Origin of the sequence: Rhodopseudomonas sp., from assembly GCF_036404135.1 — a bacterium.
In the GTDB taxonomy this organism is placed as follows: domain Bacteria; phylum Pseudomonadota; class Alphaproteobacteria; order Rhizobiales; family Xanthobacteraceae; genus Rhodopseudomonas_A.
Map to the genome: position 1 here is coordinate 1 of NZ_DASWPE010000098.1, position 57223 is coordinate 57223.

Consider the following 57223-nt stretch of genomic DNA (forward strand, 5'->3'; position numbering starts at 1 on the left):
CCGCAAGCAACAACTCGGCATCGCGTTCGAAACAGGCCGCCGGCTCGGCCAAGAATTGGCATTCACCCACGGCATCGATCTCGGCAGAGGCCGGGGCATCGGAATTTGACCCATCCTATTTTCCGCCGACTCTTCGCCACACTACTACGACCTCTAAATATCTATTGCACAACAACAAATCATCGCTCTGTCTGGTCTCTGCAATCGTCAGAAATACCCGGCAGGAGGCAGCGCAGCCATGCTCGCACCAGACCGTATCGTCCGCATGAAAACCGTTCTCGCCCGCACCGGCCTGTCCCGGTCCACCATCTACCGCAAGATCGCCGAGGGCACGTTCCCGCCTCGGATCAAGATCAGCATCAACGGCGCAGGATGGAAGGAGTCCGACATCGACCGCTGGATCGCCGATCCCGCCGGCTGGCGGCCACCAATGACGACGACCGTCAGAATGGACGCGAGCCGCACGTAGTTCACAGATCGTCGTCCAGTTCGTCGTCGTGGACCTCGGCGGCGCGCTGTTTCGCGTCGGCGATCAACTCCTTCGCGGATTCGCCCTTCACTCAAGCGTCGAGCATATCAGCCCAGCACTGAAGCATGATCTTCCGCTCGGCGAGGTAGCGGTTCACGTTGTAGACGGCCGCGATCCGGTTCCGAGGCGCGTGGGCCAAGCTCATCTCGATCCAACGATCATCGAACTTGGCGCGGTTCAGGCCGGTCGAAAATGTGCGGCGCAGGTCGTGAACACCGAAGCTCTGAAAATCCGGGTCATCCTCGCGGATACGCTCTACCACCGTGTCGATCACGCGGTTGAGCGTGGCGTTGCTGATGGGCGTGTCGCCGTCGTATCGGCCAGGGTGCAGGTATCGGCTGGCGCCGAACATGGTGCGGAACGCCGTCAGAATGTCGAGAGCCTGATCGCTCAGCGGGACGACATGCGCCTTGCCAGCCTTCATGCGCTCGGCCGGGATCGTCCAACGCGCGGCGGCGAAGTCGATTTCCTTCCATGTGGCGTCGATGAACTCCGACTTGCGGACGCCGGTCAGCAGGACAAACTTCACCGCCAAGCGCAACGTGGGCGCCGCCGTCACATGATCCAAAGCCGTCAGGACCGCGCGGACCTCAGACGGCGACAGGGCGCGCTCGCGCGGCTCGAAGGTAGCGATGGCGCTGGTGCGGATCGACTCGGCCGGGTTGCTCACATCCAGCCCACATCCTTGGGCGTGGCGGAACACCAGCAACACGACCTCGCGGACATGCACCGCGACGGCCGGCCCGCGCTTCTCCTTAACCTCGTCGCACAGACGTTTGAGACGCTGCGGCGTCACCTCCCCCAGCTTGAGCTTCGACAACTCTCCTGCGATGGCGCGATCATAGACCGATCGGCGCATCGCCAAGGTGCTGTCGGCCAGTTTCTCGGCTCCCGACTTGGGATCGGCTTTGTGCTTGAAGTAAGCTTCCGCCCATCCGCCGAACGTGAACGCCTCGGCTGACGCGGTGCGCTTTTCCACCTTGGCTTTCGACGGCGACTCACCGCGCTCGACCTGACGCCGGGCGCGCGCCAGCAGTGTCCTCGCCTCCGCAAGCGACACCTCCATTCCGTATTCCAGCGCGTCGGGCGCCCGTGTCAGCTTGCGCGACGCCTCGGCGCTATATCGGCCGATAGTCAACACCTCTTGCCGCCCGTTCACCCGGTACTGATACCGGAATGATATGACCCCGGTCGGCGTGACGGCCGCGTGCATCCCGTCGCGGTCCGTCACCTTGTAGAGCTTGGCCCTCGGCTTCAGGTTTTTAAGTTCTTTATCAGTGAGATCGCCCATAAATCCGCATCCGGTCGGGGGGCGAACGGATACCAACAAAGGGGGTGTTGGTAGCGAAAGCCCGTTTCTCGACCATCCTGCGCCATACCAACATCGCTACCAACAAAGTGGCCGGGCTGGGGTGACATGCAGCGATACGGGGTAGGAAGAAAAATCCTTGTCAGTCAGAGAGATCGTGCGATTTCTGGCACGGAGCGGGATGGTCTGAAACCACCCTAATTCACTCCCACTCGATTGTCCCCGGCGGTTTGCTCGTGATGTCGTACACCACCCGGTTGACGCCCTTGACCTCGTTGATGATCCGCGTCGCGGTGGCGCCGAGGAAACTCATCTCGAACGGGTAGAAGTCCGCGGTCATGCCGTCGGTGGAAGTCACCGCGCGCAGCCCCACGACGTATTCATAGGTGCGGCCGTCGCCCATCACGCCCACGGTCTTGACCGGGAGCAGCACGGCAAACGCCTGCCAGATCTTGTCGTAGAGCCCGGCCTTGCGGATCTGGTCGATATACACCGCATCGGCGTTGCGCAGAATGTCCAGCTTCTCTTCCGTGATCTCGCCGGGGCAGCGGATCGCCAACCCCGGTCCGGGGAACGGGTGGCGGCCGACGAACACTTCGGGAAGACCGAGTTCGCGGCCGAGCACGCGCACCTCGTCCTTGAACAATTCGCGCAACGGCTCGACCAGCTTCATGTTCATGCGTTCGGGCAGGCCGCCGACATTGTGGTGCGACTTGATCGTCACCGACGGGCCGCCGGTGAACGACACGCTTTCGATCACGTCGGGATAGAGCGTCCCCTGCGCCAGGAAATCGGCGCCGCCGATCATCTTGGCCTCGCCTTCGAACACGTTGATGAACAGCCGCCCGATGGTCTTGCGCTTCAATTCCGGATCGCTGACGCCGTCGAGTTCGCCGAGAAACAGTTTGGCGGCGTCGACATGTACCAGCGGGATGTTGTAGTGGTGCCTGAACAGGTCGACGACGGTCTTGCCCTCGTCCTTACGCAACAGGCCGTGATCGACGAACACGCAAGTCAGCTGATTGCCGATCGCTTCATGGATCAGCACCGCGGCGACCGCGCTATCGACGCCGCCGGATAGACCGCAGATCACCTTGCCGGAGCCGACCTGGGCGCGGATCTTGTCGATCGCCTCCTCGCGGAACGCGCGCATGGTCCAGTCGCCCTTCAGCCCCGCGACCTTGCGGACGAAGTTGCGGATCAGCTTGGCGCCGTCCGGGGTATGCACCACCTCGGGGTGGAACTGCATGGCGTAGAATTTGCGCGCGTCGTCGGCGATCACCGAGATCGGCGAGCCGGCAGCCTTGGCGACGCCGCGGAATCCTTCCGGCAATTGGGTGACGCGATCGCCATGGCTCATCCAGACGTCGTAGCGACCACCCTTCTCCCACACACCTTCGAACAGCGCGCAGTCGTCGGTGATCTCGATCTGGGCACGGCCGAATTCGCGGTGGTGACCGCCTTCGACGGTGCCGCCGAGTTGCTTGGTCAGCGTCTGTTCGCCGTAGCAGATGCCGAGGATCGGCACGCCGGCTTCGAGGATCGACAGCGGCGCTTCCGGCGCGCCGTCGTCCAGCACCGAGGCCGGGCCGCCGGACAGGATCACCGCCTTCGGCTGCATCGCGGCGAAGGCTGTTTCGGCCTTGTTGAACGGCACGATCTCGGAATAGACGCCCTCTTCGCGCACCCGGCGCGCGATCAATTGTGTCACCTGGGAGCCGAAATCGACGATCAGGATCTTGTCATGCGCCGCGGCGACATGCGGCGACGGATCGACGGGCGGAGCGGAGGTTGTGCTGGGTGCTGTCATGGCAGGGAATTACGCGATGGGGCGCGCCGTCGCAACCGGGAAAAGGCCTCGCAGGGCACGAAAAGCTGTCGTCCTGAGGTGCGCGCCGGCTTCGGCGCGCCTCGAAGGATGGCGGCGCGGCTATCCCGTGCGAGTGACGCCGTCGCCCTTCGAGGCTCGCGCACCAACCGCGCCATCGCGCGGCCGGCGGCTCGCACCTCAGGGTGACGGCTCTACAGCCCGCCCGCCTCAACCCTCACCCCGCCTTCTTCATCACGCTGACGAAGAACCCGTCGGTGCCGGTGCGCCGCGGCGTCATCAACAGCCCCTGCTCCGACACCAAGGCGGCGGCCAAAAAGTCCTCGGCCTTGTCCCACAGCACCGCAGCGGTCTGCTCCGCAGGCTGCACCGCGAACTCGGGATGCCGCGCCAGAAAGGCCGCGATCTGCCCGGTGTTTTCCTGGCCCAGCACCGAGCAGGTGACATAGGCGATCCGCCCGCCCGACTTGACCAGCGGCACGGCGCGGTCGAGCACCATGGCCTGGTCATTCAGCCGTACTTCGAGGGCGCCCGGCCGCATCCGCCATTTGGCGTCGGGGTTGCGTCGCCAGGTGCCGGTTCCGGTGCACGGCGCGTCGATCAGCACCAGATCGGCGGAACCGCTGATGTCGGTCAAAGTGTCGTTCGGCCCCTTCGGAGTGCGGATGTCGCAATTGTGCACGCCCGCCCGCGACAGTCGCTCGTAGATCGGCGCCAGCTGCCGCTTGTCATGATCCGTCGCGATCAGCCGGCCCTTGCCCTGCATCATCGCCGCCAGCGCCAAGGTCTTGCCGCCGGCGCCGGCGCACAGATCGATCACCTGCTCGCCGGGCTTGGCGCCGGACAGTAGTGCGGCGAGTTGCGAGCCCTCGTCCTGCACCTCGACGGCGCCCTTGATGAAATCCTCCTCGGCGTGAATGCCGGGGTTGCGGGCGTCGGCGCCGAGCTCGATGCGCAGGCCGAGCGGCGACCACGGCGTCGCGGTGGCGCCGAGATGCGCCAATGAGCCCAGCAGCTTGTCGCGCTTGGCCTTCAGCGTGTTGACGCGAAGATCGAGCGGCGCGCGGCTGGCCATCGCGGCAGCCTCGGCGACGCGGTCGTCGCCGAACACCGCGGCCAGTTCGGCGTCGAGCCATTCCGGATAATCGCCGGCGATGTGCGGCGGGGCGTCGTCGAGGTTGCGCGAACTCAGCGCCGCATGCTCCGCCGCGCTGAGCAGTTCCGGGGCAAAACGGCCGCCGTCGCACAGAGCGGCGATCGCCTCGGCGCCGAGCCCACGCTCGAGCTTCAGCATGCCCAGCACCCGCGCCCGCGGCGTGTCGGCGTCCATGATCCAGGCGCTGGAGGCGCGGCGGCGCAGCACGTCCCAGGTCAGGCCTGCGATCGCGGCGCGGTCGCCGGAGCCGGCATAGCGGTGCGCGGTGCCCCATTCCTTCAACGCCTTCGCCGCGGGAACGCGCTGGCTGTCGATCGCGTCGATCATTTCGATGGCTGCGGACAGCCGGGCGGCAGGAGTCATTGCATTCTTTCAAATTCCAGGAAGGCGCGAGCGTTATCAGATCAGCAGCAGGATTCGCAGTGCGAAATAGACCCACATCGCCAACAGCACCAGCGCGCCGGCGATCCACGCGCTGGAGCGCTGGCCGAGGTCGTTGGAGCTGACGAAAATCCCGGCATGGGCAAAACGCGTCACCACGAACACCCAGGACAGCAGCACCAGCACCAGATCGATCCGCCGCAGCGGCAGCCCGATCGCGATCAGCGCGTAGAACAACAGCGGCAGTTCGAACTGGTTGGCGTAGCAATTGCCGAGCTTGGTGGCACGCTCCGGCCAGTTCGGCTGACCGAGCGCGATATCGCGGATCTTGGTTTCGCGCGACACCAGCGCGCGGCGCCGCTCCCAGACCATTCCCAACAGCAACGCGAAGCTCAAGCCGACCAGCACGAACACCGGCAAAAGCACCATCTGAACCGTCATGCAACCTCCCGTCGCGGTTGTGTCGTAACGGGCTCCGCTATAGCGAGGGCGTCCGCGGATGACAATCATCCGCGGCGCACCTTGCGAAAAGGCGGGTGCAACGCGCGCGCGGCGCGGCTTAGCTGTTGTCCGGCCCGACCCGCACCAGTTGCTTGCCGAAATTGGCGCCCTTCAACAGCCCGATGAAGGCTTGCGGCGCGCTCGCCAGCCCGTCGGTGACGAATTCGCGGTGCTTGATCTTGCCCTCGCGCAGCCAGTGCGACATGTCGCGCAGGAAGTCGCCATGCAATGCTGCGAAATCCGTCACGATGAAGCCGCGGAAATTCAGCCGCTTCACCAGGATCGCGCGCATCATCGCATTGGCCCATTTCGGCGTCGGCGTCTGCGCGTCGTAGATGGTGTTGTAGTCGGCGATCAGGCCGCACACCGGGATCCGCGCGAATGGATTGAGCCGCGGAAACACCGCCTCGAACACCGCGCCGCCGACATTTTCGAAATACACGTCGATGCCTTTCGGACACGCCTCTTTCAGCCTGGCGGCAAGATCCGGCTCGCGGTGATCGAGACAGGCGTCGAAGCCAAGTTCGTTGACGACGTAGTCGCACTTCTCCTTGCCGCCGGCGATGCCGATCGCATGCGCGCCCTTGATCCTGGCGATCTGGCCGACCGCGGAGCCCACCGCCCCCGACGCCGCGGCGACCACCACGGTTTCGCCGGGCTTCGGCTTGCCGATTTCCAGGAGCCCGGTGTAAGCGGTCATGCCGGGCATGCCGAGCACGCCCACCGCGGTCGAGATCGGCGCCAGCCTGGGATCGACCTTGCGCAGCCCCTTCCCGTCCAACACCGCGTGGCTCTGCCAGCCGGAATGCGCCAGCACGAAATCACCCTTGGCAAAACCCGGATGGTGCGAGGCGATCACCTCGGCCACGGTGGCGCCTTCCATCACGCCGTCGACCGGCACCGGCGCCGCATAGGACGGCCCGTCGCTCATCCGGCCGCGCATATAGGGATCGAGCGACAGATAGATGGTGCGCAGCAAAACCTGACCATCGCCCGGGGCGGGCACCGGAAATTCCTCGAAACGGAAATTTTCCGGCGTCGGCTCGCCGACCGGGCGGGAGGCCAGCACGATGCGGGAGGCGGAGTGTGTCATGACGGTTTCCTCGGTTTTTGTTTTGGCGAGCACTGTCTAACCGAGGATCGCGGCGAATAGCTATTCGGCCGCGCCGGGCCGGCCGGGCGTGCGGTCTGCGCCCCAGACCGCAGCCGCGCCTCACCCCGACACCGACGAAATCCGTTATAGCCAGAAGAATATATCGTTGACGGCCACCGCAAGCCGGCACACACTTCATGGTAGCATTGCGACCGGCCCACAAGAGCCGGCGCAGCGCCTTCGGCGCCGCCCGCGCGGCCGCGCTGAGGATCACGCCGTCGTGCGGTGGGCCGACGCGCATTCAACGCTGCCTTTCGACAATCAACCAGCCAGCAATCAAACCAACGCGCCGAACGGCGCACAACAGGGACGAACGCCATGTATCAGCAAGCCTTGGACAAGGTTTCCGCGCAGCTCCTGATCCGCGACCGCTACGACAATTTCATCGGCGGGCAATGGGTCGCGCCGGTCGAAGGCCGTTACTTCGACAATCCGAGCCCGATCACCGGCAAGAAACTCTGCGAAGTGCCGCGCTCCTCCGCGGCCGACATCGAACTGGCACTCGACGCCGCGCACAAGGCCCGCGAGGCCTGGGGCAAGACCCCGGTGCAGGACCGCTCGCGGCTCCTCAACAAGATCGCCGACCGGCTGGAATCCAATCTCGACCTGCTGGCGCTGGTGGAGACGCTCGACAACGGCAAGCCGATCCGCGAAACCACCCATGCCGACATGCCGCTGGTGATCGATCACTGGCGCTACTTCGCCAGCGTGTTGCGGGCGCAGGAAGGCGCGATCTCGGAGATCGACGCCGACACCGTGGCTTATCACTTCCAGGAGCCGCTCGGCGTGGTCGGCCAGATCATTCCGTGGAATTTCCCGATCCTGATGGCGACCTGGAAGCTGGCGCCGGCGCTGGCCGCCGGCAATTGCGTGGTGCTGAAGCCCGCCGAGCAGACCCCGCTCGGCATTCTGGTGGTGATGGAATTGATCGCCGACCTGCTGCCGCCCGGCGTCGTCAACGTCGTCAACGGCTTCGGCATCGAAACCGGCAAGCCCCTGGCGCAGAGCAAGCGGATCGCCAAGATCGCCTTCACCGGCGAAACCTCGACCGGGCGGCTGATCATGCAATATGCCTCCGAGAATATCATCCCGGTAACGCTGGAGCTCGGCGGCAAATCACCCAACATCTTCTTCGCCGACGTGCTCGATCACGACGACGACTTCCTCGACAAGGCGCTGGAAGGCTTCACCATGTTCGCGCTGAACCAGGGCGAGGTCTGCACCTGCCCGAGCCGCGCCTTGGTGCAGGAATCGATCTATGAGCGCTTCATCGAGCGCGCGGTGGAGCGCACCAAAAAGATCAAGCAGGGCCACCCGCTCGACCCATCGACCATGATCGGCGCCCAGGCTTCCACGGAACAGCTCGACAAGATCTTGTCCTATTTCGAGATCGGGCGGCAGGAAGGCGCCACCGTGCTAACCGGCGGCAAGCGCGCGCAGCTCGAGGGCGAGATCGCCGAGGGCTATTACATCGAGCCGACGATCTTCGCCGGCAACAACAAGATGCGGGTGTTCCAGGAAGAAATCTTCGGCCCGGTGGTGTCGGTGACCACCTTCAAGAACGAAGAGGACGCGCTCGCCATCGCCAACGACACGTTGTACGGGCTGGGCGCCGGGCTGTGGACCCGCAACGGCAACCGCGCTTACCGGATGGGTCGCGCCATCCATGCGGGGCGGGTCTGGACCAATTGCTACCACGCCTATCCGGCGCACGCCGCGTTCGGTGGTTACAAGCAATCCGGCATCGGCCGCGAAAACCACAAGATGATGCTGGATCACTACCAGAGCACGAAGAACATTTTGGTCAGCTACTCGGCCAAGGCGCTAGGGTTCTTCTAGGGCCTTTGCTCGAACCTGTCCGCTCGTTTGATGGGCTGCGAAGGCTTGATAAAGCGGCGGTCATTCCGGGGCGTGAGAGCGCAAGCTCGAGCGAACCCGGAATCTCGCTACAAGCCGGACGCTGCACCAGCCGAAAGACTCCGCGTGCGCTCGCAAGGGCTCGCGCCTTGGAATGACGGCCTGCTGATTGTGATGCCTATCGGCTCGACCGACAGGTCGCGAGTTCGCATTGTCACCCAAGACGACACAGGCGCGGGTTACCCCGCGCCTGCTGTCTCAAAGTGCTTTCGAAGCCGCGTTTTCGTCGCACGGCGAACTCAAATGCACGAAAACCTCACACCCCGCCCGGATAGTTCGGGCTTTCGCGGGTGATGGTGACGTCGTGGACATGGCTCTCGCGCAGGCCCGCGCCGGTGATGCGGACGAACTGCGCCTTGTTGTGAAACTCGGTAATGTCTTTCGCACCGACATAGCCCATCGCGGCGCGCAGGCCACCGGCGAGTTGATGCACTACATTGCCGACCGGGCCCTTGTACGGCACCTGGCCCTCGATGCCTTCCGGCACCAGCTTCAAGGTATCCTTGATGTCCTGCTGGAAGTAGCGGTCGGCGGAGCCGCGCGCCATCGCGCCGACCGAGCCCATGCCGCGATAGGCTTTGTAGGACCGGCCCTGCCACAAGAACACTTCACCCGGCGTCTCGTCGGTGCCGGCGAGCAGCGAGCCGACCATCGCGATGTCGGCGCCGGCGGCCAGCGCCTTGGCGAGGTCGCCGGAATATTTGATGCCGCCGTCGGCGATCACCGGCACGTTGGCCTTCTTCGCCGCTTCGACCGCGTCCATGATCGCGGTGAGCTGCGGCACGCCGACGCCGGCGACGATCCGCGTGGTGCAGATCGAGCCCGGGCCGATGCCGACCTTGATGGCGTCGGCGCCGGCGTCGATCAACGCCTGGGCGCCTTCCTGGGTGGCGATGTTGCCGGCGATCACCTGCACCGCGTTGGACAGCCGCTTGATACGGTTGACCGCGTCGAGCACCCGCGAGGAATGGCCGTGCGCGGTGTCGACCACGATGACGTCGACGCCGGCGTCGATCAGCGCCGCGGTGCGCTCGAAGCCGCCCTCGCCGACCGTGGTGGCGGCGGCGACGCGCAAGCGGCCCTGCGCGTCCTTGCTGGCCAAGGGATGCGCGACCGCCTTTTCCATGTCCTTGACGGTGATCAGGCCGACGCAGCGATACTGATCGTCGACCACCAGCAGCTTCTCGATGCGATGCTGATGCAGCATCTTCTTGGCTTCGGCCTGACTGACGCCCTCGCGCACCGTGACCAGATTCTCGTGGGTCATCAGTTCGGAGATCTTTTGGTTCGGATCGGTAGCGAAGCGCACGTCACGGTTGGTGAGAATGCCGACCAGCTTGCCGGGCACCCCCTTCGAGGCGCCGGTGACCACCGGAATGCCGGAGAAGCCGTGTGCGGTCATCTCTGCCAGCGCTTCGCCGAGCAGCGCATCCGGGCCGATGGTCAACGGGTTCACCACCATGCCGGACTCGAACTTCTTGACCTGGCGGACCTGGGCGGCCTGGCCGTCGACGTCGAAATTGCGGTGGATCACGCCGATGCCGCCGGCCTGCGCCATCGCGATCGCCATCCGCGCCTCGGTCACGGTGTCCATCGCCGAGGCGATGATCGGGATGTTGAGCGGAATGGCGCGGGTGACGAACGAACGGATGTCAGCCTCGGACGGCAGAATGTCGGACAATCCTGGCTTCAGCAGCACGTCATCGAACGTGTACGCTTCGCGAAAACCAGATCCTTGCACAAACGCCATTGCCAACTCCGTTCAGCGGCCGATTTGCCGCGCTGGAACCTTGAGGATGAAAAGCCCAAACGGCGACGCCATCGGCATCGCCGTCGAATCGAGCCCATCGGTGGGGTTGGCGGTGGTCGTTAGCATGATGCCGCCGGGATTCAAAGGATTTGTGCCGATTATCCCGGCTTCGTGAGCGATTTCGGGATTCCGCAGATCGGCGAGACATCCAAGGCCAATGCAGGGCCGCAGGTTCGGTGCAGAACCGCGGCCATCATTCAGCTTAAAAATTGTCAGGCGAGCGAGCCCATGGCGATCGCCACGTCAGGGATTTCCGTGACCCGGTCCCGCGCGGTGCGCAGCAAGTCGCGATCAGCCTTCGGCAGCGACGGCACATCGCCGTCTTCGAAAAAGCCCAGCGCTCTCAAGGGAAGACCGGCATCCCTGCAATAAATCTTGGCGAAGCCCCCAAGCCCCCTTTGCAGCGAGACGCCGGCGGAAAGCATTGCCGAGATGTCGCGATAGTCCTTGGCCTCAGCGCGGTCCAAAATCGCCTTCAGCTTGGTCGCCAGCAGGTCTTCGAGTGAAGCCACCAGCATCGTGGCGTCGCGGGTCTGCAGCGGCGGATTGATTCGGCCAATTGCGAGACCGCCAAAGAACGACAGCTTCACCGGACCCGACGGCATCGCAACGGTCACGACCAACGTGTTGATCGCCTCCTGAACGACGATTGCATCGTCCATGAACGCAAACGCGGCTTCGACTTCGTCCTTGCCGAGCGGCTTGGACCTGAAGAAGTCGAAATCGATCGACTGACGATGCCCGAGATGTAAAGCGATCGCCGTTCCACCATAAAGCACGAACGCCAGCCGCGACGCCGGCTCCAGCAGCGGCCATATCTCTTGCTGAGCCGGGGGCAGGATCTTGGTCCTGGGCTCAAAAAGCTCCGGCATTGAAGCTTCGCTGCGGCGGCTCGTCGGGAATGGCGCGGCCGGTCGCAAGCGACAGACGTCCCCGCCAAAATTCCCAGGACCGCCGGTCGAACCAGCCCGGCTCAGCCTGCAGCATCGCGTCGCGCAAATGCTCCGGCCCAAGCGTCGTTTCCAACCGCCGCACCTCGTCGAACGAGGCCAGGCACATCGCCTGCGCCAGGATTCTCGCATCGGAGCGGGGTTCGGACGTCACAGGCTCCCACCAGAAAAACTTGCTCTGCAGTTCGGCAGCAAGCTCAGGCGGAAGGCGGACGACGGTCGCGGTTGTCATCGCTGCAGACTAGCACAACAGTCGCTCAGCGCGAATAGCCGGGCGGCGGGCCGTGCTGGCGGATCGCCTCGACCACTTCGCGATGCATGCGCTTTTCGCGCTCCATCCGCACCGCGATCAAGGCATGCGCCGAGGGCACCAACAGCAGCGGGTGGAACACCAGCCCGAGCACCAGGCAGACCACCAGCAGCAACAGGTTGAACACCGCCGAGATCGGCTGGCCGTTGAGCAGCAGGCCGAGCGGCGGCAACACAGCGGCGAGAAGATAGATCATCGGCGGAACCTCCCAGTGGTCACGCAGGATTTAGGTGCTGCCCGGCTTTGCGCAAGTGTGACGGAATGCTACAGCGCAGATCCTGCCGCTCAAGTCCAGCCAAAGACCGGATGACCAAGGAACGCCTGATCCCGCTCATCGTGGCCGCCGCCCTGTTCATGGAAAACATGGACGCCACGGTGATCGCGACCTCGCTGCCGGCGATCGCCGCCGACATCGGCACGTCGCCGCTGACGCTGAAGCTGGCGATCACCTCCTATCTGTTGTCGCTGGCGGTGTTCATCCCCGCCTCCGGCTGGACCGCCGACCGCTTCGGCGCCCGCGCGGTGTTCTCGGTCGCGATCGGCGTGTTCATGGTCGGCTCGATCGGCTGCGCGCTGTCGAGCTCATTGACCGATTTCGTGATCGCGCGGATCTTGCAGGGCATCGGCGGCGCGATGATGACCCCGGTCGGGCGATTGGTGCTGCTGCGCTCGATCGACAAGAGCGCGCTGGTCGGCGCGATGGCGTGGATGACGATTCCGGCGCTGGTCGGGCCGGTGATCGGCCCGCCGCTCGGCGGCTTCATCACCACCTATTTCTCCTGGCACTGGATCTTCCTGATCAACATTCCGATTGGCCTCGTCGGCATCTTCATGGCGCAGCGCTACATCGACCCGATCCGCAGCGACCACCCGGAGCGCTTCGATCTGATCGGGCTGGTGCTGGCCGGCGTCGGGCTCGCCGGCATCGCCTTCGGGCTGTCGGTGGCCGGGCTCAATCTGTTGCCCTGGCCAGTCGTCCTGGGGTTGATCGGGATCGGCTGCATCTCGATGACGCTGTATGTGATCCACGCCCGCCGCACCGCCTCCCCGGTGCTGGATTTCACGCTGCTGCGGCTGGCCACGCTGCGCGCCAGCCTGATCGGCGGGTTTCTGTTCCGGCTCGGCATCGGCGCGCTGCCGTTCCTGCTGCCCTTATTGATGCAGATCGGCTTCGGCCTCAGCCCGTTCCAGTCCGGCCTGGTGACCTTCGCCTCCTCGGCTGGCGCGATGGGCATGAAGGCGCTGGCGGCGCGGATCATCAAGACCTTCGGCTTCCGCAACATCACGACGGTCAACGCCGTAGTCAGTTCGGTGTTTCTCGCCGCCTGCGCGCTGTTCACGCAAGCGACGCCGCTGCTCTTGATCATGATCATCCTGTTGGTCGGCGGCTTCTTCCGCTCGCTGCAATTCACCGCGATCAACACCGTGGCCTATGCCGAGGTCGAGACCGCGCAGATGAGCCGCGCCACCACGCTGGCCAGCGTCAACCAGCAACTGGCGATTTCGGCGGGCGTCGCGGTCGGCGCGTTGTGCGTGGAATCCACCATGGCGTGGCGCCACATGAGCGTGCTCACCGCCGACGACTTCGCCCCGGCCTTCATCGTGGTGTCGATGCTGTCAGCGCTGTCGGCGTATTTCTTCTGGCAGATGCCGGACGACGCCGGTCACGAAATTTCAGGCCGCAAGGCGATCGAGATGTCGAGCCGCAAGGGCGCGGAAAAGGCCGCCGCCAAGACCGCGGTCAAGACCGGCAGCGAAGCCACCGAGGACGCCCGCGATCAACGGCTCGGCTAACTAATATCTAGGAATTGGAGCGGCGGCCCGCTCCGTCACGGCGCAGGTTTTCGCAGCGGACCACCATCTGCACGGTGCTGCCGCACCCTGCACAGACATATTCCCGCAGCTCATAGCCCTTGATCAGGTGACGGCCGCGAAACAATTCGCGCGGGACGTCACACAGCGAGCAGGTCGAAATGGGGGGCATTCGCGCCACCGAATCAATGAACGATACCGGACATTAGCCGCCGGCCGGATTTTTCCGACGTAGGTAAATACCGTGATGAAAATGAAGGCAGTCGCCGCGCCGCTCCCCCGCCGCCAGTTCGCTGCGGTCAGGATGCCGCGGCCGGCTCGTTGTCGCCCTGCATCGTCGGCACGCCGCGGAACCCGATCGCCAGCACATAGCGCTCCGAGGAATCCTTGCGGCTCGACGCCGGCTTGACGTGCTTGACGGTGGCGAAGTCGCGCTTCAGCTGCGTCACCAGCGTGGCGTCGGCACCGCTCTGGAACACCTTGGCGACGAAGGTGCCGCCGGGCTTCAGCACGTCGCAGGCAAAAGCCGCGGCGTCCTCGACCAGGCCAACGATGCGCAACTGATCGGTCTTGCGGTGGCCGGTGGTGTTGGCCGCCATGTCGGACAGCACCACGTCGACCTTGCCGCCGATCATCGACAGCAGCTTGGCCGGCGCCTCGGCGTGCAGGAAATCCAGCTGGGCGAACTCCACCCCGACGATTTCCGGCATCTCCAGCAGGTCGATCGCCACCACCTTGCCGCGGCCGTCGGCGGCGCCGACCCGCTTGGCGGCGATCTGGCTCCAACCGCCGGGGGCGGCGCCGAGATCGACCACCGCGCTGCCCGGCTTGAGGAAATGATATTTGTCGTCGATCTCGATCAGTTTGTAGGCGGCGCGCGAGCGCAGCCCGTCGCGCTTGGCCTGCGCCACGTAAGGATCGTTGAGCTGGCGCTCGAGCCAGAGCTTCGACGACAGTTTCAGCCTGCCGGCGCTCTTGACGGTGACGCGCAGGCGCCCGGTGGTGTCTTTGGCCATTTGTCTGTCTCGAAGGTTGCGGCTGCAGCTGCGAGATGCAGCATAATCTGTTCCGAACACCGTCAATCCAGCTTTCGGGATCATGCTCTTAGCATGCGGCGGCGCCGAACGGGGCCTCAAGCCGGCCGCAGCGCGCCGTCCTGCCGCATCATTTCCACCAGCATGCCCTCGCGCAGACCGCGATCCGCCACCCGCAGCCGCGGCAAGGGAAACGCGGCGCGAATCGCGTCGAGGATGGCGCAGCCGGCCAGCACCAGGTCGGCGCGTTCCACCCCGATGCAGCTATTGCTGGCGCGGTCGTGATAGCTCATGCCGTGCAGCTTGGCGATGGTCTCGGTCAGTTCGGCGTCGCTGAGCCAGACCCCATCGACCCGCCGGCGGTCGTAACGCGCCAGATCGAGGTGGATGCCGGCCAGCGTCGTCACCGTACCCGAGGTGCCGAGCAGGTGCATCCCGGACAGGTCGCCGCCCAGCCTGGCCGCGAACGGCCCGACATGGACCGCCACCGCCTGCACCATCGCCGCGTAACTGTCCTCGCTGACCACCTTGCCGCCGAACCGCTCGGCCAGCGTCACCACGCCGAGCGGGATCGACATCCAGGCCTTCATCCGCGGCGCCAGCTCCGGCCGCGCCGGATCGCGCTCGATCCACACCAGTTCTGAGGAGCCGCCGCCGATATCGAACAGGATCGCGCCGCGGCCGTGCGGATCGAGCAGCGGCGAACAGCCGAGCACCGCAAGCCGCGCCTCGGTCTCGCGGTCGATCACCTCGAGCCGGATGCCGGTGCCATGCGCCACCCGGTCCAGAAACTCGTCGGCATTGGCGGCGGCGCGGCAGGCTTCTGTAGCGATCAGCCGCCGCCGATTGGCCCTGCGGGCGTGGATCTTGTCGCTGCACACCGAAAGCGCCGAGATCGCCCGGCCGATCGCCGCCTCGCCGATCCGGCCACTCGCCGCCATGCCCTCGCCGAGCCGGATGATCCGCGAGAACGAATCGATCACGCGAAAGCCGTCGCCGGTCGGCCGCGCGATCAACAGCCGGCAATTGTTGGTGCCGAGGTCGATCGCGGCATACACCCCGTCATGGCCGTGCGCCGCCTCGGCGAGGCGCGCGGCATCGGCCGGTTCGACCGCCGGGCCGCCTGCCACCACGCTCACAGCTTGCGGGTCCTCGCGCGGCTCCAGGCCGTCGCGAAGCCGCGTGTCGTCCGTCATATAATTCGTCTTTCCGCGACCCTGGGGGGCCAGCGAGGAAACCATTCACGGAAAGTTTAGCAGCGCATCGGCGCGGCGCAAGGCATCGCGCAGGCCGCATGCCCAATCATGCGTTGTCGCAACCCGGCCGCGGCCTTATCTCGATAACGCGCTTTTCCCGACATTGCGACCCCGGTCGCCGGCTGATGGATCCGCCATGCAAGATCAGGTGTCCCCGCGCGACAACGCCGTCGCGGTGCAACGATTTGGCGTCGGCCAGCCGGTGCGTCGAAAGGAAGACGACACCCTGCTCCGCGGCAACGGCCGCTACACCGACGACCTGCAGGCGCCCGGCCAGGCCTATGCCTGGATGCTGCGCAGCAACCACGCCCATGGCGTAATCCGCGGCATCGACGCCAGCGCGGCCCGGGCGATGCCCGGCGTGCTCGGAATCTGGACCGGGGCCGACCTCGCGGCGGCCGACTATGCTCCGTTCAGCTGCGCCTTGCCGTTGCAGAACCGCGATGGCTCGCCGTTGCGACAGACCCCACGCACCGCGCTGATGACCGACAAGGTGCGCTATGTCGGCGATCCGGTGGCGATCGTGGTCGCCGAGACGCTGCTGCAGGCGCGCGACGCCGCCGAGGCGATCGAGCTCGACATCGAACCTTTGCCGGCGGTAACCAGCGCCGAGGACGCCGCCAAACCCGGCGCGCCGCAGCTCTACGATCACATCCCCGACAATGTGGCGCTGGACTATCACTATGGCGACACTGACGCGGTGGATGCTGCCTTTGCCGCCGCGGCGCATGTCACCAAGCTCGACATCGAAAACACCCGCGTCGCGGTGGTGGCGATGGAGCCGCGCAGCGCGCTCGCCTGCTACGATGCGGCCAGCGAACGCTACACCATCCAGCTGCCGACCCAGGGCGTGGCCGGCAACCGCGCCGCGCTGGCGAAATTGCTGAAGGTGCCGCACGACAAGGTGCATCTAATAACCGGCCAGGTCGGCGGTTCGTTCGGCATGAAGAACGTCAATTATCCGGAATATATCTGCATCCTGCACGCCGCCAAGGCGCTGGGCCGGCCGGTGAAATGGACCGACGAGCGCTCCGGCAGTTTCCTGTCCGACAGCCACGGTCGCGCCCAGCAGATCCACGCCGAACTGGCGCTCGATGCCGACGGCAATTTCCTCGCGGTGCGGATTTCCGGCCACGGCAATCTCGGCGCCTATATCACCGGGGTGTCGCCCTCTCCGTTGTCGCTCAACACCGGCAAGAATCTCTCCAGCGTGTATCGCACGCCGCTGCACAGCGTCGACATCAAATGCGTCTTGACCAACACCACGCTGATGGGCGCCTATCGCGGCGCCGGCCGGCCCGAGGCCAACTACTTCATGGAGCGGCTAATCGACCGCGCCGCCGAGGAAATGCGGATCGACCGCCTCGCCTTGCGCAGGCGCAACTTCATCAAGCCGTCGCAGCTGCCGTTCAAGGCCTCCTCCGGCATGACCTATGACAGCGGCGATTTTCTCGGCGTGTTCAACAAGGCGCTGCAATTGTCCGACTTTGCCGGCTTCGCCAAGCGCAAGCGCGACAGCAAGAAGCGCGGCAAGCTGCGCGGCATCGCCATCGGCTCCTATCTCGAAGTCACCGCCCCGCCAAGCCCCGAACTCGGCAAGATCGTGTTCGAGCCGGACGGCGGCGTCAGGCTGATCACCGGCACGCTGGATTACGGCCAGGGCCACGCCACGCCGTTCGCGCAGGTGCTGGCCTCGCAGCTCGGCGTGCCGTTCGAGCGGGTGACGCTGCAGCAGAACGACAGCGACGTGGTGCATTCCGGCAGCGGCACCGGCGGCTCGCGCTCGATCACCGCCACCGGCATGGCGATCGTGGAATCCGCGAAGCTGGTGATCGCCAAGGGCAAGATCGCAGCGGCGCATCTGCTGGAAACCTCGGACGCCGACATCGAATTCGACGCCGGCCGCTTCACCGTGGTCGGCACCGACCGCGGTATCGACATCCTCGAACTGGCGCAACGGCTGCGCGGTGCCGAATTGCCCGACGGCGTGCCGTCCTCGCTCGACGTCGACCACACGGTGAAGGAGATCCCCTCGACCTTTCCCAATGGCTGTCACGTCGCCGAGGTGGAGATCGATCCCGACACCGGCGTGACCTGCGTGGTCGGCTATACCGGGGTCAATGATTTTGGCACCGTCGTCAATCCGATGATCGTCGCCGGACAATTGCACGGCGGCGTCGCCCAAGGCATCGGCCAGGCGCTGATGGAGAAGGTCAGCTACGACGATAGCGGCCAGCCGATCACCGGCTCGCTGATGGACTACGCGATGCCGCGCGCCGAGGATATTCCGCTGATGACGATCGGCGATCATCCGACCTTTGCCAAGTCCAATCCGCTCGGCACCAAGGGCTGCGGCGAAGCCGGTTGCGCCGGCAGCCTCGCAACGCTGGTCAACGCGGTGCTCGACGCGTTGTCCGCTTACGGCATCGCGCATCTCGACATGCCGCTGACCTCGGAGCGGGTGTGGCGCGCGATCCAGGACGCGAAGACAAAAGCCGCCTGAGAAGCCATCCGCGTCGCAACGCAACCAACCTGACAGGACCAGTGCAACTTCTCCACGCGTCGTCCCTGCGCAGGGACCCATCACCCCTGGCGTTGCGATGAATCGATCATGCGCCCTACAAACCAGCCACTCCGCGCCGTATGGGTCCCTGCGCAGGGACGACGCGTTGGGGCGCACAAACGAATGCGGCGCTGGGTTACGCCGCGGCCTTGGCGCGCGGCTGATAGATCGCCACGTGATGGCAATGCGCGACGGCGGTGTCGCCGCCCGCCACGATCAACGCGTCGAGTTCGACGAGGCGATGGCCCTTCTTCTCGTAATTGCCGGTGATCTTGGCCCGCGCGGTGAGCTGATCGGCCGGGCGCGCCGGATGCAGCAATTGCATCTCGCTGCCGACATGCATCCAGGCGCCGAGCAGCGCATTCTCGATCAGCACCCGGTTCATGATCCGCTGCAGCACGCCGGGATGCAGCAGGCCCGCGGCCTGGTAGATCGGATCGGTTTCGCGCACCTCGGCGAGGTAACCGATCGCCGCATCGCCGGCCCAGCATTGCGGCGCGGTGCCGAGCCATTTGCCGAGCTCGTAGGAACTGGAATCCACCGGGCGGCGGATCGTCACCGGCGGCACCGCGCGGAAATGGCCGAGCCGCGCCGGCGGCGCGGAGTCCGGCAGCGACGCGGCGCCGGTGGCGCAGAGTTCGCCGCGGCTTTCCACCCGGATCGCGATGCCCTCGCCGTCCGGTTCGGCGGTGAGATCGACATTTTCGCCGTCATAGACCGGCTTGTGGAACCGGGCCTCGATCAGCCCGCGTTCCAGAAACGCCCGGCCCCATCGCGCTACCGGCAGATGCGTCATATAGGCCAGCACGTCGACCCCGGGCACCAGTCCGCCGCTGAACCCGAAGCGCCGCGCCACGCTGTCGTCATGCAGCTTGTTGTCCGACTGCTTGGCGCTGGTGTGGGCGATCACGCGATAGGGTTCGGGCAAAACGGTCATCATTCCCCGCAAAGCTGCAAAAGTTGTTGATTGGCACCTAAGATGGTACGCCTCGGCGCAGCCGCGGCAAAGCCGCGGGTGAGCACCCCAGCCCCGCGACTACAGAAGGCCCCGCTTGAGCCAGACCCGCATCTATGTCGACGCCGACGCCTGCCCGGTAAAGGACGAAATCTACAAGGTCGCCGCGCGCCATGGCCTGCCGGTCAGCGTGGTCGCAGGGAACCTGATCCGCGTGCCGCAAGACCCCTCGATCGAGCGGATCGCCGCCGGGCCGGGGATGGACGCCGCCGACGACTGGATTGCGCAACGCGCCGGCCCGGGCGATATTGTCGTGACGTCGGACGTGCCGTTGGCCAGCCGCTGCGTCAAGCGCGGCGCCGAAGTACTGGCGCCGAATGGCAAGCCGTTCAGCGAGGCCTCGATCGGCATGACGCTGGCGGTACGCAATCTGATGACCGATCTGCGCTCGGCGGGCGAAGTCACCGGCGGGCCGCGCGGCTTCAGCCCGCGTGACCGCTCCGCCTTCCTGTCCGCGCTGGATACCGCGATCCGCCGCATCCAACGCCGCAACTAATCCGCGTAACATTCTGTTTGAATTGAGAGACCATGGCGCCTCCGCTGATCCAATTGAAAGATATCGCGCTCACCTTTGGCGGCACCCCGCTGCTCAGCGGGGTGGAACTGGCGGTGTCCGCCGGAGAGCGGGTCTGCCTGATCGGGCGCAACGGCTCCGGCAAATCGACGCTTTTGAAGATCGTCGCCGGGCTGGTGCAGCCGGATCGCGGTAGCCGCTTCGTGCAGCCCGGCGCCACCATCCGCTATCTGCCGCAGGAGCCGGACTTTTCCGGCTTCAGCACGACGCTGGCCTATGTCGAGGCCGGGCTGCATGGCGGCGACCACCACTATCAGGCCGCCTATCTGTTGGAGCAGCTCGGGCTGCATGGCGACGAAGACCCCAGCAAACTGTCCGGCGGCGAGGCCCGCCGCACCGCGCTGGCGCGGATGCTGGCGCCAGATCCCGACATCCTGCTGCTCGACGAGCCGACCAACCATCTCGACCTCACCACCATCGAATGGCTGGAAGCCGACCTCGCCGCCCGGCGTTGCGCGCTGGTGATCATCAGCCATGACCGCCGCTTCCTGACCAACCTGTCGCGCTCGACCGCCTGGCTCGACCGCGGCCAGATCCGCCAGATCGACCGCGGCTTCGCCGATTTCGAGCAATGGCGCGACGACGTCCTGGCCGAAGAGGAGCGCGACCAGCACAAGCTCGACCGCAAGATCGTCGCCGAGGAGCATTGGCTGCGCTACGGCGTCTCCGGCCGCAGGAAGCGCAACGTCAAGCGGCTCGGCAATCTGTTCGAGCTGCGCCAGCAGCGCCGCGACTATCGCGGCGCCGCGGGCTCCGCCAACCTCAATGCCGCGGAAGCCGAGAAGTCCGGCAAGCTGATCATCGAGGCCAAGGGCATCGGCCGGGTCTATGACGGCCGCACGATCATCGACGACTTCTCGATCCGGGTGCAGCGCGGCGACCGCATCGGCATCGTCGGCCCCAACGGCGCCGGCAAGACCACGCTGATCAACATGCTGACCGGCGCGGCGCCACCGGATTCCGGCACGATCCGGTTCGGCGTCAATATCGAGATGGCGACGCTGGACCAGGGCCGCGAAAGCCTCGATCCGAAATCGACGCTGGCCGAAGCCCTGACCGGCGGCCGCGGCGACAGCGTGATGGTCAACGGCAAGCCGAAGCACGTGGTCAGCTACATGAAGGACTTCCTGTTCGCGCAGGAGCAGATGCGCACGCCGCTGGAAGTTCTCTCCGGCGGCGAACGCGGCCGGGTGATGCTGGCGCGGTCGCTGGCCAAGCCGTCCAATCTTCTGGTGCTCGACGAGCCGACCAACGACCTCGATCTGGAAACCCTCGACGTGCTGGAGGAAATGCTCGGCGACTATGAGGGCACCGTGATCCTGGTCAGCCATGACCGCGATTTCCTCGATCGCGTGGTGACCTCGGTAATTGCGCCGGAAGGCGCCGGCCGCTGGATCGAATATGCCGGCGGCTATTCCGACATGCTGAAGCAGCGCGGCGCCGATCTGACCCGCGCCGCGGTCAAGGCGGTGGAGACCGCCAAGGCCGACAACGCCAAGGACGCCGCCGCGCGGGGCGACCAGCCTGCGGCAAATGCGGCGAAGCGCAAGCTCAATTTCAAGGAAAAGCACGCGCTCGACACGCTGCCGAAGACCATCGCCAAATTGCAGGCCGAGATCGCCAAGCAGCACCGCTTTCTCGACGATCCCAATCTGTATGCCAAGGACCGCAAGAAATTCGACACCGCCTCCGCGGCGCTGTCCGCCGCGCAGAAAGAGCTGCAGATCGCCGAGGATCAGTGGCTGGAACTGGAGCTGTTGCGCGAGGAAATCGAAAGCGCGTGAGCGCCTCGCTTTGCGGCCGTCAAAGACGTTCGCTTTGAATTGCGGCGTTTCAAGATTGCCAGCCCGTCATTCCGGGGCGCGAGCGGCGCAAGCTCGCAAGCCCGGAATGACGACGGCAACAGTCGGATACGGACTCTCTCGATAACGCGCTCAGCCGGCGTTCTTCAGCCGCTCCAGCGCCTCGAGGATCTTGGCCTTGCGCGCCAGCGCCGCCTCGCGCTTTTCTTTCTCTTCCTCGACGATCTCTTCCGGCGCGTTGGCGACGAATTTCTCGTTGGAGAGCTTGGCGTCGACCCGCTTGATGTCGGCCTCGGCCTTGGCCAGCTCCTTGTCGAGCCGGGCCTGCTCAGCAGCAAGGTCGATCACGCCCTTCAGCGGCAACGCCGCGATCTCGCCGCGCACCAGAAGCTGCACCGCGCCCTGCGGAGCAGCATCGGCGAACGAAATCTCGCCGAGCCGCGCCATCCGCTTCACCACGTCGCTCCAACGCTGCGCGCGGTCTTTCGTCTCGGGGGAGGCGCCGGCCAGCACCAGCGGCGTCAGCGTCGCCGGCGTGAGGTTCATTTCGGCGCGCACCGAGCGGATCGCGGTGACGAGGTCGACCACCCAGCCGATTTCGGCTTCGGCCTTAGGATCGCTGAAATCGGCCACCTGCGGCGCCGGCAGGATCACCGGCGGCACCATCGGATCGGTCAAGGCCGGGGCGTCGAACACCTCGACCGCAGTCTCGGCCTTGCGCGACCACGGCGTCAGCGCCAGCAGCGTGTCGCGCTTCGCCGTCACCGCCCATAGTTCTTCGGTGATGAACGGCATGAACGGATGCAGCAGTTTCAGGATCTCGTCGCGCGCCCACGCCACCATGGCGCGGGTCTCGGCTTTCGCCGCACTCTCCTCGCCGAGCAGCACCGGCTTGGCGAGTTCGAGATACCAGTCGCAATACACGTTCCAGACGAAGCGATAGGCGGCGCCCGCGGCGTCGTTGAAGCGGTAGGCCTCGATCGCCTCGGTGACTTCACGGACTGCGCGCACGGTCTCGTGGGCGATCCAGCGGTTCAGCGTTCCTTTCGCCGCGGTTGGATCGAAATCCTTGGGCAGTGCGCAGCCGTTCATCTCGGCGAAGCGGCTGGCGTTCCACAGCTTGGTCGCGAAATTGCGGTAGCCTTCGACCCGGCTCGAGGCGAGCTTGATGTCGCGGCCTTGCGCCGCCATCGCGGCCAGCGTGAAACGCAACGCGTCGGCGCCGTAGTCGTCGATCAGGTGCAACGGATCGATCACGTTGCCCTTCGACTTCGACATCTTGGCGCCCTTCTCATCGCGGACGAGGGCGTGGATGTAGACGGTCGGGAACGGCACCACCTGCTCGGTCGCGGCCAGCGGCCGCTCCTTGCGCATGAAGTGCATCCCCAGCATCATCATCCGGGCGACCCAGAAGAAGATGATGTCGAAGCCGGTGACCAGCACGTTGGTCGGGTAGTAGCGCTTGACGTCGGTGTCGGAATCCGGCCAGCCGAGCGTGGAGAACGGCCACAGCGCCGAGGAGAACCAGGTGTCGAGCACGTCCTCGTCGCGGGTGATGAAGCCCTCGCGCTTGGCGGGGTCTTCCGCCATGTCGTGCGCCTGTTCCGGGGTGATGACTTCCTGCTCGACGTAGTAGCCGAGCGCGTTGCCGACCGCCTCGTCCTCGGTTTCGGCGACGAACACCTTGCCGTCCGGGCCGTACCAAGCCGGGATCTGGTGGCCCCACCACAATTGCCGCGAGATGCACCAGGGCTGGATGTTCTCCATCCATTCGAAATAGGTCTTCTCCCAGTTCTTCGGCACGAAGGCGGTGGCGCCCGAGCGCACCGCGGCGATCGCCGGCTGCGCCAGCGTCTTGGCGTCGACGTACCACTGGTCGGTCAGATACGGCTCGATCACCACGCCGGAACGGTCGCCATGCGGCACCATGTGCACGTTAGGCTCGATCTTCTCCAGGAAGCCGAAATCCTCCAACCGCGCCACGATGCTCTTGCGCGCGGCGAAACGCTCGAGGCCATGCAGTTCCTCGGCAAGCTGGGCAGCGCCTTCCGGCAGCCCGTGCAGATAGGCCTCGTTGTCCACGAGATCGATGCGGCCCTCAATGTCGAGCACGTTGATCTGCGGCAGGTTGTGCCGACGGCCGACCTCGAAGTCGTTGAAGTCGTGCGCCGGCGTGATCTTCACCGCGCCGGAGCCCTTTTCCGGGTCGGAATAATCGTCGGCGACGATCGGAATCTTGCGCCCGACCAGCGGCAGGATGACGTTGCGGCCGACCACATGCGAGTAGCGCACGTCGTCCGGATTGACCGCCACCGCACTGTCGCCGAGCATGGTCTCCGGCCGCGTGGTGGCGACGACGATGAAGGTCTCCGGATCGTCGGGGTTGAACACCGCGCCTTCCAACGGATAGCGCAGGTGCCACAGATGGCCCTTGACCTCGACCTGCTGCACTTCGAGGTCGGAGATCGCGGTGAGCAGCTTGGGGTCCCAATTGACCAGCCGCTTGTCCTTGTAGATCAGGCCTTCGCGGTGCAGTTCGACGAACACCTTGGCGACCGCGCGCGACAGCCCCTCGTCCATGGTGAAGCGCTCGCGCGACCAGTCGCAGGAGGCGCCGAGCCGCTTCAACTGGTTGACGATCACGCCGCCGCTTTCGGCCTTCCACTGCCAGACCCGCTCGAGAAACTTGTCGCGGCCCATCTCGCGGCGGCTCGGCTCCTGGCGCTCCATCAGCTGCCGTTCAACCACCATCTGGGTGGCGATGCCGGCGTGGTCAGTGCCGGGCTGCCACAGCACGTCGCGTCCGCGCATCCGCTCGAACCGGCACAGCACGTCCTGCAACGTATTGTTGAGCGCGTGGCCCATATGCAGCGAGCCGGTGACGTTGGGTGGCGGGATCACGATCGAGAACGGGGTGGCGTCGCGGCGCTCCGGGCGGCCGGCCTTGAAGGCGCCTTCGGCTTCCCAGGCTTGCGCGATACGGCCTTCGATGTCAGCGGGCTGATAGGTCTTTTCGATCATGGCGGGGTCGATTCTGAGATCTCGCCGGCAACTGCAATTGCGCCGGTCGCGCGCGCTAGAAAGCCGCCGGCGCCGCGCAAGTCAACACGCGCGGCGGATTCAATCGGGATTTAGCCGGCAAATGCCGCGGCGCTGCGGAATGGCTGCAATGCCGGCGGAGCGTGCGGCCCAGGCCCGGCGGCGGGTCAGCGGCCGCGCGACACCCGCTCGATTTCCGCCTTGACGATCCGCTCCACCAATTGCGGCAGGTTGTCATCGAGCCAGGATTTCAGCATCGGCCGCAGCATCTCCTTGACGAGATCCTCCAGCGTGCGGGCGTTGTTGCTGAGCACGGTATTGGCCAGGGAGTTGAACGCCGATTCCACCGCCGACACCGTCGAGCGCGACAAAATCTCGGGCGGTTGCGGCTGCTGCGGCTGGTACGGCGGTGGCGCCGGGCGCTCCATCACCGGCGCCGGTGCCGGCATGGTCCAGGCCGGCGTCTGCGCCCGCTCGGCGCGGATCGCCTCGGCGAATTCCAGGTCGGCGTCGCTCTCCACGGTCTGGAAGGCCGGCGGCGCGGGATCCGGCAGCGCCATGTCGTCGGTCAGTTCGAACACGTCCTCTTCGGGGTCGGGCTCCGGCACCGCGGCCTGTCGCACCTCGGCCGGGGTGGTCGAGGCGTCGAGCCCGGCCAATAGCGCGTCGATGTCGTCCTGATTGTTGGATTCGGCTGCGGCGGCCGGCGCCGCGGGCTTGGCCGGGGCCGGGGCCGGTTGCGGCGCCGGCTTGACCGCGGGCGGCGCGGCCGGAATCGTCGCGGCGGGCGTGCTGTTCATTGCCGGCGGCTTGGCCGCCGGAGCCGCGGGCTTCGCAGGTTCCACTTTCGGTGCGGCGGCGGCCGGCGCCGGCGCGGCCGCCGCAGGCTTGGCCTCGTCGTCGGCGATGATGCGCCGGATCGACGCCAGAATCTCCTCCATCGAGGGCTCTTGGACCTTTGCAGGTTGCGTCATCCCCAACTCCACATCATCAACGCGCTCACACCCGTCTTACACCAAAGCGGCGCAAGAATTGCTGGTTCCGGAAACCGCGGGCCGGTTTTCGGCACGCAAGCGTGACTTGTCCCCAGTTCAAGCGTTGCAGATTTTCCGACCCTGCCCCGGATCGCCAGCGCGTTGATCAGCACTCGTCGAATGCCAAGCAACGGCGCACGAATCGACCTGCCCGCTCCGGAAAAGGTATGGCACGGCAATAATCGATTGCAAGCAAAGGCGGGCCGTTCAAGCCGCGCCAAGTGCAATCAAGCGACGATTAGCGACCGTCGGGGGTGCGAACGCCGAACCAGCTGTCGCGGACCTGCTGGTAGTGCACGCTGGGGTCATACACCGTGGTGTTGAGCTTCAAGACCTGCGGCGACAGCCGGCCGACCGCGTTGAGCACCGCGTAGGATGCCACCACGCGATCGTGCTGCGCGGTGACCAGCGCGACCCGGGCGTTGACCAGCGCCTGCTGCGCGTTCAACACGTCGAGCGTGGTGCGCTGGCCGGCCCTGGCTTCCTCGCGGACGCCGTTCAGCGCGATTTCCGAGGCCGAGACCTGGGCCTGCGCCGAGGACACCTGGGCGCGGCCGGCCAAGAGCTGGCCCCAGGCTTGCACCACACTGGCGCGGGTCTGGTCGCGCACCTGCTCGAGATTGAGCCGCTGCTGCGCCAGGGTTTCCTTGGACTGCCGGATCAGCGCGTATTCGCCGCCACCTTGGTAGATCGGCACCGACAATTGCGCGACCGCCGAAGCGACGAACTGACGCGGCGTGGTAATCGACTGCTCATAGCCCTGCTGCGCGCTGCCCTGCAGCGTCAGCGTCGGAAACAGCGCGCCCTCGTTGATCTTGACGTTGAGGAAGCTGACGTCGATGCCGAACATCGAGGCGGTGACGTTGGGGTTTTCGGTCAGCCCGAGCTCGACCGCGGTCGGCAACGTCGCCGGCAGATAACGATCGACCGGCGAGCCCGGCGCCAGCGCTTCGGGTTCGCTGCCGATGATGCGGCGGAAATTCGAGCGCGTGGTGGTGAGGTTGGATTCCGCGGTGAGCTGCTGGGTGCGGCCGGCGGCGAGCTGCGCCTCGGACTGCGCCACGTCGGTGCGGGTCACTTCGCCGACATTGAAGCGGTCGCGGGTCTGCTTGAGCGTCTGCTCGAGCACCCGGACGTTGCTGCGCTGAACCTCCAAGGTGGCGGCGTCGCGCAGATAATCCATATAGATGGTCGCCGCCGACAACAACACGCTCTGTTCCAGCACGCGCAAGCCTTCGCGCGCCGACGACACCTGGCCCTCGGCGGCGCGGGTGCGGTTGGCGGTCTGATTGCCGTTGAACAACGTCTGCGAGGCGGTGACACCGATCGCGCGCGGCGCCTGATCGCCGTGGATGCGGCCGGTCAACCCGCCGGTGGTGCCGACCACGTCGGAATATTGATAGCCGCCGCTGGCGGTGACGGAGACGCGCGGGCGATAGCCGGACAACGCCTGCGGCACGTTCTCGTCGGTGGAGCGCACCGAGGCGCGCTGCGCATTGAGCTGCGGATTGCTTTGATAGGCGCGAACCAGCGCCGCTTCGATCGTGTCGGCGAGAACCGGCGTGGCTCCGAGGTGAGCCAGAATCAGTCCGGCGATCGCGGTGCCGGCAGCATGTCGTCGAAACCCACCCATCCGTGGCAATCCATTCCAACCAACAGCGTCATCCACGCAACTCCGCGTCGATCCGCTCTGTTATTACAGTCGAAGTCCCGCCGCAACATAAGGCACCGCGTCGCCCGACGGAACCCCCACGCCCGGCTCCCGGTCGAAACTCTCGATCTGGGGCATCCAAGACACACTTCTGATTTTGAACGACAATTACGGAGCAAATGGCTAGAAAACGAAGCCCTTCGGGCGCTCCAGGCCGGGCAGCACCGGCGCCGAGGTGTCGAACAACGGCCGGCTGCCAAAGTCATCGTCGGACCGCGTCACGATCTCGGCGTGCGACGGGCGGCCGAGCGCGAACACCCCGACCAGCCGGCCGGCTTCGCGCAGCTGCTGGTACAATTGCAGCGGCACGACTTCGGTGGCGCCATTGAGGATGATGGCATCATAGGGCGCGGTGGCGGGAAACCCCTCGCCCGACGCGGCCTGATGCACCCGCACATTGGTAACGCCGAGCCGGCCGAGGATCTGGCTGGCTTCGGCGGCGATGTTGGCTTCGCTCTCGGTGGCGACCACATGGTCCACCAGCCGCGCAGCCAGGGCCGCGAGGTAGCCGGTGGCGCAACCGACCACCAGCACGCGGTCGGTCGGCTGCAGATTGGCCGACTGCAACAGCCGCGCGGTCACTGCGGGCTTGAGCAAATAGCGTTTGACCGGCCCGGACTCGCTGACGTCGAGGTCGAGGTCGAGGTAGGCCAGCCTGCTCTGGCTCTCCGGCACGAACGCCTCGCGCGGCACCGCGCGCATCGCGTCGATAATGTTCCAGTCGGTGACGCTGCTCGGCCGGATCTGACCATCCACCATAAACCGTCGGGCGGTCGAGAAATCGGGCATTGGGAATCCTTGCATCGAAACGGTCGCGGAACGCCCGCCATGTTTGATGCAAGCCTTGTCAAAACGCAACAGCGGGTCGACCCGAGGTCGCCCGGCCAACGGTCAGTAGCAGGGCTTAAATCGCATGCCGCCGACGACGCGCGATCAGCATTCCAAAGTCACCGCAAGGCGGCCGATCAATGACGCCACTTCGTCGAGTCGCTCGGAATCGTGGCGCTGCACCGCGGCGTCGAGCCGCCGCAGGCACTCATCGCACCGCGGCGTCGAGCCGCCGCAGGCACTCATCGTCGCTGATCGTAACGCCAGCGGCATCGGTGAGCAGCTCGGCTGGCCGCGGCACCGAATCAGAGCCAGGGCGGCGGCGCATCGAATCAGGCTGCAGATCGGACATCAGGCGTCTCCGGCGATGGTGGATCGCGCCGTCAACGGCAGCATCGCCGACAAGTTCCTGGAAAATGCCGCCCTTCGACGCTACAATCCCGCCCGGCGTCGCAATTTCCCGCTTTGCAAGCCGCAGAGGCCTTGCTATAGGCTGCCGCACGCGAGCTTCGCTTCGCTCTGTTCCCTGGTAGCTCAGTGGTAGAGCAACCGGCTGTTAACCGGTTGGTCGCTGGTTCGAATCCGGCCCGGGGAGCCAACATTCTCAATCAGTAAGCCGTCAACCACATGGCTCTGAACGCGTCCACGGCGCTGGCCGGCAAATCTGTTGCGTTCGCATCACGTCACGATGCGCGATCGGGGACTGAAGGATGACCGAGCGACTGGAGACCCTGAAACGGGCACGTCAGCGGATGATCGAGGATCGCGACACCTTCGCCAAGATTCTCGCAGCCCCGTTCGATCGCAGCACCGCCGAACGCTCGCGCAACAAATTCGTCGAGACCCAGGTTCTGATCGACGCGATCGACCGCGCGATCGCCGGCGAATTGGCCTCCGGCGACGGCCAAGGCTGACGCGGATTCCGCTGCCCGCCCTGAACGACCTCACATCGGTTTGAACCGCACTGCACCACGCTGCGGAACGCCCTGCCCTACGAATGGTTGGTGAAGATCAATCACGCAGGAGGATTTCATGACTCGTTTACCGATTCTTGCCGCCGCCGCCGTGCTGACCACGGCCCTGGCCACCCCGGTGATGGCGCAGTCGTTCGATCCGGGCTGGAACGGCCCCGATCGCAGCGTCAGCCGGGATTATCGCCATCAGCGCGTCTATCGTCAGGACCGCAATTATGACGCCAACGCGTTCTGGCCGGCCGATATGGCCGCCGGCGTGGTCGGCGGCGCAATCGGCACCGCCGGCGCCATCGCCACCGCGCCGTTCGGCGGCCCGGATTCGTTCGCCTATGACGATTCCTATGCCAAGCGGAACGGCTTTGTCTGCCAGCCGGGAACCTGGTTCCGCGGCGAGGACGGCCGCAAGCATCCCTGCCAGTAACTTCTCTTCGTCAGTTGCAAGTTGGCAATGCCGCCCCCGCCGGGGCGGCATTTTTCTTGGCCGCCGATGGTGAAGCGGATGTGAGCGGGCCGCGACGGATGATCGGCGAATTTCCGGCGATCGATAAAATTTGAGCGACCCGCGAAACCGCCGAACAAAGCGTTTCTGAGACATTCCCCGGTAATCGGGGAGTGTGTGATGAACGAATACGAGTACAACCGGATGCTGGATGATATCGCCTGGGCGCTGGACGACAGCGCGCAGGACAACGTCCAGAGTGCGACCGTGCTGCGCTTGCCGCTGCGCGCCGCCAATGACAACGACATCGAATGGCCGCTGCTGCCGTTCCCGGAAGGCTGGACCGCCTGCTGCTAGGACTGCGGTCGACGATTGCTCGGCTCGACCGCGCGGCGGTCGCGCCAGGCGTCGCTTGATTCGCGGCCGTCATTTCACTACTCGTGCGACGCAGGCTTGGCCCCGGCCATCGGCACCGGCTGAGGCCCGCTGCAACGTCGAGAGCTGAAATGGCTGAAAACGGCGCGGAGACCTTGCGGACGTTTCAGCCGCTGGACGGCCTGCGCGGCGCGGCTGCGCTCGCCGTCGCGACGCTGCACGGCAGCCAGATGTTCGGCCAAGGCGTGTATTTCCGGCACGGCTATCTCGCGGTCGATCTGTTTTTTGTACTCAGCGGCGTGGTGATCGGCCATGCCTATGGCGGCAGGCTGAAAGCCGGCATGAGCGTCGGCGAATTTGCCCGGATCCGGCTGTATCCGTTATACGTCCTCGGCCTCAGCGTGATGGGCGTCTGGGCTGCCTACGCCATCTCCAACGCCATTCCCTTCACCATGTTTAGGCGGGCGAACTGGGCGTGGACCGACCTGCTCTCGACGGCGCTGTGGTCGGCGGCGTTTCTGCCCAGCTTCTCAGGCGACTGGCACGCCCGCATTGCCTATCCGCTCAACCCGGTGTCATGGTCTCTGTTCTTCGAACTCTTGATCAACCTGCTGTATGCGGGGTTTCGCAGATACATCACCCGGATCGTGCTGGTGATTGTCATCGCGCTCTCAGCCGGCTGGCTGATCCATGTCGGGCTCACATACAACAGCCTCGATCGCGGATTTGAGCTTGATCATTGGGACGGCGCGATTCCGCGGACCTGCTTTTCGTTTTCGGTCGGATTGTTGATCTACGACCTCGTCGTCGCCGGCGCGCCACGGGTCGCGGTGCCGCCGGCGCTGCTGATCGCGGTGACGGTGGCGATATTGTATGTCAATCCGCTGTCCGGGGTTTTCGACCTGGTCTGCGTGATGCTGATTTTTCCTGCGCTGGTCTATTGCGGCACAAGGCATCTGCGCCCCGGGGCGAGTGCCAGCCTTTACGGCTTCTGCGGGCGGATCTCCTACGCGGTGTACACGCTGCATTTTCCGCTGGTGGTGATCATCATGATCAATTTTGGCGGAGTTCGAACGCTGCCGGTAGGCGTCGCGCTGGGGCTTGGGATCGCCGGCCTGGTGCTGCTGTGCTGGATCGTGGATAGGCTCTACGATACGCCGCTGCGCTCGCTGCTGCGCCGCCTCAGCGATCGCCCGGCGCGTGCGGCGCTGGCCGCCGCGGAGTGCGCCCCCAAGCAAACAGCGTGAGGCCGGGCGTCGGCGGATTTCAGGGACGGCAATCGGAAAATGGAGGCCACGTCGGGACTCGAACCCGAGTAAACGGTTTTGCAGACCGGCGCGTAACCACTCCGCCACGTGGCCCCATAACCATTCCTCTAGGCAAATCCGAGACTTAGGTCAAGTAGTGGTCGCTCCTATTTCGTAAGCAATTTGGCACTGTGCCATCTGTTCTTGTTCCGGTCCTGTTCACCACCAGTTCTTGTTCTGGCCATGTTCACCAGCGGTACAGGTTCTGTCCGGATCAAGCGGTGAGCCGACGCCGGTCGAGCTTTTCGACAAACTCGTCTTGGTCGCTCACATCATGATGGACGTATCGTTGCGTGGTCGAGAGGTTGGCGTGACCGAGGAACTTGGCCAGCCTGAGCACGTCCATTTTGTCCCGCGAGAGGCGCGTCGCTGTGGTGTGCCGGAAGGTGTAGGGAACCACCGCTCCCCTGCCCTTGTCTGGCAAGCCAGCAGCCTTGCGAGCCTTCACCCAGAACTGGTGCCACATCCGATCGGTCATTCCCTTGGTGCCGAGGATGGCCCAAGGCTTTTCCCAGCCGGCTTCCTTGAGCGTCTTCAGGATCACGATCACGTCGCTGGACATTCTGACCGAGCGAGGCTCGTCGGTCTTATTATACCAGAACGACAAGGTCTTGCTCTCGAAGTCGACGTGGTGCCATTCGAGGTGCTTGCACTCCGAGAAGCCCCGGCTTGCCGTGTCGATGAGGAACATGGCGAAGGGTCGCCACCGCTCAGGCAGATTGTTGAGCATCACGTTCTCCTGCTCGACCGTCAGGACGAAGGTGCGCTTGGCCTTGGTGTCCCGCTTCACCTTGAACCTGGGGACGAACGGGATGAAGCCCCGGTCTTCTGCCCGCTTCAACATCTTGGACAGGGCGTTCAGCTTGTTGGCGATGGTGTTGATCGAGTTCCCCTTGACCCGCAGCTCTCGCTCAATCTCCTCGATCTTGAACTTGTCGATGGAGCGGATGCTGAAGCTCTTGCCGAGGATCAGGGTTAGCTCGTTCACTCGCCCTAAGACCGAGGGATCACGGCTTTCGCCTTCAGGCCAACACTCGCGGTATAGGAGTGGAAATAGATAGCCCACGCTCATCTTGGGATTGTGCGAGAGCATCTTGTCTTCCCAGTCCTTCGCCTTCTTAGCCGTGTTGAACATCACACGGCGACGCTGACCCTTATCGTCCACACCATCAGCAATGTAGCTAGTCGTCTGGCCGTTCACTCGTTTTCGTACCAATCGAACCTCCTTCGTTGGGCACAAAGTAATCAAGGGCTGAGCCGATCAAGGTCAGCACCCCGATGGTTGCAACGGTGAGGATGAGTAGTGTCATGCCATCACCTGCTGCAATTCCTTGTAGAACTGCTTACCTGCTGGTGTGAGGGTCAGTTCTCTGAAGCGTCGGTCATAATCATTCTCGACGCGCTCGATGAACTTCATTCCGGCCTCCCGGTCATAGCGCCGATCAGTCCAATAGGAGACGTTGCGAGAGACGGCGGCGTTGCTCACCTTCAACTCCATCTCAACGTCCTTTTGTGTGCATTTGCCGCGTGATGCGATGAAGAGGAATGTCTTAATTGTTAGCAGGGATACTTCGCCACTAACTCGCTCAGAGATGAACTCAATGGCCCGGGTAAACTGCTGTATCTGCATGAGACGAACCTCTTGCGCCGTGCGAGACGCTTCAACTTGGTGGACATTATCTCGTCTTTCGTAACGATAATGGTTTCGTATCAGCTTCGCATGCGTAACGTCAACGCTGGAGGAGGTTTCTCAGTGTGTCTATTATACCTCCTTCCGTGAACACAACGGGAACATCAACAGAGAAGTTCCGCCTCAGGAACCCTTGCGCACCCGGTCAGCATCCTCTGAGCAGAGGGTGAACCGGTAGCTCTCGACGACACGACGGGTAGCATCGTTGTAGCGAAACAGCTCAAGGACCAGCCCACCGTCTGCGGTATCGCGGACAGAGAGGTTGTCAGCGGTCAGCAGATGCGTCGAGGTCTCCTTGCCTCGAAACGTCACGCGCTCGACCACGCTGTCGGGATTGTTGCTCACCACGTCAGTCTCCATTCAGCCAGTATAGGAAGAAGCACTGAGCCGGCGATGGTCAGGATCACTGTCAGCTTTGCATCGATTGTCATGGCTCAATGCCTCCCCTTCAACAGAGCATGGATCATGCGAGCTTCTTTGGTGCTGATCTTGCGGCCAGCACGGTTCGACGCTTCGATTGCTTGGTTCACAGCAACCGGGTTGTAACGCTGCCAGTCCTGTTCGGTCATAGGCTTGCAGTTAGCCGGGCGGTGTCGCTTGTCATACAGTCCCATGTCAGTTCGCTCCTGCGTTGATTGCTTCCAGCTCGCGGGATCGCATGCGCGGCGGATTGCTGGTGTTGAAGACTTGGTTAGTGCTCGACACAGGATCAGTGATGCAAACCGTGCCATCAAATCGCACCATGATGTTCTCATCATGCAAGTCGAGGTATTCGAAGTTCTCTTGAACGTCCTGCACGAATGCCCGTCCGCCCGGGATCATTTCGTCGGTAATCTGCTGATCCCTCAAAGCCCCGTAGGCTCGCAAGCCAAAAGCCAGCGCCGGCCAGTTGTTACCCCATCGACTTGTTTTGTCGCTGCGTTCCGCGCACATGGTGCGGGCCATGCGTTCCATCACCGCAATGTAAGTGCCATCGGAGTTGCGCTGATACGAATAGATGCGAGGTGACAGCTTGCCAGCGTAACCCTTGCGAGTTGCCCACAATGCATAGTCAAGCCAATCGTCGGGCCGAGTGTTGACCTTGATAACTTTGCTGCTGCCGGGCTTGGCCAGCACGGTGGAGAACATGCCCTGCCCTAGCGTCTCATATCCGGTGAAACTCCATATACATTGATCAGTTCCTGTGCTGCGCTGTCCACCACGTATTGGTAGTGCCACTTGGTTCCCTTGAGGTATCGCCGCTTGTAGGCGACCGCGAACAGCGGCTCGATGCCTGACGTGGTGCCAGCAAGGATGCCAATCGTGCCTGTCGGCGCGATAGCTCGATTAGCGACAGGCGTTGACACACCGAGGTAATTGGCAAATCCGGCAGACGTGCTGTCCGACGTACCCCGATATGCAGCGAGCCATCGGTGAAGCTCTTCGGTGACCTCATACTTCTGCCCTCGCTTGATCAGCCATTCGTGGATGCCCATCAGGCCGAGGCCGAGGCGGCGGTTCTTGGCGCGGACATCGTAGACCTTCTGATAGGGCAACTGCGCCTTCAGCGTTCCGCAGAGCAGGAACATGGTGCCGAGGGCCGTGATGTCTTGCAGTTCTTCGATGGTGTCGATGCGACCGAGGTTCAGGCTTCCGAGATTGCAGACATCGCTGTCGTCTTCGGAGGTAACCTCAGTGCAAGCGTTGCGAAGCGTCTCCCGCTCCTTATCGAAGAAGTTGAACGAGAAGCCCGGCTCAGCAGTTTCCAGAGCCTGTCGCACGTTGGTGAGGAACACGTCCCCCACGTCACCGGTCTTCCAGAAATTGGTGAGCCATTCGGTGTCGTAGTTGACCGAGATGTTCGTCATGTCGAGCGGCGCAGGGAAGTTGAAGTCCTGCTGCTTGATGTCCCAATAGGTCAGGCCGGACGTGCCTACAGGCATGTTCTTCCAGTCCTTGGCGGTCAGGAAGGTCCGCACATCGCTGTGCTTCCAGTTGAGCGAGGCGTAGATCGCGGAACGGCGGGAGCCGCCCTGCATCACGCGGCGTCCGATCTCATTGACCATGAGCATTTTCGGGATAGGACCAGAGGCAAGGCCTCCGGTGCGACCAAGGGGAGCGCCCTCGCCTCGATAGACGGAATAGTCGGAGCCGATGCCGCCACCCGTCATCAGAGCGCTTTCGGACTTCCAAGACAGGTTGGCCCAGTCTTCGCGGGTGACAGCACGTCCCCCCTGCTCATCGAGCAGCATGGCGCTGTAGTGCTGAAGCCCCGAGCAAGTTGCATCTACCGGGATGACCAGATGGGACACGAAGCCGAAGCCCGTGTTCATGAAGTCACGCCATTCGATGCAAGCTCGCAGGAACTGGAAAGGCTCACTGGCTTCTGTCCAGCGAATATCCATGAGTGGATCAGTCGCAATGGAGAAGATCATGTCTTCGTTATCAGTCGTCCAGTCAGCGCGTTCCTGAAGAGAAACCTTGTCGTTACCGTAAGCATTGGCGCAAGCGATAGCGAGCCAGCAGGCCTGTTCCTCGTTCATGATCGGGTGCCCCTCACCAAATTCCAGAAGGGCTTTCACGAAGTCCGTCCCTTGTGGATTGAGGTAAGCAGTGATCGGATAGGCTCGACCACGGCTATCGAGGTTGTGAGGGAAGTAGATAGCAGGAAACTCCTTGTACTTCTTTGCGATGCTGATGCAGTCGGTGACGGCTCGACGCTTGGACTTCAGTTCACGGTTAGCCGAGCGGATCAGGAAGCACTTCAGGTTGTGGGCCTTGGTGATCTTCTCATCCTCACGATAGCCCTCAGGAGCTGGCGGGAGCGGTTGATCGTCAGCCCGAGGCAGACCAGCGATGTCCCCTCCCCGTTCGTTGTATGCCCAGTCGAGAACCGACAGGATGGTCTTGTTGATCTTGAAGGGCGTTTCTTGCAGAGCGTTCACAGCCGGGATGATCTGCGACCAGTCCAACTTCAACATCTCATCGACCTCACCACGCCCGGTGCGTTTCACCAGCGGGTATGCCTTCAGCTTGTTGGTGGTGTAGCCACCACGAAACAGGTTCTCCATCGACCACGGGATGGGCTTCACGACCATCGGCTTGTAGATCAGGTAATCGAGAACACGCTTCTCCATCATCGTCTCCATGTGAGCGATGAACTCTTCAGTCGGATCAACGTAGATGCTGTCGGAGGGAGCTTCGACCAGACCGGTGCCATCACGGAACCAGAGCAGCAGGGCGTAGCCAACCTGGGTCTTCTGACCATCGTCCCACGCGGTCCACGAGATGTGTTCCGCATCGAAGTAGTTCTTGATGGTGCGCTTGCGCCAGTCGCGGGGATAGGAACGCCTATCGAACTGCTTGCAGAGCTTCTTCAGCAGATTGCGACGTTCCTTCTCCTGTCCAAAGTGACGGATGCGGACCTCGTCGTGGATCAGATCGCCGACCTTGATGCAGATTGACGACCGCTTGATGCGCTTGCCACGCTGGCGAGGGATGCAGTTGAGAAACGCCTTGACGAACAGATGGGCGATCACCTCAGGCTCAAGACCGGTCTTCAGGAGCAGGCTGACGCCCTTAGCCTTCGGACCCGGCTTGTGGGGATCAGCCCCATTGAGCTTGTCCCCAACGATCTTTGCGAACGCTGCGTCGAGGGAGCGCTGATAGAGCACACCGGTCTTGGTTTCGGACCAGACACCGAGCTTACCCTTCTTCTGATTGTCTCGGGTCTGGCGAACCTTGGCATCCAGTGCCATGCCCTCTTCGAGGATGATCTGTGTCGATAGCATCTTAGGGGTATCCCTTCCTGTTGGGTAATGGTTGGGAAAAAAGAAGACCCGGTCCACTCAGGCTAACAGGTGTTAACCTAGGTATATGGGAGTGAACCGGGGCGGACTGCAGAATGGTAGTCGCAATAATGTTTCGCTTCAGTGGATCATCTTTTGCTTTAGTTGCGCCTCCCACCGACTAACCCATCCAATGATACCGGTGGCTCGCGAGGCCAAGAACGGGAGAAGGAAGGCGAGCGCAACCCAAAAGAGCATTCGCGGGTATTCGTCAGGGATGCTCTGGCCCGGCGCAAGCCAGAAGTGGAAGCCTGCACCCACACCCAGCGTCACCAAGACCCCGTGCAAGGTGCCCAGCAACACCGAGGCGATGCAGACGGCAAAGGTCAGCGGCAGGATGGCGGTTCGCATCACCGCGTTGAACTCCTGCTGCATGTCGAAGGAGATGCCCAGCGCTGCCACGATGATTGGCACGGACCATAGGAGGCTCACCTTGTGTGCTTCGTGTCCGTCCTTGACATCGAACAGCTCGCCCTCCCAAAGCACGTCCACGAGGTCGCTGACCGTTGCGAACTGCGTGTCTGCGGTGAAGCTCCGCTCCCCACACATGATCGAACCGTCACCACCCTTTAAGGTGAAGCGGAGGGTGAGAATGTCCCCGATGGCGCTCACCTTCAGCACGTGTAGGTCCGAGGAGCTTTTGCAGCACCTCAATACATCAACAATGTCGGGCATTTTCTTCTTAATCTTTCTAGATTTTGAGATGTTTTCTTAAGCGCGATCCTTACGCTTAAGGTGGGACTGCGTTTTTGCATACGCTCTGAGGATGGTCAACATGACCATCTCGGAAATGCCTAGTTTGATTGGGTTTGGTTAGGGGTGACGTGCAATTAGGGAGTGTAAACCGGCTGCTTTTGCAGACCGGCGCGTAACCACTCCGCCACGTGGCCCCATCGCCGGATCAATATACGGCCCGGCGGCGATAATCAACCAAGCCCGCCGCAGGAAAAGCTCAGGCGTGCTTCTTGCGGCGGTAGTCGCGCTTCTTCGGCTTCGGAGCCAATTCCGGCAAAGTCGCCTGCACCTCGCGGAATTTCGCCAGCATGCGGTCAAAGGCGCCGAGCAGCGTGGTCTCGATGTCCGGACGCTTTTCCAGCCCGGCGATCAGCATCGCGGCGGCCTCCAGCGTCGACAGCCCGTCGCGGCGGGGCTCCTTGCGCAGCTTGCCGTAGCGCGACGGCGCCTTGGGGCCGAGAATCACCCGCTGGCATTTCAGCATCCAGGCGTTGCGCCACCACAAGGCCTTGGCCTGGCTCCAGGTGCCGTCGAGCAGCACCACGCCCTCGATATCCTTGAGGATGGCGCGCTGATTCTCCTCGACCTCGCCCTTGCGGTCGATCGCGACGATGTCGCGGTCGGTATCGAGCTCGGCGACCTTGGCGGAGCCGAGATACAGCACCGCCCAGCGCGACGGATCGTGCACCGGCTGCCCCCAGGCTTTCGACAGGCTCGGCCAGGACAGCCCGACCCGCACCACCGCATTGGGAAAATGCAGCGCGGTCAGCCGCGCGGTGGCAAGCGCCCGGTCCTGTTCCTGCGGATGCTGCAGGATCAACAGCTTGGTGCGGCTCTCCAGCGGCGTGACGCTGTCGCAGATGCACAGCGGCACCGGCTTCTGGCAGCGCGGGCATTCCGGGATCGGCTCGGGCGCCTCGCCGGCTTTTGGCTCTGAAATCTTGGTCATCGGCCCCTATACGCCGCGCCGCCCGCCGCCACAACCGCCGCGACGAAACGCTATTCCGCGGGCTGCGGCTCCGGCGCCCGGCTCCAGCGCTGCCGCAGCCGGTCGATCAACAGATAGATCACCGGCGTGGTGTAAAGCGTCAGCACCTGCGAGACGAACAGCCCGCCGATGATGGTAATGCCGAGCGGGCGGCGCAGTTCGGTGCCCGGCCCGATCGCCACCACCAGCGGAATCCCGGCGAACAGCGCCGCCATCGTGGTCATCAGGATCGGCCGGAACCGGACCACGCAGGCCTCGAAGATCGCCTCCGCCGAGGACAGCCCGCGGCTGCGCTCGGCCTCGAGCGCGAAATCGACCATCATGATGCCGTTCTTCTTGACGATGCCGATCAACAGAATGATGCCGACAAAGGCGATGATGGTCAGCGGCGTATTGGTGACCTGCAACGCCAGCAATGCGCCGAGCCCGGCCGACGGCAGCGTCGAGATGATGGTCAAAGGATGCGCCAGGCTCTCATAGAGCACGCCGAGCACGATATACATCGCCACCAAAGCGGCGAGGATCAATAGCGGCTGTTTCGATGAGGTCTTGGCGAAGTCGCCGGCATTGCCGTCGAACGAGCCGCGGATGCCCTCCGGCATGTGCAATTCGTCGACCGCGCGCTGGATGTTGGCGGTGGCCACCTGCAGCGGCACGTCCGGCATCAAATTGAACGACACCGTGGTCGAGGGAAACGACTGCGAGTGATACACCGCCAGCGGCGACAGATCCCGCTTGGTATGCACCAGCGCCGATAGCGGAATCTGCGCGTCATTCGCGCCGGCGACGAAGATGCGTTCGAGGTCGGAGGGATCGTTCTGGAATTTGGCGTCGATCTCCAGCACTACCTGATACTGGTTGCGCTGGGTGTAGATGGTGGAAATCTGCCGCTGCGAGAATGCGTTGTTCAGCGCGTTGTCGATGTCCTGGACCTTGACGCCCAGGCTGGAGGCGACATTGCGGTCGATCGACAGCGTCAGTTGCAGGCCGCCGGGGTCGCGGTCGCTGGAGACGTCGGTGATGCCCTCGACGCTCTCCATCCGCTTGCCGACCAGCGGCGCCCAGGTCTGCAGCAGATTGAGGTCGGTGCTGATCAAGGTGTACTGATAATCGGAATCGCTCTGCCGGCCGCCGGTGCGCAAGTCCTGCGCGGCGAACATGAACAGCCGGATGCCGGCCACCGCGCCGAGATTTTTGCGCAGCCGGTTGATCACCAGTTCGGTTGAAAGCCCGTCGCGCTGCTCGATCGGTTTCAGGCTGATGAACATCATGCCGCGATTGGAGCCGCCGCCGCCCGGCCCGCCGCTGCCGCCGAGCGCCGAGCCGATGCCCTCCACCGCGGGATCGGCCATCACGATGTCGGCGAGCTGCTGCTGCATCTGCTCCATCGCCTGGAACGAGACGTCGGCCGAGGCGCGGGTCGAGCCGATCACGAAGCCGGAATCGTCGGTCGGGAAATAGCCCTTCGGGGTCTTGACATAGAGCGTCACCGTCAGCGCGATGGTGGCGAAGAACACCAGCATGGTGAGGCCGGGATAGCCCAGCACCGCGCGCAGCGTCGCGGCGTAAGACCTCACCAGCCGCGACAGCACGGCCTCGACGGCACGGTCGAACCAGGTCTCGTCGTTCGACACCGCGGCGCGGATGTAATGCGCGCAGATCATCGGCGTCACCGTCAGCGACACCAAAGTCGAGACGGCGATGGCAAAGGTCAGGGTCAGCGAGAATTCGCGCAGCAGGCGGCCGACCATGCCGTCCATGAAGATCAGCGGCGTGAACGCCGCCACCAGCGACAGGCTGATCGACAGCACGGTGAAGCCGATCTGTCTCGCGCCGTCGAGCGCCGCCTGCAGCGGCGCCATGCCGCGCTCGAGATTGCGGTACATGTTCTCGATCATCACGATGGCGTCGTCGACCACGAAGCCGACCGAGATCGCCAGCGCCATCAGCGACAGGTTGTTGATCGAAAAGCCGGCGAGCCACATCCCGGCGCAGGTGCCGGCCAGCGCCAGCGGCACCGAAACTCCGGCGGCGATGGTCGGCGTGATCCGTCGCAGGAACACGAACACCACGCACATCACCAGGATCGCGGTGGCGAGCAGCGTCCATTCCATGTCGGCGACGCTGGCGCGAATCGTGCCGGTGCGGTCGGTCAGCGTCGAAATCTCGACGCCGGCCGGAATCCATTGCTTCAGTTCGGGCAGCAGCGCCTTGACCCGGTCGACGGTGTCGATGACGTTGGCGTCGCCCTGCTTGGTGATCTGGATCAGCACCGCCGGCTGCTTGTTAAACCAGGCGATCGAGCGGCTACTGCGGGTGGCGTCCTCGACCTTGGCGATGTCCGACAACCGCAGCGAACTGCCGCCGGTGCTCTTGATGACGATGTCGCGGAATTCCGCGGCGGTGCGCATCTGCTTGTTGGTCGACAGCGTTTCGCTCTGCCGCGCGCCGTTGAAAATGCCGACCGGCCCGAGCGGATTGGCGTTGACGATCGCGGTGCGGACGTCGTCGGTGGAAATATTGGCGGTCGACAGCGCCACCGGGTTGAGCGCGATCCGCACCGCCGGCTGGTCGGCGCCCGACACCGTGACCTCGCCGACGCCCGGCACCTGCGAGATCCGTTGCGCAATCACGGTGTCGGCGACGTCGTAGATTGCGCTGGTCGCGATGGTCTGCGAGGTCAGCGCCAGGATGAACACCGGCGACGCCGCGGAATTGGCCTTGCGGAATTTCGGCAGCGTCGGCAAATCGGTCGGCAGGTCGCTGAGCGAAGCGTTGATCGCGGCCTGGACGTCGCGCGCGGCGCGGTCGACGTCGCGGCCGATCGCAAATTGCAACTGGATCCGGGTCGTGCCCAGCGAACTGGTCGAGGTGATCTGGTCGATGCCGGCGATCTCGCCGAGCCGACGCTCCAGCGGCGCCGCCACCGTCGCCGCCATCACCGAGGGGTCGGCGCCGGGCCGCGACGCCGTCACCGAGATCATCGGGAAGTCGACATTCGGCACCGCCGCCACCGGCAGAAATTTGTAGGCCACGAGCCCGAGCAGAAACAACCCGATCGCCAGCAGCGTGGTGCCGACCGGGCGACGGATGAACGGCTCGGACAGCGAGGCCATTACGGCGCCTCCCCGGCGGCTCCGGCGATCGGCGGCGACGGCGTGACCGGCGGCAGCGCGCCCTCGATGCGGCGGTTCAGCCGGTCCAGCGCCAGGTAGATCACCGGCGTGGTGTACAGCGTCAGCAACTGGCTGAGCAGCAAGCCGCCGACGATCGAGACGCCGAGCGGAAAGCGCAATTCGGCGCCGGTGCCGCTTTCGATCGCCAACGGCAGCGCGCCGAACAGCGCCGCCAGCGTCGTCATCATGATCGGCCGGAACCGCAGCAGGCAGGCCTGCACGATCGCATCATAGGACGACAGGCCCTTGTGCCGCTCGGCCTCCAGCGCGAAGTCGATCATCATGATGGCGTTCTTCTTGACGATACCCATCAACAGGATGATACCGATCAGCCCGATCACCGACAGATCCTGGCCGAACAGCATCAGGGCCAGGATCGCGCCGACGCCGGCCGAGGGCAGCGTCGAGAGAATCGTGATCGGGTGGATGTAGCTCTCGTACAGCACGCCGAGCACGATGTAGATCGTCACCAGGGCCGCCAGGATCAGCCAGGGCTGCCCGGCCAGCGACTTGGAGAATTCCGCGGCATCTCCAGCATAGAGCCCGACGATCGAGCCCGGCATGCCGATCCTTGTCTCGATCGCCTTCACCGCGTCGACCGCGTCGCCGAGCGCTTCGCCTGGCGCCAGATTGAAGCTCAGCGACACCGCCGGAAACTGCGCCTGATGCGAGATCGCCAAGGGCGCGGTGGTACGCGTCATCTCCGCCACCGCCGCGATCGGCACCTGCGCGCCGCCGGTGCCGGGCACGTAGAGCTTCGACAGGATCGAAGGATCGCGCTGATATTGCGGCATCGCCTCCAGAACTACGCGGTACTGATTGGCCTGGCCGTAGATGGTGGAGATCTGCCGCTGCGCAAAGGCGTCGTTCAAGGTGTCGTTGACCGCCTGGATGCTGACGCCGAGCTGGCCGGCGCGCTGCCGGTTGATGTCGAGCGCGGCGCGCAAGCCGCCTTCCTGCGCCTCCGAGGAGACGTCGCGGAACAAGGGATCGCGCCGCATCTCGGCGACCAGCTTGCCGGACCACAGCGCCACCGCCGCGGCGTCGGTGCCGGTCAACGTGTATTGATATTGCGAGCGGCTCGACTGGGTCGAGATCTGGACGTCCTGCACCGCCTGGAAATACACCGTCATGCCGGGGATTCTGGCAACGCGTTGCTTCAGCCGCTCGATCACCTGCGCGACATCGGCTCTGCGTTCGCCGCGCGGCTTTAGGTTCATCACCAGGCGGCCGACATTGGTGGTCGGATTGACCGAGCCCGCGCCGATCACCGAGACCACGCCGGTGACGTCGGGATCGGCCTTGATGGCGTCGGCGGTTTCGGCCTGCCGCGCCTGCATCTCGTCGAACGAGACGTCGGGACCGGCTTCGGTGACGGCGGTGATCGAGGCGGTGTCCTGCAGCGGCAGGAAGCCCTTCGGCGCCAGCACATAGAGCGCCAGCGTCGCCGCCACGGTGAGGAAGGTCAAAACCAGCGTGGCGCGCTGGCGCCGCAGCACCCACAACAGCGAGCGGTGATAAGCCTCCGCGCTGCGATCGATCCAGCCCGACACGGTGGCGAGCCCGGGGATCTGGCGCTCCTCGCCGGGGTGCTTCAACAGCCGCGAGCACATCATCGGCGTCAGCGTCAGCGACACGATCGCCGAAGTCACCACCGCGATGGTGAGCGTCAGCGCGAATTCGCGGAACATGCGGCCGACCAGGCCGGACATGAACAACAGCGGAATGAACACCGCGATCAGCGACACGGTCAGCGATATCACCGTGAAGCCGATCTCGCTGGCGCCGTCGAGCGCCGCCTGCATCGGGCTCTCGCCGTCTTCCATGTGGCGGACGATGTTCTCGATCATCACGATGGCGTCGTCGACCACGAAGCCCGTGCCGATGGTCAGCGCCATCAGCGACAGGTTGTCGAGGCTGAAGCCGGCAAAATACATTACCCCGAACGAGGTGATCACCGACAACGGCAGCGCCACCCCGGCGATGATGGTGGCGCGCAATGATCGCAGGAACAATAGCACCACCAGCGTCACCAGGATCACGCTGAGCACCAGCGTGAACTGCACGTCGTGCACCGAGGCGCGGATGGTGACGGTGCGGTCAGAGACCACGGTGAGCTTGACGCCGGCCGGGATCGCCCGCTGCACCTTGGGGATTTCGTCGCGGATCTGCCGCACCACCTCGATGACATTGGCGCCGGGCTGGCGCTGGATGTCGAGGATCACCGCCGGGGTGCCGTTGAACCAGCCGCCAGTGCGGTCGTTCTCCAGCCCGTCGACGATGGAAGCGACGTCGCCGATGGTCACCGGCGAGCCGTTGCGGTAGGCGATGATGATCGGCCGGTAGGCGTCGGCGACCGCGATCTGGTCGTTGGCGGCGATGGTGTAGGCCTGTTGCGCGCCGTCGAGCGAGCCCTTCGGGCCGGAGACGTTGGCCCCCGCAATCGCAGTGCGCAAATCTTCCATGGCGATGCCGTAGGCGGCGAGCCGCGCCAGATCGGCCTGCACCCGCACCGCGGGCTTCAGTCCGCCGAGCACAGTGACGCGGCCGACGCCGGAGATCTGGCTCAGGCGTTGTGCCAAGAGCGTGTCGGCGATGTCGCTCATCGCCCGCATCGAACTGGTGTCGGAGGTCAACGCCAGCGTCAGCACCGGGGCGTCGGCGGGATTCACCTTGGCGTAGGTCGGCGGATACGGCAGGTTCTTGGGCAGCACGCCGGCGGCGGCATTGATCGCCGCCTGCACGTCCTGCGTCGCGCCGTCGATGTCGCGGTTCAGATCGAACTGCAGCGACACCTGGCTGACGCCGAACGACGAGGTCGAGGTCATCGCCGACAGCGATGGGATCTGGCCGAGCTGACGCTCCAACGGCGCGGTGATCAGCGAGGCGATCACGTCGGGGCTCGCGCCCGGCAATTGCGTCGTCACCTGCACGGTCGGAAAATCGACCTGCGGCAGCGCCGACACCGGCAGCGCCAGGTAGCCCAGCAAGCCGCCGAGCAGCAGCGCGATCCCCAACAGCGAGGTCGCGATCGGGCGGCGGATAAATGGCTCGGAGACGCTCATGGCTGCGCGCTCCGCCCGCTGCGGGCACCGACGTCAGCGCGGGCCGCGCGCGGCATGGCGACCGCATATGATGATGTCCGCCTCGCCTCGCATCGCGGCGAGCAAGCACGGCCCCTCCGCGCGTCGTCCCTGCGCACGCAGGGACCCATCACCCCTGGCTTCCGCGATGAAGAATGACCCCGGCCACAGTGCATAAATGCGGCTCCGCGCCGTATGGGTCCCTGCGTGCGCAGGGACGACCCGTTGAAGCGCAGGACGCGATCCCGACCGCAGCCGTGCGCGGATCCGTTCGAAAGGCTAAGCGCGATGGCCCTGCCGCAAACGGGGCGAGGGTGCGGATGCCGCGCCGCTGTCAAAAGCCGGGTCTTCATCGGTCGCCTTTCGGCCAGGCGCTCAAGAGAGCGAGATCTGCATCATGGCTGCTTTGCCCCACTGGCTGGCGCGGCGGCATCCTTCGCCGGCGCAGGGCCGGTCTGACCCTTCTGATCGCCTTCGCTCGCGGCGCCTTGACCGCGCTTGGCGCGCTCGCCGCGCTCACCGCCACCCTTGCCCTGGCGTTTGCGCGGCGCCAGATCCGGCGTCAGCGTCGGATCGCTATTGCCGACGCTGACCTTGGCGCCGTCGGACAGATTGGCAAAGCCGGTGGTGACCACGCGCTCGCCCGCGGACAAGCCCTTGGCGATCACCGCGTCGGTTTCGTTCTGCTGCGTCACGCTGACCGGCCGCGCCGACACGATGTCGCCGTCGCCGATCACGTAGGAGAAGGTGCCGGCCGGGCCGCGCTGCACCGCGGAACTCGGGATCACCAAAGCCTGCGGCAACGTCTCGACCTTCAGCCGCACATTGACGAACTGCCCGGGCCACAGCTGGAAGCTGGCATTGGGGAATTCCGCCTTCAGCTTCACCGTGCCGGTGGTCGAATCGACCTGGTTGTCGATGCCGCGCAGCATGCCGTTGTCGACCACGGTGACGCCGTCATTGCCGAACACGTCGACGTTGAGCGGCCCCTTGCCGGAGGCGGCGTTGACCCGGACGATCTGCTGCTGCGGCAGGCTGAACTGCACCGCGATCGGCTGCAACTGCGTGATCACCACGAGGCCGGTGGTGTCGGAGGCGTGGATGATGTTGCCCTGATCGACCTGCCTGAGCCCGGCGCGGCCGGACAACGGCGCGATCACCTTGGTATAGCTCAGCGTCGCCGCGGCGTTGTCGATCGCGGCCTGGTCGGAGCGCACCAGCGCTTCCAGCTGCGCCACGGTGGCGCGCTGGGTGTCGGCCTGCTGCTTGGAGCCGGCGTTGGAGGCGGCGAGTTGCTGATAGCGGGTGAGGTCGATCCGCGCATTGGCGAGCTGCGCCTCGTCCTGTGCCTTCTTTGCCACCGTCTGATCGTATTGCGCCTGATAGATCGCCGGATCGATCTCGGCCAGCACGTCGCCCTGCTTGACGTCCTGGCCTTCCTTGAAGTTGATCGAGACCAGCTTGCCGTCGACCTGCGCCCGCACGGTGACGTTGTTAAGCGCGCGCACCGAACCGACGCCGTCGAGATACACCGGCACGTCCTGAACCCGCGGGGTTGCCGCCAGCACCGGCACCGCCAGATCGGGGCGCACCCGGTTGGCGGCCTGTTTCTGCTGAAACGAATACCAGGCCACATAGCCGAGCCCGCAGAGAATCAGCGCGGTGATGATCAGCGACAGCAGCCGGCGGCGCTTGCGCGGCGGCGCAGCCACGCCGGGCGCGACCTCGGGGACGACCTTCGCTTCCGGCTTAAAGAGCATTGACCGGCTTCTCCATTCGCGGCTGCCAGCCGCCGCCCAGCGCCTGATACAGACTGACGATCGCCAACAGCCGCGCCAATTGCGCCTGCGACAGCGCGTCCTCGGCCTGGAATAGCGTCAGCTGAGTGTTGAGCACGGTGACGATATCGGCGGTGCCGGCACGCAGCTGCTGTTCGGCGAGATTGAAGGCGCGCCGCGACGACTCCAGCACGACGCGCTGCAGCCGCAGCCGCTCGGTGTTCTGCCTGATCGATTCCAGCGCGTTGTCGACGTCGGCGAAGGCCGACACCACGGTCTTGCGATAGGTCTGCAGCAGTTCGTCCTGCAGCGCCTGATTGTACTCGAAATTGGCGAGGATCTTGCCGCCGTCGAAGATCGGCTGGGTGATGCCGGCGGCGACGCTGTAGAACGCCGCGTTCGGGGTGAACAACGCCGCCAATGCCGCGCTCTGATAGCCGCCCTGCCCGGTCAGCTGGATGCTGGGAAAGAACTGCGCCCGCGCGCTGCCGACATTGGCGGTGGCGGAGGCGAGCTGGGCCTCCTGGCGGCGAATGTCGGGGCGTTGCGTCAGCAGGTCCGACGGCAGCCCCGGCGTCACCCGGGGGGCCGCGATGCGGTCGAGCGAGCCGCCGCTGACCCGCACCGCCTCCGGCGGCCGCGACACCAGCGTCGCCAGCGCGTTGATGTTCTGCGCCAGCGTCAGCCGCAGCGGCGGCACCGCGGCGCGCTGATTGGCGAGCACGCTCTCCTGCTGCGCGACGTCGAGATCGCTGCCGGTGCCGACGCTGAGCCGCAGCTTGATGGCGTCGAGGATGCGCTGCGCGCTGGCGATGTTGCCGTTGGCGGTGCGTATCCGGTCCTGCGACGCCAGCACCTGGAAATACGCGTTGGCGACGCTGGCATAAGTGGTCAGCGCGACGACATCGCGGTCGAAGCGGTTGGCATTGGCGGTTTCCTCGGCGGCCAGCGTGGCGTCGCGGTTCTTGCCCCAGAAATCGATTTCATAAGACGCGCTGAGCGACGACGAATAGGTGGTGAACTCGCGGCCGCCGACGCTGCTGCCGGTGCTGTTGCTGCTTGCGGTCGAATTCTTCGAGCGGGTCACGTCGCCATTGGCGCCAAGCTGCGGCAGCAACGCCGCGCCGGTGATCCGCGCCTGCGCGTCGGCCTGGATGATCCGGGCGGTGGCCGCGGTGATGTCGAGGTTGACGGTCTGTGCCTCCTCCATCAGCTGGGTCAATTCGGTGGAGCGAAAGCCGCGCCACCAGTCGAGAGCCGGCGTCGCCGCCGCGGCATTGCCGCGCGCCGCCTTGTAGCCGGCCGGCACCTCGAGTGCGGGGTCCGGCAGATCCTGGGTCAGGATGCAGCCGCCGGCGGCGGCGGCCAGCGCCAGCGCGGCCGCCGTCCCGGCAAGCCGTCGAATCAAGGGAGCAGCCGTCGTCATGCGCGCCGCGACCTCACGCCGCATGCGGCCCAAGCCCGCGTGGTCGCGACCGGGCGGCAACGGATCATTTCGCTTCGATGTGCAATTTGCGCCACGTGAGTCGGGACCGCCTCTTTTAATCTTGCGCCATTGTAGCGGTCGGATGGCGGCGCGCACAGGGCTTGTTGCACCTCACGGCCGGTGAAAACCCGCGCCGACCCCGCCGCGACGGTCGCAAGACCGCGTATTTGCTGGGTTGTCACGACCTTGACGCGGTCGGTGGTTGTGGCAAATCTTACGAAGATTTCATCTGTATGTTGTCGTTCGAGGATTTAGCCGCTGCCCCGCCCGGTCACCCGGCCACGCAAATTGTTGAAACTCAAGCGGCGATGCGCCGTATTTGACGCATTATCGGGGACGGGGGCTAGCAATGCGCGTCGCTATTGTGGGAACGGGAATCGCAGGCAACGCCGCCGCTTGGGCCTTGTCGCAGCGATATCCCGTCACCGTGTATGATCGCGAGATCAGGGTTGGCGGACACAGCCACACCATCCGCATCGACTATGACGGCGAGCCGCTCGCCGTCGACATCGGCTTCATCGTCTATAACGAACTGAATTATCCGGACCTGACCGCGCTGTTTGCGCATCTCGGCGTCGACACCGTGGCCAGCGACATGAGCTTTGCGGTCTCCGCCGATGCCGGGCGATTCGAATGGATGGGCGGCGGCACCAGCTGGCCGGAAACCGCCCGCGGCCTGTTCGCGCAACCCTCCAACCTGTTGTCGCCGTCCTATTTGCGGATGCTGCGCGACATCCTCAGCTTCAACGCACGCAGCGTCGCCGACCTCGACGCCGGCACGCTCAAAGGGTTGACGCTTTCGGAGTACTTCGCGCAGCGCAAATTCGCGCCGCGGCTGTTGACCGATTATCTGGCGCCGATGGGCGCTGCGATCTGGTCAGCGCCGGCTTCGCAGATCATGGCCTTCCCGGCCGAGAATTTCGTGGCCTTCTTCAGCGAGCACCGGCTGTTGCAATATGACCGGCCGGTGTGGCGCTCGGTCAAGGGCGGCAGCCAGAGCTATGTCGACAAACTCACCGCGTCGTTCAAGGATCAGATCCGGCTCGGCTGCGCGGTGACCTCGGTCGAACGCACCCCGCACGGCGTGATCGTCGCCGACAGCCAGGGCGGCTGTGACAGCTACGACCATGTGGTGATCGCCACGCATAGCGACCAGGCTCTGGCGATGCTCTGCGACCCCAGCGACGAGGAACGCGGCATTCTCGGCGCCATCGGCTATTCCGACAACGTGATCTATCTGCACCGCGACCCGCGGCTGATGCCGAAGCGCAAGCGCGCCTGGGCGGCGTGGAACGTGCTGCGCTGGCCGCGGCAGAGCGAATGCGTCAACGACATTTCTGTCACTTACTGGATGAACCGGCTGCAGCCGATCCCCGGCGACAAGCCGCTGTTCGTCAGCCTCAACCCGCCCTTCGCGCCGGACCCGGCGCTGACCTTCGGCCGCTACCTGTGCCAGCATCCGCACTACAATGCCGCCGCATTCGCGGCGCAGAAACGGCTCGGCGAGATCCAGGGCCAGCGCCACACTTGGTTTTGCGGCGCCTGGACCGGCTACGGCTTCCACGAAGACGGCTTGCGCTCCGGGCTCGCGGTCGCCAAATCGCTGGGTGCGTCGGTGCCCTGGCACACGCCGCAGCCGGAACTGGCCGAGGCCGCGGAATAGATCATGTCGCGCCATCCCAATGCCGCCGCCGAATCGCCCGCCGTGCTGTATTTCGGTGAGGTGATGCACGCCCGGATCAAGCCGGTGGTGCATCGCTTCACCTACCGGGTGATGAGCCTGTTGATCGACCTTGGCCGGCTCGACGACGCCGACCGCCTGACCGCGCTGTTCGGCGTCAACCGCCGCGCGCTGTACAGCTTCCACGAATCCGACCACGGCCCGCGCGACGGCTCCTCGCTGCGCGATTACGCACAGCGCTGCGCCGACGACCACGGCATCGACCTCAAAGCCGGCCGGGTGCTGCTGCTGTGCTATCCGCGGCTGTTCGGCTTCACCTTCAACCCGCTGTCGGTGTATTTCTGCTATCGGGCCGATGGCGCCTTGGCGCTGATCATCTACGAGGTCCGCAACACCTTCGGCGACATCCACGCCTATGCGCTGCCGGTCAAGCCGGACGAGGTCAACGCCGCCGGCATCCGCCAGCAGCAGGACAAATTATTCTACGTCTCGCCGTTCATCGAGATGGCGATGCGCTACCATTTCCGCATCGCGCCGCCCGGCGAACGCGTCAAGCTGCGGATTCTGGAAACCGACGCGGCAGGCGCGGTGCTGGCCGCGACCTTCAACGGCCGCCGCGCGCCGCTCACCAGCCGCAGCTTGCTGCGGGCGTTCTTCGGCCTGCCGGCGCTGACCTTGAAGATTTTCGGCGCGATCCACTGGCAGGCGCTGCGGCTCTGGGTCAAAGGTGCGCGATTGGTGCCAAGGCCGGCTCCCGAGCGCTGAAACCCGGCTTGGCGATCGCGCGACGCGGTGATTATACTCCCAACAAGTCAGCCCGACCGGACGGAATTCCGGATCATGGGAAGTGCTCTGGTCCAGATGAAGATCGATATCGAGGTTATTCGATCGCGCGATGCACAAGTCGGACGCCAAGCAACTGAAATCGACGGAACTGCGATGCCCGGGTTGATCGTGCTCACTCCCGACAATGTCGACGACGAACTCTCCGATCTCCCCCGCCTGGTACGACTGGCATTCGGCTTCGGCGCCAAATTGCGCCGCGGCACGCTCGACGTCACTTTGCCCGACGGCCGCACCGTGCGGCTCGGCGGGTTGGAACCCGGCCCTGACGCGGCGATGACGCTATATGGCTATGGCTTTGCATCGCGGCTGTTGAACGGCGGCGACATCGGCATCGCCGAGGCCTATCTGCACCGGGAATGGGACACTCCCGACCTCACCCAGTTCCTGTATCTGTTCTGCGTCAATCATGAGCTGATCCAGGCGATGCTCGGCGACAATCCGCTGATGCGGCTGGTGCAGGGGGTGCGGCACTGGTTCAACCGCAACACCAGGCGGCAGGCGCGGCGCAACATCTACGCGCATTACGACATCGGCAACGCGTTCTATTCGGCCTGGCTCGATCCCAGCATGACCTACTCCTCGGCGCTGTATGAGGAGCACACCACCGACCTCACCGCCGCCCAGCACAACAAATATCGCCGGCTCGCCGAGGCGATCGATCTGAAACCCGGCCACCGGCTGTTGGAGATCGGTTGCGGCTGGGGCGGTTTCGCGGAATATGCGGCAAAGCATTTCGACGTCCACGTGGTCGGTCTCACCATCAGCCGCGAGCAGCGCGATTTCGCCACCCGGCGAATTCGCGACGCCGGGCTGGCCGACCGGGTCGAGATCCGGTTGCAGGACTATCGCGACGAGCGCGGCCACTACGACCGCATCGCCTCGATCGAGATGATCGAGGCGGTCGGCGAGGAATTCTGGCCGAAATATTTCTCGCAATTGCGCGACCGGCTGCTGCCCGGCGGGCTGGTCGGCATCCAGGCCATTACCATCCAGGACAAGTTCTTCCAGGCCTATCGTCGCGAGGTCGATTTCATCCAGCGCTATGTGTTTCCCGGCGGCATGCTGCCCTCGCCGCAGGTGTTGCAGTCGCTCGGCGAGAAATTCGGCGTTCCCGTCATCCGCGAGCGGATCTTCGGACAGGATTATGCCAAGACGCTCGCGATCTGGAGAGATAATTTCCGCGCCGCCTGGCCGCATCTGACCCCGCTCGGCTTTGACGAGAGGTTCCGCAGGCTGTGGGAATATTATCTGGCGTATTGCGAGGCCGGCTTCCTGTCCGGCAATATCGACGTCCGCCAGGTGGTGTTCGCCAAGGCCAAGTAGCCGGCGGCGCGGCGCCCCCGCGCGGCTGTTCGCTTGTGCGACCCGGCGCGGTCCACTAGGTTGGGGCGCACCCCAACCGACAAGATTTTCCAGCACATGAACATTGACAACGACGTGGTCGACGCGATCGGCCGCACGCCCCTGATCAAGCTGCAGCGCGCCTCTGAGGCGACCGGCTGCACGATTCTCGGCAAGGCCGAATTCATGAATCCCGGTCAGTCGGTGAAGGACCGCGCCGCGCTGTTCATCATCAAGGACGCGATCGCGCGCGGCACGCTGCGGCCGGGCGGCGTGGTGGTCGAAGGCACCGCCGGCAACACCGGCATTGGCCTCGCTTTGGTCGCCAACGCGCTCGGCTTCCGCACCGTGATTGTGATCCCGGAGACCCAGAGCCAGGAAAAGAAGGACATGCTGCGGTTGAACGGCGCCGAGCTGATCGAAGTCCCCGCAGTGCCCTATGCCAACCCCAACAACTACGTGAGACTGTCCGGCCGGCTCGCCGAGCAGCTCTCCAAGACCGAGCCGAACGGCGCGATCTGGGCCAACCAGTTCGACAACATCGCCAACCGCCAGGCCCATATCGAGACCACCGCGCCGGAAATCTGGCAGCAGACCGAGGGCCGGGTCGACGGCTTCGTCTGCGCGGTCGGCTCCGGCGGCACGCTGGCGGGGGTTTCGCTCGGGCTGAAGGCCAGAAACCCCAAGGTCCGCATCGCGCTGGCCGATCCGCTGGGCTCGGCGCTGTACAGCTATTACACCTCGGGCGTGCTGCATTCCGAAGGCTCCTCGATCACCGAAGGCATCGGCCAGGGCCGCGTCACCGCCAATCTCGACGGCGCGGTGATCGATACCGCCTACCAGATCGCCGACGACGAAGCGGTGCCGATCATCTTCGACCTGCTGCAGCACGAGGGGCTGTGCCTCGGCGGCTCCACCGGCATCAACGTCGCCGGCGCCATTCGCCTGGCCCGCGAGCTCGGCCCCGGCGCCACCATCGTGACCATCCTGTGCGACCATGGCGGGCGCTATCAGTCAAAGCTGTTCAACCCGGATTTCATGCGATCGAAGAACCTGCCGGTGCCGGCCTGGCTGGAACAGCACAGCGCGGTCAGCGTGCCGTTCGAAACGGCGTGAGCCGTGCCGCGGCCGGCGCGCCATATCTAAGCCGTCACCGCGCCAGCCAGCGCAGCACCCCGCGCCCCGCCGCGGCGCCGGTGGCGAACGCGCCCTGCAACAGATAGCCGCCGGTCGGCGCTTCCCAGTCCAGCATCTCGCCGGCGGCGAACACGCCGGGCAATTTGCGCAGCATGAAATCGCCGTCGAGCTCGCTGAAGGCGATGCCGCCGGCGGTGGAGATCGCCCGCGCGATCGGCTCGAGCCCGGTGAGCCGGATCGGCACCGCGTTGATCAGCGCCGCCAATTCGGCCGGCGCAAGCGCCGCCAACGCCACGTCCTGCGCGATCGCCGCCTCTTGCAACAGCCCGAGGCCGGGCGGCGCCAGATGCGCCGTCTTGCGCAAGAAATTCGACAGTGACGCCTTGCCGCGCGGTGTCGACAGCCGCGCCACCAGATCCTCGTGCGCCACATCCGGCCGCAGCGCGACGTGCAGCGTCGCCGCGCCGTCAGCGAGAACCGCGTCGCGCAAGGCCGCCGACAGCGCGTAGACCGCGCCGCCCTCGATGCCGCTGCGGGTGATCATCGCCTCGCCGCGGACCACGCGCCCGCCGAACGACAGCGCCACGGTTTTCAACGGCTGGCCCGCGAAGCGATCGCGGAAGATCTGCGACCACGCCACAGTGAAGCCGCCATTGGCGGGCTTCAGCGGCGCGATCGCCACGCGCCTGGCTGCCAGCGTTGCGACCCAGCCGCCATCGGAGCCGAGCTTCGGCCACGACGCGCCGCCGAGCGCCAGCACGGTGGCGCGGGCTTGCACCGCACGCTCGCCGTCCGGCGTGGCGAAGCGCAGCGCGCCGTCGTCGCCCCAGCCCTGCCAGCGATGTTTCAGCTTCAGCTCGACGCCTTGGGTCTGCAGCCGGCGCAGCCACGCCCGCAGCAGCGGCGAGGCCTTCAGTGCGGCGGGAAACACCCGGCCGCTTGAGCCGACAAAGGTTGGCTGGCCGAGCGCTTCGCTCCAATCGCGCAGCGCCTGCGGCGGGAAACGCTCGATCGCGCCTTGCAGATCCGGCAACGCCGCGCCGTAACGCGCCATGAACTCAGGCAGCGCCTCGCTATGGGTGAGATTGAGCCCGCCGCGACCGGCGAGCAGAAATTTGCGCCCTGCCGAGGCCATGCCGTCATAGACGATGACGCGGCCACCACCTTGCGCAATCACCTCCGCCGCCATCAGGCCGGCCGGGCCGGCGCCGATGATCGCCACGCTGTTCGAACTGTCCGTCATCGCGCAACGCTATGCACGCTGATGCGCGGCTTGTAAAATCGCCAATTCCGATAGATCAGCGATGCGACTTCGCGCTGCGGTGCGAGCAACGAGGACTCGCCATCTCGATCGGCCCTGACTCGTCATCCTTGAGGAGCCCGGCGAAGCGGGGCGTCTCGAAGGATGACGACGAGGATTGCTCGCAGCCGATCCTTCGAGGCCTGATCTGCGCGCTCATGCGCGCAGATCAGGCGCCTCAGGATGACGCCGTGCAAAAGTGGGAAGCGAGTGCGCCCTACCCCTTCGCCAGCCGCGCCGCGGCCTGTGTGACGTATTTCTCGGTCTGCTGGAACGCGCCGTCCAGCGCGCGGGCCTGCGACATTTCGGAAATCTCGGAAAAACGCGCGGCGATGGCGTCCGGCGTCCACTCGGCTTCCGGCAGGTTCAGCCCCTCGCTCTCCATCAGCCTGACCACCGCGAAGGAGCCGGCGCCGGCGCCGATGATGGTGCGGGTCGGCGCCTCGGCGCTCAGCAGATACAGCACCGCCGGCGTGATCGATTCCGGCTTCAACAGTTGAAGCGCCTGCGGCGGCAGCAGCTCTTCGGTCATTCGCGTCGCCGCGGTCGGCGAGATGGTGTTGACGCGGATGTCGGTCTTGCGGCCCTCGGCGGCGAGCACGTTCATCAGACCGATCATGCCGGTCTTCGCCGCGGCATAATTGGCCTGGCCGAAATTGCCGTACAGCCCCGACGACGAGGTGGTCAGCACGATGCGGCCGTAATTGCGCTCGCGCATGCCGTCCCACACCGCTTTGCAGCAATAGAAAGTGCCGTTGAGATGCACGTCGATCACCTTGGCAAAATCCGCCAGCTCCATCTTGGCGAAGGATTTGTCGCGCAGGATGCCGGCATTGGCGCACAACAGATCGACGCTGCCCCACTCCGCCTTGGTCATCTCCACCATCGCCTTGACCTGCTCGAAATTCGAGACGTCGGCGCCGTCCGCCATGGCGATGCCGCCCGCCGCGCGGATTTCCTCGACCACGGTCTCCGCCGCGGTCATCGAGCCGCCCGAGCCGTCGCGGGCGCCGCCGAAATCATTGACGACGACTTTGGCGCCGCGCGCCGCCAGCGCATGCGCATGCGCGCGTCCGAGCCCGTTGCCGGCGCCGGTGACGATGGCGACGCGTCCGTCAAATCTGATGCTCATGAGTGCCGTCCCCGCCGTTTCAAACCGTGGTTTCTTGTGCCGCAAAATAGATCAGGCCGAGCCAGTCGGCGACCAGCGCCGAGCGTTTCTCGCCCTCGATCTCGACGCTAACCGCGGTGCGCGACAGCATCTCGTTGGGCTTGCGCATCGACGCCTCAGTCAGCGTGAAGCGGCCTCGCACCCGCGCCCCGGCGCGCACTGGCGAGATGAAGCGCAGGCGATCGAAGCCGTAATTGACGCCCATGGTGGCGCCGCGGATGCGCGGCATCGCCTCGTAGGAGAACACGCTGAGCAGCGACAGCGTCAGGAAGCCGTGGGCGATGCTGCCGCCGAACGGGGTTTCGTGCGCCGCGCGCAGGGGATCGACGTGGATGAATTGATGATCCGCGGTGGCCTCGGCGAATGCGTCGATCCGCGTCTGATCCACCAGATGCCAGGCCGAGACGCCGACCTCCTGCCCCACCATGGCGAGGTAGGCCTCGCGTTCCACCAGCGAACTCATGTGCTCTCCGTCACGTTTATTGTTGCGACGCACATTCCACAGGTCGTGGCGAAGCGCCAAGCTTTTTTTGCGTCGGGTGTGGAGCGCGCCAACACACAACGGCGTCATCCTGAGGAGCCCGGCGAAGTCCGAAGGACGAAGCCGGGCGTCTCGAAGGATGGCCCCCATGCACCTGCCGCCGCATCCTTCGAGGCTCGCGCGAAACGCGCGAGCGCCTCAGGATGACGGCGTTGTGCTCGCAGCGACACGCCCTTCGCGCCTTCACCATGAGGCTCGTGTGGAGCGAGGCCTATCCCTCCGCCGGCGCCGCGCCGCGCGGGCTTTGCAGCTCGGCGAAGTCCTCTTCGCGGAATTCGCGGCCGCGTGCGGCGTCTGCGCGATCGTCGTCGTGCTCCAGCCGACGCAGATGCACGCGGCGGATCTTGCCGGAAATCGTCTTCGGCAGATCGTCGACCATCTCGATGCGCCGGATCCGCTTGAATGGCGACAGCCGCGCCTGCAAATGGCGGAAGATCGACAGCGCGGTGTCGCGCGACGGCGCAGCGCCGGCCACCAGCATCACATAGGCTTTCGGAATCGCCAGCCGGATCGGATCGGGGCTCGGCACCACCGCGGCTTCTGCCACCAGATCATGTTCGAGCAGGATGCTCTCCAGTTCGAACGGGCTGATCCGGTAGTCCGACGACTTGAACACGTCGTCGGTGCGGCCGACGAAGGTGAGATAGCCCTCGTCATCAGCGAACGCCACGTCGCCGCTGCGATACAGTTCGCCGTCGGCGCCGCTCAGACCGCCGCCCTCGCCTTGATAACCCTGCATCAGACCGGCGGGACGATCGGCGCCGAGCTTCAAGGTGATCTCGCCCTCTTTCGCCGGCCTGCCGTCGGGATCGGTGATGATCACCCGGTAGCCCGGC

At 64.9% G+C, this 57223-nt stretch carries 48 protein-coding genes and 2 tRNA genes (1 of these 50 cut by a window edge); 16 read left to right on the top strand and 34 right to left on the bottom strand.

The window, feature by feature from the left end; all coding sequences use genetic code 11:
• Positions 1-238 precede the first annotated feature (238 nt).
• A complete protein-coding gene (locus tag VGC77_RS11675; protein ID WP_331171734.1) occupies positions 239-469 on the top strand; it encodes a helix-turn-helix transcriptional regulator in 231 nt (76 codons plus the stop codon).
• A 91-nt stretch (positions 470-560) separates the two neighbouring features.
• Here VGC77_RS11675 and VGC77_RS11680 read toward each other — a convergent pair whose 3' ends face one another.
• The 5 genes from VGC77_RS11680 to VGC77_RS11700 all read right to left on the bottom strand — a co-directional run bounded on the left by VGC77_RS11680 (position 561) and on the right by VGC77_RS11700 (position 6797).
• On the bottom strand, positions 561-1820 hold the full coding sequence (locus VGC77_RS11680) for a tyrosine-type recombinase/integrase (RefSeq protein ID WP_331171735.1): 1260 nt from the start codon (positions 1818-1820) through the stop codon (positions 561-563).
• A gap of 220 nt (positions 1821-2040) precedes the next feature.
• A complete protein-coding gene (gene guaA, locus VGC77_RS11685; protein WP_331171736.1) occupies positions 2041-3648 on the bottom strand; it encodes a glutamine-hydrolyzing GMP synthase in 1608 nt (535 codons plus the stop codon).
• A gap of 235 nt (positions 3649-3883) precedes the next feature.
• Positions 3884-5185 carry an RsmB/NOP family class I SAM-dependent RNA methyltransferase gene (locus VGC77_RS11690; protein WP_331171737.1) on the bottom strand — a complete coding sequence of 434 codons (1302 nt, stop codon included), beginning with the start codon at positions 5183-5185 and terminating at the stop codon, positions 3884-3886.
• Between the two features lie 36 nt (positions 5186-5221).
• The gene (locus VGC77_RS11695) at positions 5222-5644 is read right to left on the bottom strand and encodes an MAPEG family protein (protein WP_331171738.1); all 423 of its coding nucleotides are present in this window, start codon (positions 5642-5644) and stop codon (positions 5222-5224) included.
• A 118-nt stretch (positions 5645-5762) separates the two neighbouring features.
• Positions 5763-6797 (bottom strand): NADP-dependent oxidoreductase, encoded by a 1035-nt coding sequence (locus VGC77_RS11700; protein ID WP_331171739.1) that lies wholly within the window; start codon positions 6795-6797, stop codon positions 5763-5765.
• Between the two features lie 378 nt (positions 6798-7175).
• Between VGC77_RS11700 and adh the strand changes: the two genes are divergently transcribed.
• On the top strand, positions 7176-8696 hold the full coding sequence (gene adh / locus VGC77_RS11705) for an aldehyde dehydrogenase (protein WP_331171740.1): 1521 nt from the start codon (positions 7176-7178) through the stop codon (positions 8694-8696).
• 334 nt (positions 8697-9030) lie between these two features.
• Here the strand turns inward: adh and guaB are convergent, their stop codons facing one another.
• The 4 genes from guaB to VGC77_RS11725 form a co-directional block, all read right to left on the bottom strand.
• Positions 9031-10524 (bottom strand): IMP dehydrogenase, encoded by a 1494-nt coding sequence (gene guaB, locus VGC77_RS11710; RefSeq protein ID WP_331171741.1) that lies wholly within the window; start codon positions 10522-10524, stop codon positions 9031-9033.
• 272 nt (positions 10525-10796) lie between these two features.
• Entirely contained in the window at positions 10797-11456 is a 660-nt protein-coding gene (locus VGC77_RS11715) for a nucleotidyl transferase AbiEii/AbiGii toxin family protein (RefSeq protein ID WP_331171742.1), read from the bottom strand.
• Positions 11440-11766, bottom strand: coding sequence for a hypothetical protein (locus VGC77_RS11720; protein WP_331171743.1), 327 nt, complete (start codon positions 11764-11766; stop codon positions 11440-11442). The genes VGC77_RS11715 and VGC77_RS11720 overlap by 17 nt, the downstream gene beginning before the upstream one ends.
• 25 nt (positions 11767-11791) lie before the next feature.
• Positions 11792-12040 (bottom strand): hypothetical protein, encoded by a 249-nt coding sequence (locus tag VGC77_RS11725; protein WP_331171744.1) that lies wholly within the window; start codon positions 12038-12040, stop codon positions 11792-11794.
• Between the two features lie 110 nt (positions 12041-12150).
• On the opposite strand from VGC77_RS11725, the gene VGC77_RS11730 reads away from it, so the two are divergent.
• Positions 12151-13638, top strand: coding sequence for a DHA2 family efflux MFS transporter permease subunit (locus tag VGC77_RS11730; protein WP_331171745.1), 1488 nt, complete (start codon positions 12151-12153; stop codon positions 13636-13638).
• Between the two features lie 7 nt (positions 13639-13645).
• On the opposite strand, the gene VGC77_RS11735 is transcribed toward VGC77_RS11730, so the two are convergent.
• The 3 genes from VGC77_RS11735 to VGC77_RS11745 form a co-directional block, all read right to left on the bottom strand.
• Positions 13646-13828, bottom strand: coding sequence for a hypothetical protein (locus VGC77_RS11735; protein WP_331171746.1), 183 nt, complete (start codon positions 13826-13828; stop codon positions 13646-13648).
• 127 nt (positions 13829-13955) lie between these two features.
• Positions 13956-14672 carry an RlmE family RNA methyltransferase gene (locus VGC77_RS11740; RefSeq protein ID WP_331171747.1) on the bottom strand — a complete coding sequence of 239 codons (717 nt, stop codon included), beginning with the start codon at positions 14670-14672 and terminating at the stop codon, positions 13956-13958.
• 116 nt (positions 14673-14788) lie between these two features.
• Entirely contained in the window at positions 14789-15886 is a 1098-nt protein-coding gene (locus tag VGC77_RS11745; protein WP_331171748.1) for a Ppx/GppA phosphatase family protein, read from the bottom strand.
• A 196-nt stretch (positions 15887-16082) separates the two neighbouring features.
• On the opposite strand from VGC77_RS11745, the gene VGC77_RS11750 reads away from it, so the two are divergent.
• Positions 16083-18449 (top strand): xanthine dehydrogenase family protein molybdopterin-binding subunit, encoded by a 2367-nt coding sequence (locus VGC77_RS11750; RefSeq protein WP_331171749.1) that lies wholly within the window; start codon positions 16083-16085, stop codon positions 18447-18449.
• Positions 18450-18645: 196 nt separating this feature from the next.
• Here VGC77_RS11750 and VGC77_RS11755 read toward each other — a convergent pair whose 3' ends face one another.
• Positions 18646-19446 carry a hypothetical protein gene (locus VGC77_RS11755; RefSeq protein WP_331171750.1) on the bottom strand — a complete coding sequence of 267 codons (801 nt, stop codon included), beginning with the start codon at positions 19444-19446 and terminating at the stop codon, positions 18646-18648.
• 115 nt (positions 19447-19561) lie between these two features.
• Between VGC77_RS11755 and VGC77_RS11760 the strand changes: the two genes are divergently transcribed.
• A complete protein-coding gene (locus VGC77_RS11760) occupies positions 19562-20020 on the top strand; it encodes a YaiI/YqxD family protein (RefSeq protein ID WP_331171751.1) in 459 nt (152 codons plus the stop codon).
• A gap of 32 nt (positions 20021-20052) precedes the next feature.
• Complete coding sequence (locus VGC77_RS11765) at positions 20053-21882, top strand: ABC-F family ATP-binding cassette domain-containing protein (RefSeq protein WP_331171752.1); 1830 nt, start codon at positions 20053-20055, stop codon at positions 21880-21882.
• Between the two features lie 150 nt (positions 21883-22032).
• Here VGC77_RS11765 and VGC77_RS11770 read toward each other — a convergent pair whose 3' ends face one another.
• From VGC77_RS11770 to VGC77_RS11785, 4 genes are all read right to left on the bottom strand, one after another.
• Positions 22033-24921: a valine--tRNA ligase gene (locus tag VGC77_RS11770; protein ID WP_331171753.1), complete on the bottom strand. Its 2889-nt coding sequence runs from the start codon at positions 24919-24921 to the stop codon at positions 22033-22035.
• 185 nt (positions 24922-25106) lie between these two features.
• Positions 25107-25913: a DUF2497 domain-containing protein gene (locus VGC77_RS11775; RefSeq protein WP_331171754.1), complete on the bottom strand. Its 807-nt coding sequence runs from the start codon at positions 25911-25913 to the stop codon at positions 25107-25109.
• 298 nt (positions 25914-26211) lie between these two features.
• Complete coding sequence (locus VGC77_RS11780; RefSeq protein WP_331171755.1) at positions 26212-27606, bottom strand: TolC family outer membrane protein; 1395 nt, start codon at positions 27604-27606, stop codon at positions 26212-26214.
• Positions 27607-27807: 201 nt separating this feature from the next.
• On the bottom strand, positions 27808-28473 hold the full coding sequence (locus VGC77_RS11785) for a protein-L-isoaspartate O-methyltransferase (protein WP_331171756.1): 666 nt from the start codon (positions 28471-28473) through the stop codon (positions 27808-27810).
• A gap of 124 nt (positions 28474-28597) precedes the next feature.
• Between VGC77_RS11785 and VGC77_RS11790 the strand changes: the two genes are divergently transcribed.
• The 6 genes from VGC77_RS11790 to VGC77_RS11815 all read left to right on the top strand — a co-directional run bounded on the left by VGC77_RS11790 (position 28598) and on the right by VGC77_RS11815 (position 31547).
• Entirely contained in the window at positions 28598-29056 is a 459-nt protein-coding gene (locus tag VGC77_RS11790; RefSeq protein ID WP_331171913.1) for a hypothetical protein, read from the top strand.
• Positions 29036-29110 (top strand) — tRNA-Asn (locus VGC77_RS11795). Before VGC77_RS11790 ends, VGC77_RS11795 begins: the two co-directional genes overlap by 21 nt.
• Before the next feature lie 112 nt (positions 29111-29222).
• Positions 29223-29426, top strand: a complete 204-nt coding sequence (locus VGC77_RS11800) for a hypothetical protein (RefSeq protein WP_331171757.1) — start codon at positions 29223-29225, stop codon at positions 29424-29426.
• A gap of 118 nt (positions 29427-29544) precedes the next feature.
• The gene (locus VGC77_RS11805) at positions 29545-29907 is read left to right on the top strand and encodes a hypothetical protein (RefSeq protein WP_331171758.1); all 363 of its coding nucleotides are present in this window, start codon (positions 29545-29547) and stop codon (positions 29905-29907) included.
• A 198-nt stretch (positions 29908-30105) separates the two neighbouring features.
• Positions 30106-30282 (top strand): hypothetical protein, encoded by a 177-nt coding sequence (locus VGC77_RS11810; protein ID WP_331171759.1) that lies wholly within the window; start codon positions 30106-30108, stop codon positions 30280-30282.
• A 149-nt stretch (positions 30283-30431) separates the two neighbouring features.
• Positions 30432-31547 carry an acyltransferase gene (locus tag VGC77_RS11815; protein ID WP_331171760.1) on the top strand — a complete coding sequence of 372 codons (1116 nt, stop codon included), beginning with the start codon at positions 30432-30434 and terminating at the stop codon, positions 31545-31547.
• A 40-nt stretch (positions 31548-31587) separates the two neighbouring features.
• On the opposite strand, the gene VGC77_RS11820 is transcribed toward VGC77_RS11815, so the two are convergent.
• From VGC77_RS11820 to VGC77_RS11880, 13 genes are all read right to left on the bottom strand, one after another.
• Positions 31588-31661 (bottom strand) — tRNA-Cys (locus tag VGC77_RS11820).
• Between the two features lie 160 nt (positions 31662-31821).
• A complete protein-coding gene (locus VGC77_RS11825) occupies positions 31822-32823 on the bottom strand; it encodes a site-specific integrase (protein WP_331171761.1) in 1002 nt (333 codons plus the stop codon).
• A gap of 90 nt (positions 32824-32913) precedes the next feature.
• The gene (locus VGC77_RS11830) at positions 32914-33237 is read right to left on the bottom strand and encodes a MarR family transcriptional regulator (protein WP_331171762.1); all 324 of its coding nucleotides are present in this window, start codon (positions 33235-33237) and stop codon (positions 32914-32916) included.
• 183 nt (positions 33238-33420) lie between these two features.
• Positions 33421-33642 (bottom strand): hypothetical protein, encoded by a 222-nt coding sequence (locus VGC77_RS11835; protein ID WP_331171763.1) that lies wholly within the window; start codon positions 33640-33642, stop codon positions 33421-33423.
• A gap of 89 nt (positions 33643-33731) precedes the next feature.
• Positions 33732-33911, bottom strand: a complete 180-nt coding sequence (locus VGC77_RS11840) for a hypothetical protein (protein ID WP_331171764.1) — start codon at positions 33909-33911, stop codon at positions 33732-33734.
• Position 33912: 1 nt separating this feature from the next.
• On the bottom strand, positions 33913-34425 hold the full coding sequence (locus VGC77_RS11845; RefSeq protein WP_331171765.1) for a hypothetical protein: 513 nt from the start codon (positions 34423-34425) through the stop codon (positions 33913-33915).
• Positions 34426-34433: 8 nt separating this feature from the next.
• On the bottom strand, positions 34434-37067 hold the full coding sequence (locus VGC77_RS11850) for a DNA-directed RNA polymerase (protein ID WP_331171766.1): 2634 nt from the start codon (positions 37065-37067) through the stop codon (positions 34434-34436).
• 138 nt (positions 37068-37205) lie between these two features.
• Positions 37206-37745 (bottom strand): hypothetical protein, encoded by a 540-nt coding sequence (locus tag VGC77_RS11855; RefSeq protein ID WP_331171767.1) that lies wholly within the window; start codon positions 37743-37745, stop codon positions 37206-37208.
• 331 nt (positions 37746-38076) lie between these two features.
• A complete protein-coding gene (locus VGC77_RS11860; RefSeq protein ID WP_331171768.1) occupies positions 38077-38808 on the bottom strand; it encodes a tRNA-uridine aminocarboxypropyltransferase in 732 nt (243 codons plus the stop codon).
• A 50-nt stretch (positions 38809-38858) separates the two neighbouring features.
• Complete coding sequence (locus VGC77_RS11865; RefSeq protein WP_331171769.1) at positions 38859-41963, bottom strand: efflux RND transporter permease subunit; 3105 nt, start codon at positions 41961-41963, stop codon at positions 38859-38861.
• Positions 41963-45088, bottom strand: coding sequence for an efflux RND transporter permease subunit (locus VGC77_RS11870; RefSeq protein WP_331171770.1), 3126 nt, complete (start codon positions 45086-45088; stop codon positions 41963-41965). The genes VGC77_RS11865 and VGC77_RS11870 overlap by 1 nt, the downstream gene beginning before the upstream one ends.
• Before the next feature lie 413 nt (positions 45089-45501).
• Positions 45502-46866, bottom strand: coding sequence for an efflux RND transporter periplasmic adaptor subunit (locus VGC77_RS11875; RefSeq protein ID WP_331171771.1), 1365 nt, complete (start codon positions 46864-46866; stop codon positions 45502-45504).
• The gene (locus VGC77_RS11880) at positions 46856-48310 is read right to left on the bottom strand and encodes an efflux transporter outer membrane subunit (RefSeq protein WP_331171772.1); all 1455 of its coding nucleotides are present in this window, start codon (positions 48308-48310) and stop codon (positions 46856-46858) included. The genes VGC77_RS11875 and VGC77_RS11880 overlap by 11 nt, the downstream gene beginning before the upstream one ends.
• Positions 48311-48719: 409 nt before the next feature.
• Between VGC77_RS11880 and VGC77_RS11885 the strand changes: the two genes are divergently transcribed.
• The 4 genes from VGC77_RS11885 (at position 48720) to VGC77_RS11900 (ending at position 53354) form a co-directional block, all read left to right on the top strand.
• Positions 48720-50033: an NAD(P)/FAD-dependent oxidoreductase gene (locus VGC77_RS11885; RefSeq protein WP_331171773.1), complete on the top strand. Its 1314-nt coding sequence runs from the start codon at positions 48720-48722 to the stop codon at positions 50031-50033.
• A 3-nt stretch (positions 50034-50036) separates the two neighbouring features.
• Positions 50037-50816 (top strand): DUF1365 domain-containing protein, encoded by a 780-nt coding sequence (locus VGC77_RS11890; RefSeq protein ID WP_331171774.1) that lies wholly within the window; start codon positions 50037-50039, stop codon positions 50814-50816.
• Between the two features lie 174 nt (positions 50817-50990).
• The gene (locus tag VGC77_RS11895) at positions 50991-52220 is read left to right on the top strand and encodes a cyclopropane-fatty-acyl-phospholipid synthase family protein (RefSeq protein WP_331171775.1); all 1230 of its coding nucleotides are present in this window, start codon (positions 50991-50993) and stop codon (positions 52218-52220) included.
• Positions 52221-52316: 96 nt separating this feature from the next.
• Positions 52317-53354 carry a cysteine synthase A gene (locus VGC77_RS11900; protein ID WP_331171776.1) on the top strand — a complete coding sequence of 346 codons (1038 nt, stop codon included), beginning with the start codon at positions 52317-52319 and terminating at the stop codon, positions 53352-53354.
• A gap of 34 nt (positions 53355-53388) precedes the next feature.
• Here the strand turns inward: VGC77_RS11900 and VGC77_RS11905 are convergent, their stop codons facing one another.
• The 4 genes from VGC77_RS11905 to VGC77_RS11920 form a co-directional block, all read right to left on the bottom strand.
• Positions 53389-54618 (bottom strand): TIGR03862 family flavoprotein, encoded by a 1230-nt coding sequence (locus VGC77_RS11905; RefSeq protein WP_331171777.1) that lies wholly within the window; start codon positions 54616-54618, stop codon positions 53389-53391.
• A 274-nt stretch (positions 54619-54892) separates the two neighbouring features.
• The gene (locus tag VGC77_RS11910; RefSeq protein ID WP_331171778.1) at positions 54893-55807 is read right to left on the bottom strand and encodes an SDR family NAD(P)-dependent oxidoreductase; all 915 of its coding nucleotides are present in this window, start codon (positions 55805-55807) and stop codon (positions 54893-54895) included.
• A 19-nt stretch (positions 55808-55826) separates the two neighbouring features.
• Positions 55827-56309, bottom strand: coding sequence for a MaoC family dehydratase (locus tag VGC77_RS11915; protein ID WP_331171779.1), 483 nt, complete (start codon positions 56307-56309; stop codon positions 55827-55829).
• A gap of 289 nt (positions 56310-56598) precedes the next feature.
• Positions 56599-57223, bottom strand: partial view of an AMP-binding protein gene (locus VGC77_RS11920; protein WP_331171780.1) — the 3' portion only. 1106 nt of this gene lie beyond the right edge of the window; 625 of the gene's 1731 nt are visible here — the last part of the coding sequence; its start codon lies off the right edge, out of view — the gene reads right to left on this strand; the stop codon is at positions 56599-56601.

What these genes read in the sequence shown, in the direction of transcription:
- VGC77_RS11675 (WP_331171734.1), top strand. Translation starts at nt 239, where the DNA reads ATGCTCGCACCAGACCGTATCGTCCGCATGAAAACCGTTCTCGCCCGC.
- VGC77_RS11680 (WP_331171735.1), bottom strand. Translation starts at nt 1,820, where the DNA reads ATGGGCGATCTCACTGATAAAGAACTTAAAAACCTGAAGCCGAGGGCC.
- guaA (WP_331171736.1), bottom strand. Translation starts at nt 3,648, where the DNA reads ATGACAGCACCCAGCACAACCTCCGCTCCGCCCGTCGATCCGTCGCCG.
- VGC77_RS11690 (WP_331171737.1), bottom strand. Translation starts at nt 5,185, where the DNA reads ATGACTCCTGCCGCCCGGCTGTCCGCAGCCATCGAAATGATCGACGCG.
- VGC77_RS11695 (WP_331171738.1), bottom strand. Translation starts at nt 5,644, where the DNA reads ATGACGGTTCAGATGGTGCTTTTGCCGGTGTTCGTGCTGGTCGGCTTG.
- VGC77_RS11700 (WP_331171739.1), bottom strand. Translation starts at nt 6,797, where the DNA reads ATGACACACTCCGCCTCCCGCATCGTGCTGGCCTCCCGCCCGGTCGGC.
- adh (WP_331171740.1), top strand. Translation starts at nt 7,176, where the DNA reads ATGTATCAGCAAGCCTTGGACAAGGTTTCCGCGCAGCTCCTGATCCGC.
- guaB (WP_331171741.1), bottom strand. Translation starts at nt 10,524, where the DNA reads ATGGCGTTTGTGCAAGGATCTGGTTTTCGCGAAGCGTACACGTTCGAT.
- VGC77_RS11715 (WP_331171742.1), bottom strand. Translation starts at nt 11,456, where the DNA reads ATGCCGGAGCTTTTTGAGCCCAGGACCAAGATCCTGCCCCCGGCTCAG.
- VGC77_RS11720 (WP_331171743.1), bottom strand. Translation starts at nt 11,766, where the DNA reads ATGACAACCGCGACCGTCGTCCGCCTTCCGCCTGAGCTTGCTGCCGAA.
- VGC77_RS11725 (WP_331171744.1), bottom strand. Translation starts at nt 12,040, where the DNA reads ATGATCTATCTTCTCGCCGCTGTGTTGCCGCCGCTCGGCCTGCTGCTC.
- VGC77_RS11730 (WP_331171745.1), top strand. Translation starts at nt 12,151, where the DNA reads ATGACCAAGGAACGCCTGATCCCGCTCATCGTGGCCGCCGCCCTGTTC.
- VGC77_RS11735 (WP_331171746.1), bottom strand. Translation starts at nt 13,828, where the DNA reads ATGCCCCCCATTTCGACCTGCTCGCTGTGTGACGTCCCGCGCGAATTG.
- VGC77_RS11740 (WP_331171747.1), bottom strand. Translation starts at nt 14,672, where the DNA reads ATGGCCAAAGACACCACCGGGCGCCTGCGCGTCACCGTCAAGAGCGCC.
- VGC77_RS11745 (WP_331171748.1), bottom strand. Translation starts at nt 15,886, where the DNA reads ATGACGGACGACACGCGGCTTCGCGACGGCCTGGAGCCGCGCGAGGAC.
- VGC77_RS11750 (WP_331171749.1), top strand. Translation starts at nt 16,083, where the DNA reads ATGCAAGATCAGGTGTCCCCGCGCGACAACGCCGTCGCGGTGCAACGA.
- VGC77_RS11755 (WP_331171750.1), bottom strand. Translation starts at nt 19,446, where the DNA reads ATGACCGTTTTGCCCGAACCCTATCGCGTGATCGCCCACACCAGCGCC.
- VGC77_RS11765 (WP_331171752.1), top strand. Translation starts at nt 20,053, where the DNA reads ATGGCGCCTCCGCTGATCCAATTGAAAGATATCGCGCTCACCTTTGGC.
- VGC77_RS11770 (WP_331171753.1), bottom strand. Translation starts at nt 24,921, where the DNA reads ATGATCGAAAAGACCTATCAGCCCGCTGACATCGAAGGCCGTATCGCG.
- VGC77_RS11775 (WP_331171754.1), bottom strand. Translation starts at nt 25,913, where the DNA reads ATGACGCAACCTGCAAAGGTCCAAGAGCCCTCGATGGAGGAGATTCTG.
- VGC77_RS11780 (WP_331171755.1), bottom strand. Translation starts at nt 27,606, where the DNA reads ATGGGTGGGTTTCGACGACATGCTGCCGGCACCGCGATCGCCGGACTG.
- VGC77_RS11785 (WP_331171756.1), bottom strand. Translation starts at nt 28,473, where the DNA reads ATGCCCGATTTCTCGACCGCCCGACGGTTTATGGTGGATGGTCAGATC.
- VGC77_RS11790 (WP_331171913.1), top strand. Translation starts at nt 28,598, where the DNA reads ATGCCGCCGACGACGCGCGATCAGCATTCCAAAGTCACCGCAAGGCGG.
- VGC77_RS11800 (WP_331171757.1), top strand. Translation starts at nt 29,223, where the DNA reads ATGACCGAGCGACTGGAGACCCTGAAACGGGCACGTCAGCGGATGATC.
- VGC77_RS11805 (WP_331171758.1), top strand. Translation starts at nt 29,545, where the DNA reads ATGACTCGTTTACCGATTCTTGCCGCCGCCGCCGTGCTGACCACGGCC.
- VGC77_RS11810 (WP_331171759.1), top strand. Translation starts at nt 30,106, where the DNA reads ATGAACGAATACGAGTACAACCGGATGCTGGATGATATCGCCTGGGCG.
- VGC77_RS11815 (WP_331171760.1), top strand. Translation starts at nt 30,432, where the DNA reads ATGGCTGAAAACGGCGCGGAGACCTTGCGGACGTTTCAGCCGCTGGAC.
- VGC77_RS11830 (WP_331171762.1), bottom strand. Translation starts at nt 33,237, where the DNA reads ATGCAGATACAGCAGTTTACCCGGGCCATTGAGTTCATCTCTGAGCGA.
- VGC77_RS11840 (WP_331171764.1), bottom strand. Translation starts at nt 33,911, where the DNA reads ATGGGACTGTATGACAAGCGACACCGCCCGGCTAACTGCAAGCCTATG.
- VGC77_RS11845 (WP_331171765.1), bottom strand. Translation starts at nt 34,425, where the DNA reads ATGTTCTCCACCGTGCTGGCCAAGCCCGGCAGCAGCAAAGTTATCAAG.
- VGC77_RS11850 (WP_331171766.1), bottom strand. Translation starts at nt 37,067, where the DNA reads ATGCTATCGACACAGATCATCCTCGAAGAGGGCATGGCACTGGATGCC.
- VGC77_RS11860 (WP_331171768.1), bottom strand. Translation starts at nt 38,808, where the DNA reads ATGACCAAGATTTCAGAGCCAAAAGCCGGCGAGGCGCCCGAGCCGATC.
- VGC77_RS11865 (WP_331171769.1), bottom strand. Translation starts at nt 41,963, where the DNA reads ATGGCCTCGCTGTCCGAGCCGTTCATCCGTCGCCCGGTCGGCACCACG.
- VGC77_RS11870 (WP_331171770.1), bottom strand. Translation starts at nt 45,088, where the DNA reads ATGAGCGTCTCCGAGCCATTTATCCGCCGCCCGATCGCGACCTCGCTG.
- VGC77_RS11875 (WP_331171771.1), bottom strand. Translation starts at nt 46,866, where the DNA reads ATGCTCTTTAAGCCGGAAGCGAAGGTCGTCCCCGAGGTCGCGCCCGGC.
- VGC77_RS11880 (WP_331171772.1), bottom strand. Translation starts at nt 48,310, where the DNA reads ATGACGACGGCTGCTCCCTTGATTCGACGGCTTGCCGGGACGGCGGCC.
- VGC77_RS11885 (WP_331171773.1), top strand. Translation starts at nt 48,720, where the DNA reads ATGCGCGTCGCTATTGTGGGAACGGGAATCGCAGGCAACGCCGCCGCT.
- VGC77_RS11890 (WP_331171774.1), top strand. Translation starts at nt 50,037, where the DNA reads ATGTCGCGCCATCCCAATGCCGCCGCCGAATCGCCCGCCGTGCTGTAT.
- VGC77_RS11895 (WP_331171775.1), top strand. Translation starts at nt 50,991, where the DNA reads ATGCCCGGGTTGATCGTGCTCACTCCCGACAATGTCGACGACGAACTC.
- VGC77_RS11900 (WP_331171776.1), top strand. Translation starts at nt 52,317, where the DNA reads ATGAACATTGACAACGACGTGGTCGACGCGATCGGCCGCACGCCCCTG.
- VGC77_RS11905 (WP_331171777.1), bottom strand. Translation starts at nt 54,618, where the DNA reads ATGACGGACAGTTCGAACAGCGTGGCGATCATCGGCGCCGGCCCGGCC.
- VGC77_RS11910 (WP_331171778.1), bottom strand. Translation starts at nt 55,807, where the DNA reads ATGAGCATCAGATTTGACGGACGCGTCGCCATCGTCACCGGCGCCGGC.
- VGC77_RS11915 (WP_331171779.1), bottom strand. Translation starts at nt 56,309, where the DNA reads ATGAGTTCGCTGGTGGAACGCGAGGCCTACCTCGCCATGGTGGGGCAG.